Origin of the sequence: Roseofilum sp. Guam (genome assembly GCF_017746735.1) — a bacterium.
GTDB classification, from domain to species: domain Bacteria; phylum Cyanobacteriota; class Cyanobacteriia; order Cyanobacteriales; family Desertifilaceae; genus Roseofilum; species Roseofilum reptotaenium.
The window spans coordinates 57672-107295 of the sequence record NZ_JAGHZN010000012.1; the positions used below are offsets into that span (position 1 = coordinate 57672).

At 45.5% G+C, this 49624-nt stretch carries 50 protein-coding genes, 1 tRNA gene and 1 other annotated feature; of the genes, 27 read left to right on the forward strand and 24 right to left on the reverse strand.

Going from position 1 to position 49624, the window contains the following annotated elements; genetic code table 11:
• Positions 1–378: 378 nt before the first annotated feature.
• From J7529_RS06010 to J7529_RS06035, 6 genes are all read right to left on the reverse strand, one after another.
• Complete coding sequence (locus J7529_RS06010; protein WP_318728241.1) at positions 379–1422, reverse strand: S-layer homology domain-containing protein; 1044 nt, start codon at positions 1420–1422, stop codon at positions 379–381.
• Positions 1423–1424: 2 nt separating this feature from the next.
• Entirely contained in the window at positions 1425–3077 is a 1653-nt protein-coding gene (locus tag J7529_RS06015) for an EAL domain-containing protein (RefSeq protein ID WP_318728242.1), read from the reverse strand.
• A gap of 91 nt (positions 3078–3168) precedes the next feature.
• Positions 3169–4263 (reverse strand): response regulator, encoded by a 1095-nt coding sequence (locus tag J7529_RS06020; protein ID WP_318728243.1) that lies wholly within the window; start codon positions 4261–4263, stop codon positions 3169–3171.
• A 46-nt stretch (positions 4264–4309) separates the two neighbouring features.
• Positions 4310–6079 (reverse strand): EAL domain-containing protein, encoded by a 1770-nt coding sequence (locus J7529_RS06025; RefSeq protein ID WP_318728244.1) that lies wholly within the window; start codon positions 6077–6079, stop codon positions 4310–4312.
• Positions 6057–7193 (reverse strand): ATP-binding protein, encoded by a 1137-nt coding sequence (locus J7529_RS06030; protein ID WP_318728245.1) that lies wholly within the window; start codon positions 7191–7193, stop codon positions 6057–6059. The genes J7529_RS06025 and J7529_RS06030 overlap by 23 nt, the downstream gene beginning before the upstream one ends.
• On the reverse strand, positions 7162–9363 hold the full coding sequence (locus J7529_RS06035) for a PAS domain-containing sensor histidine kinase (protein ID WP_318728246.1): 2202 nt from the start codon (positions 9361–9363) through the stop codon (positions 7162–7164). The genes J7529_RS06030 and J7529_RS06035 overlap by 32 nt, the downstream gene beginning before the upstream one ends.
• Before the next feature lie 267 nt (positions 9364–9630).
• Here J7529_RS06035 and J7529_RS06040 point away from each other — a divergent pair, with 267 nt between their 5' ends.
• The 3 genes from J7529_RS06040 to J7529_RS06050 all read left to right on the forward strand — a co-directional run bounded on the left by J7529_RS06040 (position 9631) and on the right by J7529_RS06050 (position 11406).
• Positions 9631–10698, forward strand: a complete 1068-nt coding sequence (locus tag J7529_RS06040) for a CAP domain-containing protein (protein WP_318728247.1) — start codon at positions 9631–9633, stop codon at positions 10696–10698.
• Between the two features lie 82 nt (positions 10699–10780).
• Entirely contained in the window at positions 10781–11005 is a 225-nt protein-coding gene (locus tag J7529_RS06045; RefSeq protein WP_318728248.1) for a type II toxin-antitoxin system VapB family antitoxin, read from the forward strand.
• Complete coding sequence (locus J7529_RS06050; protein ID WP_318728249.1) at positions 11005–11406, forward strand: PIN domain-containing protein; 402 nt, start codon at positions 11005–11007, stop codon at positions 11404–11406. The genes J7529_RS06045 and J7529_RS06050 overlap by 1 nt, the downstream gene beginning before the upstream one ends.
• Positions 11407–11453: 47 nt before the next feature.
• On the opposite strand, the gene J7529_RS06055 is transcribed toward J7529_RS06050, so the two are convergent.
• Positions 11454–11960 (reverse strand): TIGR00725 family protein, encoded by a 507-nt coding sequence (locus J7529_RS06055; protein WP_318728250.1) that lies wholly within the window; start codon positions 11958–11960, stop codon positions 11454–11456.
• Positions 11961–12099: 139 nt separating this feature from the next.
• On the opposite strand from J7529_RS06055, the gene J7529_RS06060 reads away from it, so the two are divergent.
• Both J7529_RS06060 and J7529_RS06065 read left to right on the forward strand, forming a co-directional pair.
• Positions 12100–12384, forward strand: coding sequence for a hypothetical protein (locus tag J7529_RS06060; RefSeq protein ID WP_318728251.1), 285 nt, complete (start codon positions 12100–12102; stop codon positions 12382–12384).
• A gap of 5 nt (positions 12385–12389) precedes the next feature.
• Positions 12390–12563 carry a hypothetical protein gene (locus tag J7529_RS06065; RefSeq protein ID WP_318728252.1) on the forward strand — a complete coding sequence of 58 codons (174 nt, stop codon included), beginning with the start codon at positions 12390–12392 and terminating at the stop codon, positions 12561–12563.
• Positions 12564–12727: 164 nt separating this feature from the next.
• On the opposite strand, the gene J7529_RS06070 is transcribed toward J7529_RS06065, so the two are convergent.
• Positions 12728–12973 (reverse strand): hypothetical protein, encoded by a 246-nt coding sequence (locus J7529_RS06070; RefSeq protein ID WP_318728253.1) that lies wholly within the window; start codon positions 12971–12973, stop codon positions 12728–12730.
• A 4-nt stretch (positions 12974–12977) separates the two neighbouring features.
• Between J7529_RS06070 and J7529_RS06075 the strand changes: the two genes are divergently transcribed.
• The 3 genes from J7529_RS06075 to J7529_RS06085 are packed head-to-tail and all read left to right on the forward strand — an operon-like array spanning position 12978 to position 15211.
• Positions 12978–13922, forward strand: a complete 945-nt coding sequence (locus J7529_RS06075; RefSeq protein ID WP_318728254.1) for a glycosyltransferase — start codon at positions 12978–12980, stop codon at positions 13920–13922.
• Positions 13923–13925: 3 nt separating this feature from the next.
• Complete coding sequence (ispE, locus tag J7529_RS06080; protein WP_318728255.1) at positions 13926–14870, forward strand: 4-(cytidine 5'-diphospho)-2-C-methyl-D-erythritol kinase; 945 nt, start codon at positions 13926–13928, stop codon at positions 14868–14870.
• Positions 14871–14887: 17 nt separating this feature from the next.
• Entirely contained in the window at positions 14888–15211 is a 324-nt protein-coding gene (locus tag J7529_RS06085; protein ID WP_318728256.1) for a DUF3082 domain-containing protein, read from the forward strand.
• A 181-nt stretch (positions 15212–15392) separates the two neighbouring features.
• Here the strand turns inward: J7529_RS06085 and J7529_RS06090 are convergent, their stop codons facing one another.
• The 7 genes from J7529_RS06090 to J7529_RS06120 form a co-directional block, all read right to left on the reverse strand.
• Positions 15393–15704, reverse strand: a complete 312-nt coding sequence (locus tag J7529_RS06090) for an XRE family transcriptional regulator (RefSeq protein WP_318728257.1) — start codon at positions 15702–15704, stop codon at positions 15393–15395.
• Positions 15704–16057: a type II toxin-antitoxin system RelE/ParE family toxin gene (locus tag J7529_RS06095; RefSeq protein WP_318728258.1), complete on the reverse strand. Its 354-nt coding sequence runs from the start codon at positions 16055–16057 to the stop codon at positions 15704–15706. The genes J7529_RS06090 and J7529_RS06095 overlap by 1 nt, the downstream gene beginning before the upstream one ends.
• Positions 16058–16109: 52 nt before the next feature.
• Complete coding sequence (locus tag J7529_RS06100) at positions 16110–16904, reverse strand: ParB/Srx family N-terminal domain-containing protein (protein WP_318728259.1); 795 nt, start codon at positions 16902–16904, stop codon at positions 16110–16112.
• Between the two features lie 119 nt (positions 16905–17023).
• Complete coding sequence (locus J7529_RS06105) at positions 17024–18673, reverse strand: adenylate/guanylate cyclase domain-containing protein (protein ID WP_318728260.1); 1650 nt, start codon at positions 18671–18673, stop codon at positions 17024–17026.
• A 93-nt stretch (positions 18674–18766) separates the two neighbouring features.
• On the reverse strand, positions 18767–19756 hold the full coding sequence (locus J7529_RS06110; RefSeq protein ID WP_318728261.1) for a hypothetical protein: 990 nt from the start codon (positions 19754–19756) through the stop codon (positions 18767–18769).
• A 13-nt stretch (positions 19757–19769) separates the two neighbouring features.
• Positions 19770–21101, reverse strand: a complete 1332-nt coding sequence (locus tag J7529_RS06115) for a diacylglycerol/polyprenol kinase family protein (protein WP_271942992.1) — start codon at positions 21099–21101, stop codon at positions 19770–19772.
• Positions 21102–21192: 91 nt separating this feature from the next.
• Entirely contained in the window at positions 21193–22116 is a 924-nt protein-coding gene (locus J7529_RS06120; protein WP_271942995.1) for an NAD(+) kinase, read from the reverse strand.
• A 305-nt stretch (positions 22117–22421) separates the two neighbouring features.
• Between J7529_RS06120 and ndhN the strand changes: the two genes are divergently transcribed.
• The 13 genes from ndhN to J7529_RS06185 all read left to right on the forward strand — a co-directional run bounded on the left by ndhN (position 22422) and on the right by J7529_RS06185 (position 32689).
• Positions 22422–22889, forward strand: coding sequence for an NAD(P)H-quinone oxidoreductase subunit N (gene ndhN / locus J7529_RS06125; RefSeq protein WP_271942999.1), 468 nt, complete (start codon positions 22422–22424; stop codon positions 22887–22889).
• A gap of 68 nt (positions 22890–22957) precedes the next feature.
• Positions 22958–23581, forward strand: coding sequence for a VWA domain-containing protein (locus J7529_RS06130; RefSeq protein WP_278003160.1), 624 nt, complete (start codon positions 22958–22960; stop codon positions 23579–23581).
• 56 nt (positions 23582–23637) lie between these two features.
• Positions 23638–24381, forward strand: a complete 744-nt coding sequence (locus J7529_RS06135; RefSeq protein WP_318728262.1) for a salt stress protein, Slr1339 family — start codon at positions 23638–23640, stop codon at positions 24379–24381.
• Positions 24382–24581: 200 nt separating this feature from the next.
• Positions 24582–25730, forward strand: coding sequence for a circadian clock protein LdpA (gene ldpA, locus J7529_RS06140; protein ID WP_318728263.1), 1149 nt, complete (start codon positions 24582–24584; stop codon positions 25728–25730).
• A 99-nt stretch (positions 25731–25829) separates the two neighbouring features.
• Positions 25830–27638 carry a R3H domain-containing nucleic acid-binding protein gene (locus J7529_RS06145; RefSeq protein WP_413038821.1) on the forward strand — a complete coding sequence of 603 codons (1809 nt, stop codon included), beginning with the start codon at positions 25830–25832 and terminating at the stop codon, positions 27636–27638.
• 234 nt (positions 27639–27872) lie between these two features.
• A tRNA-Ser gene (locus J7529_RS06150) sits at positions 27873–27959 on the forward strand.
• 634 nt (positions 27960–28593) lie between these two features.
• Positions 28594–28821, forward strand: coding sequence for a preprotein translocase subunit SecE (gene secE, locus J7529_RS06155; RefSeq protein ID WP_271943008.1), 228 nt, complete (start codon positions 28594–28596; stop codon positions 28819–28821).
• On the forward strand, positions 28821–29456 hold the full coding sequence (nusG, locus tag J7529_RS06160) for a transcription termination/antitermination protein NusG (protein WP_390890045.1): 636 nt from the start codon (positions 28821–28823) through the stop codon (positions 29454–29456). The genes secE and nusG overlap by 1 nt, the downstream gene beginning before the upstream one ends.
• Before the next feature lie 22 nt (positions 29457–29478).
• Positions 29479–29904, forward strand: a complete 426-nt coding sequence (gene rplK / locus J7529_RS06165; RefSeq protein WP_271943014.1) for a 50S ribosomal protein L11 — start codon at positions 29479–29481, stop codon at positions 29902–29904.
• A 119-nt stretch (positions 29905–30023) separates the two neighbouring features.
• Entirely contained in the window at positions 30024–30740 is a 717-nt protein-coding gene (gene rplA, locus J7529_RS06170) for a 50S ribosomal protein L1 (RefSeq protein ID WP_271943017.1), read from the forward strand.
• Between the two features lie 42 nt (positions 30741–30782).
• Positions 30783–30954, forward strand: a sequence feature (ribosomal protein L10 leader region).
• Between the two features lie 53 nt (positions 30955–31007).
• Positions 31008–31556: a 50S ribosomal protein L10 gene (gene rplJ / locus J7529_RS06175; protein WP_318728265.1), complete on the forward strand. Its 549-nt coding sequence runs from the start codon at positions 31008–31010 to the stop codon at positions 31554–31556.
• 48 nt (positions 31557–31604) lie between these two features.
• Positions 31605–31997 carry a 50S ribosomal protein L7/L12 gene (rplL, locus tag J7529_RS06180; protein ID WP_318728266.1) on the forward strand — a complete coding sequence of 131 codons (393 nt, stop codon included), beginning with the start codon at positions 31605–31607 and terminating at the stop codon, positions 31995–31997.
• 95 nt (positions 31998–32092) lie between these two features.
• Positions 32093–32689, forward strand: a complete 597-nt coding sequence (locus J7529_RS06185) for a triacylglycerol lipase (RefSeq protein ID WP_318728267.1) — start codon at positions 32093–32095, stop codon at positions 32687–32689.
• Positions 32690–32758: 69 nt separating this feature from the next.
• On the opposite strand, the gene J7529_RS06190 is transcribed toward J7529_RS06185, so the two are convergent.
• Both J7529_RS06190 and J7529_RS06195 read right to left on the reverse strand, forming a co-directional pair.
• Positions 32759–33340, reverse strand: a complete 582-nt coding sequence (locus J7529_RS06190) for a DUF1802 family protein (RefSeq protein WP_318728268.1) — start codon at positions 33338–33340, stop codon at positions 32759–32761.
• 23 nt (positions 33341–33363) lie between these two features.
• A complete protein-coding gene (locus J7529_RS06195; protein ID WP_318728269.1) occupies positions 33364–34647 on the reverse strand; it encodes a HAMP domain-containing sensor histidine kinase in 1284 nt (427 codons plus the stop codon).
• Between the two features lie 281 nt (positions 34648–34928).
• On the opposite strand from J7529_RS06195, the gene J7529_RS06200 reads away from it, so the two are divergent.
• Positions 34929–35285 carry a DUF3155 domain-containing protein gene (locus J7529_RS06200; RefSeq protein WP_271943030.1) on the forward strand — a complete coding sequence of 119 codons (357 nt, stop codon included), beginning with the start codon at positions 34929–34931 and terminating at the stop codon, positions 35283–35285.
• A 47-nt stretch (positions 35286–35332) separates the two neighbouring features.
• Here J7529_RS06200 and J7529_RS06205 read toward each other — a convergent pair whose 3' ends face one another.
• On the reverse strand, positions 35333–35887 hold the full coding sequence (locus J7529_RS06205) for a cofactor assembly of complex C subunit B (protein WP_318728270.1): 555 nt from the start codon (positions 35885–35887) through the stop codon (positions 35333–35335).
• Positions 35888–35936: 49 nt separating this feature from the next.
• On the opposite strand from J7529_RS06205, the gene thiL reads away from it, so the two are divergent.
• Positions 35937–36932 (forward strand): thiamine-phosphate kinase, encoded by a 996-nt coding sequence (gene thiL / locus J7529_RS06210; RefSeq protein ID WP_318728271.1) that lies wholly within the window; start codon positions 35937–35939, stop codon positions 36930–36932.
• Positions 36933–36964: 32 nt separating this feature from the next.
• Here thiL and J7529_RS06215 read toward each other — a convergent pair whose 3' ends face one another.
• On the reverse strand, positions 36965–38065 hold the full coding sequence (locus J7529_RS06215) for a CAP domain-containing protein (RefSeq protein ID WP_318728272.1): 1101 nt from the start codon (positions 38063–38065) through the stop codon (positions 36965–36967).
• A 436-nt stretch (positions 38066–38501) separates the two neighbouring features.
• Here J7529_RS06215 and J7529_RS06220 point away from each other — a divergent pair, with 436 nt between their 5' ends.
• Complete coding sequence (locus tag J7529_RS06220; protein ID WP_318728273.1) at positions 38502–41165, forward strand: chloride channel protein; 2664 nt, start codon at positions 38502–38504, stop codon at positions 41163–41165.
• A gap of 118 nt (positions 41166–41283) precedes the next feature.
• On the opposite strand, the gene J7529_RS06225 is transcribed toward J7529_RS06220, so the two are convergent.
• From J7529_RS06225 to J7529_RS06235, 3 genes are read right to left on the reverse strand one after another with little or no spacing between them, the layout of a single operon-like run.
• The gene (locus J7529_RS06225) at positions 41284–41661 is read right to left on the reverse strand and encodes a hypothetical protein (RefSeq protein ID WP_271943044.1); all 378 of its coding nucleotides are present in this window, start codon (positions 41659–41661) and stop codon (positions 41284–41286) included.
• A 38-nt stretch (positions 41662–41699) separates the two neighbouring features.
• Positions 41700–42209 (reverse strand): hypothetical protein, encoded by a 510-nt coding sequence (locus J7529_RS06230; RefSeq protein ID WP_318728274.1) that lies wholly within the window; start codon positions 42207–42209, stop codon positions 41700–41702.
• An 8-nt stretch (positions 42210–42217) separates the two neighbouring features.
• A complete protein-coding gene (locus tag J7529_RS06235) occupies positions 42218–44353 on the reverse strand; it encodes a hypothetical protein (protein WP_271943049.1) in 2136 nt (711 codons plus the stop codon).
• An 87-nt stretch (positions 44354–44440) separates the two neighbouring features.
• Here J7529_RS06235 and J7529_RS06240 point away from each other — a divergent pair, with 87 nt between their 5' ends.
• The gene (locus J7529_RS06240) at positions 44441–44590 is read left to right on the forward strand and encodes a hypothetical protein (protein ID WP_271943052.1); all 150 of its coding nucleotides are present in this window, start codon (positions 44441–44443) and stop codon (positions 44588–44590) included.
• 65 nt (positions 44591–44655) lie between these two features.
• On the opposite strand, the gene aspS is transcribed toward J7529_RS06240, so the two are convergent.
• Positions 44656–46452, reverse strand: coding sequence for an aspartate--tRNA ligase (gene aspS / locus J7529_RS06245; protein WP_318728275.1), 1797 nt, complete (start codon positions 46450–46452; stop codon positions 44656–44658).
• A 181-nt stretch (positions 46453–46633) separates the two neighbouring features.
• On the opposite strand from aspS, the gene J7529_RS06250 reads away from it, so the two are divergent.
• A complete protein-coding gene (locus J7529_RS06250; protein WP_318728276.1) occupies positions 46634–47365 on the forward strand; it encodes a glutathione peroxidase in 732 nt (243 codons plus the stop codon).
• An 88-nt stretch (positions 47366–47453) separates the two neighbouring features.
• Here J7529_RS06250 and J7529_RS06255 read toward each other — a convergent pair whose 3' ends face one another.
• Complete coding sequence (locus J7529_RS06255) at positions 47454–48563, reverse strand: DUF3419 family protein (protein WP_318728277.1); 1110 nt, start codon at positions 48561–48563, stop codon at positions 47454–47456.
• A gap of 157 nt (positions 48564–48720) precedes the next feature.
• Here J7529_RS06255 and J7529_RS06260 point away from each other — a divergent pair.
• Positions 48721–49624, forward strand: a 904-nt coding sequence (locus tag J7529_RS06260) for a hypothetical protein (RefSeq protein ID WP_318728278.1), incomplete at its 3' end; no start/stop codon positions are given.

Consider the following 49624-nt stretch of genomic DNA (forward strand, 5'->3'; position numbering starts at 1 on the left):
GTCTGTGGGCAACTTTTAGAGGCAGGCAAGTGTGTCCGGAAAACAATCAAGAGATAGAAAAGGCATCTTTCAAACAACACCTTTGTGCCCAAAGTCAGCAATGGAAGAATGACTCTTCTGTTAGATTAACGCGATTCCCTAGGGCTAATCGGGATAAAGAATGGCTTAGGGGGTTGAATGATGCGTTTTTCCTGATGGAAATAGTCAGAAATTTGTTGCAGTCCGAAGATACTTAGTTTCGGTAATCGATGCTCCCTTGGGACTGTATAGCGCTGGGCGCTGGGTGGTAGAGAATAGGGAATGGGGGATGGGGAAACCCTTGTAAGCGACTGCCAACTGCCGACTCCCTATTCCCTACTGTACTCCAAGGCTAGGAATTTAAGGATTAACCTGATAGGGCGATCGCACTTCAGGTGCTTGACCGGTTTTGACTAAGCCTTGATAGATGAGGGCTGTCACTTCTGCACGGGTAGCCGGTCGGTTGGGATGGAGTTGCCCAATTTGGGGATAATTGATCACCATCTGATGTTGAGTGGCGATCGCTACTTTTTCTAAGGCATAATCGGCGATTTCTTCTCGGTCTTCATAGCTCTCTAAAATTTGGACGATATCCACCTCTGGTACGTCTCGTAATAAATTAGCCAAGCTCACCAGTACTTCAACTCTCAAAATCGGCTCTTCTGGGTGAAACTTATCCTCTGGATAACCCCCCATAAGCTGGGGAATAGTCGTCACCACATACTGAATGGCACTATAGGCCCAAAAATCTTGGGGCACATCTCGAAAACGGACGCGCTTTCGCACCTGGGGCAGATCAAAGCTTTTCTGGAGCAGACTGGCAAATTCGGCGCGAGTGACTGGGGTATCTGGGCGGAATGTACCATCAGGAAACCCAGATATCAGATTACGCTCAACTAGGGCCACAATAAAGTCTTGGGCCCAATAGTTGAGGGGAATGTCGGTAAAAGAAGTCTGTATTGAGGATGACTCAGGGACGGGACTAAAGCGCATTTGTCCCATTTCCCCATTGTGACGATAAAACAGATACAATTCTCCATCGGGGTTAATCTGATATCGATCGACTTGCCCTAATCGCTCTAAAAACTGGTCTTCTTGGTCAGATAGCTTGCCACAGGCTTTAAACGTGCGTCCAAACGGGTCGGGCATCATGAGCTGATCGCCGTCTACTTGATAGCTAGAAAAATAATTATTACATCCCCCAAATCCACTTACCTTGCCTTCTTTGAACATCAAGGTAATCGGACGTTGAGAAAGGGGGCGTTGAGTCGTATTCCCTTGAGTCCAATCGATCCATTGCCAAGCAGTGGTTTCTAGGGATGGGGAGAATTGGGCAAGATGCAGACCGGGGCTTGTGGCCCATACCATTAGGGTCGCGATCGGCATGACAGGAAATAGAGACATAATTAGAACCGTTGCAGTAAACGCCTTTTGAGCGCTTTGATATCATAGGACTGTTGATATTGGATTAAATCACAGTTATGGCGCTGTAAAAACCGTTGTTGTTCTTGGGTGGCAATTTCAGGGGCGATCGCCTTCAATTTCCAGTTATGGCACAGTTGAATCATGGCTTTAATCAGAGGTTGATTTTGCTGAAGGTGTTGCATGGAGCTACCATCAAGTTTCAGAGCATCGATGGCAAGAGAGCCTAACTGATTGAGAAACTGGTTGTTGTGACCTAGGTCTTTCAGGGTAATTGAGATTCCCTTCTGCTTTGCTAATCTCAAGGTAGCCGCCATTTGGTTTTGATTTTGAGCAACCAATAGAGTATTCGCCGCAAATTCTAAGTCTAGGCGTGAAGTAGGGAAGCCATGGGTTTGACAGGTGCGATCGATAATCGCGAGTAGGTCTTCATTAAAAAGCTGTTCAGACACCTGAATAACAATGCGCAGGGGTTGTTTCCTGTCTTGGATGGTTTTGATTTGTTGACAGGCTTGGTCTAAAATCCATTGGTCTAACACCAAGTTTAATCCGCAAACTGTGATTAATTGGGACAATTTGTTTTCAGGAATACCCCCCATCAGGGGATGTTCCCAGTGCAAGAGGGCAACGACGGAAACACAGTGGCGTTTCTTAATCTCGATTCTGGGTTGGTAACGGATTTCAAAGCGGTTGGCACTCCAAGCTTGATAGAATTCTTCTTCGAGTTTTAGGTCTCTGGTTTGGTCGAGACCAAATAAGGGCGCAACGTAAATCCGATAATGATTACCGCCCATACTTTTCACGTTACCGAGGGCAATACTAGCTTGCCGTTGCAGTTCGTCAAAACTGGTGGCTAAGGGATAGAAACCGATCCCCATGCTAGCAGTCACGATCGCGCGATGATAGCCGATGATCGCCGGTTCATTAATCACCTCTAAAATCTCTTGAGCGCGCTCTGTTGCCACACTTTGATCGGCTACTGGGGGTAACATCACTGCAAATTGCCCCCCGTTCCCTTTGGCTACCTGACCTCCCAGAGGCTGGATCAACTGGGTGAGGCGTTGGGCGATTACTTTTAAGACCTCCTCGCCTTGACGATGACCGATGGCTTCCTGAATACGCTCTAAGCGATCTAATCCAATTAACATCAGGGGAATCAGGGAACGAGTTAAATCGCTTTGGGCTACTGCTTGAGTAAAAAACCCTTCCGGTTGGCTAAACGCACTGATTTGAGGCAGTCCGGTGAGAGAATCATACTGTTCCAGTTGGGCAGAGCGAGATAAACGAGCGGCGATTGCCTCTAGTAGTTCATCAGGGGTAAAAGGTTTGATCAGATAATCATCAGCTCCTAAATTCATTCCGGTTCGCAGGTCTTGTCGTTCACCTTTGGCAGTCAGAAAGACAAAGGGAGTGGTTGCCGTAGCCGGATTTTGGCGCAAGGCATTTAAGACTCCATACCCATCAAGTTCAGGCATCATTACATCGCAGAGAATCAAGTCTACTCGATGGGCAAAAGCCAGTTCTAGACCGATACGACCATTCTCTGCACTCAGGGTTTCAAAGTCCTCAGCTTCGAGAAATTCGACCACATTACTGATAATTTCTGGATTATCTTCAATTACGAGAATGCAAACCATTTCAATTCAAAATAGGGAATAGGGAATAGGGAATAGGGAATAGGGAATAGGGAATAGGTAATCTCTGCGTCTCCCCATCCTCTCCATCCCCCTATGAACCGGTGGGTAAGGTAATGGTAATCCGGGTTTCCTCGTCGGGGATACTGGTAATGGTTAAGTCACCCTGATGAATTTGGGCGATCTGTTTGGCGATCGCCAGTCCTAAGCCTGAACCTTGTTGCTCATGGAGTTTACGATTAAATTGCATATAGGCTCCAATTTGCTCGATTTGCTCTGGAATCATCCCCCGTCCTGAGTTAATTACGGTTAAGATGAGCTGGTTATCTTTTACCTTCGTCATTACCTGAACTGGGGTTCCAGAGGGAGAAAATTTGAAGGCGTTATCAATGACTTCTTGTACCAGTTTATGTAATCGAGACGCTTCCATCTGGACGGAACTATCTTCTAACTCATATTTAAGATCGCTCGTGCGCTCAAATTGGTCTGCTTTTAAGGTAATCGCTTCTTCAACTGTATCTCGAATTGAGCCAGTAGAGTGGGAGCGCCATTGGTTGAGGCGATCGCTATTTTTGCTGGTCAATTCCAACTCAGCGTACAAAAGAAAATTCTGAATCAAGCGGTGTAATCTTTTTCCCGATACTAGGATCTGCTCGGCCATCTCGCGGATCTCTTCGGGTTTTAAGTCTTCTGCGGCATAACTCATCAGTTCCGCAAACCCCATCATTCCATTCAGGGGAGTGCGTAATTCATGGGGCAGCGATCGGGTAATACTCTCGCGCAACTCATCCAATTTTCCTTCAGACGCTTGTTTAATCAGGGCTTGTTTATCTAAACGACTGTTAATCGCTTTGAGTAATTGATCCGGTAAACAAGGTTTAGTTAAATAATCATCCGCCCCTAACTCCATCCCTGAACGGACATCATTTTTTTCTGCTTTCGCCGTTAAAAAAATAAAGGGAATCATCGCCGTTTTCGGATCGGAGCGTAATTGCTCTAATACTCCATAACCATCCAAGTGGGGCATCATCACATCACAGAGAATTAGATCGGGAATTTCGGCTTTGGCTATCTCTACTCCAATACAGCCATTTTCTGCTCCTAGCCCTTCAAACTCCTCCGCATCCAAGAGATCGAGAATATTTTCGCGAATCATTTCCTCATCTTCAATCACTAATACTTTAACCATCCAGATTATCTCCTTTAAAACTCTAAGTATTTTTTCTGATTTACTTTTAATCTTTGATATATTTATCCCAATTTTTACTTTGCTTTTGCAGCAGTAACTTGGGGAGTCTTTTTTCGGGGTTCAAGATTTGTGCTTCAAAATCCTCCTTTGCTAGTGGCTGACTGAAATAATAACCTTGAATTATTTCGCAGTTCTGAGACTGTAAAAATTTCACTTCCGGTTCTGTTTCCACACCTTCAGCCACGACTTGCAAATCAAGGGAATGGGCCATTTTGACGATCGCCGCTACCAGGGATTGTTGTTTCATATTCATTTCAATTCTTTTAATAAAACAACGGTCTATTTTTAAGGTGTCAAAAGGAAAATCCTTCAGATATTCTAGAGACGAGTATCCCGTGCCAAAATCATCTAAGGCGAGTTTAACCCCAATAGACTTGAGGGAATTTAAGATTTTCAATGCTTCTAGTTTCTGTTCAACTAAGGCATTTTCTGTTAATTCTAATTCTAGAGTGCCCGGGATATAGCCTATGGAGATCAAAGTATCTAAAAGCCATTGGCGCAAGGGGATTTGGGTAAGTTGGCGGGGAGATAAATTAACGCTCACTTGGAAGTTGGGGTTGAATTGCTGCCAGTGTTTCCCTTGTTTGCAGGCTTGCACCAGTACCCATTTACCGATCGCATCAATTAATCCCGTTTCTTCAGCGATGGGAATAAATTTAGCCGGAGAAATCCATCCTCGCTCTGGATGTTGCCAGCGAATCAGGGCTTCTGCACCAATAACATTACCGGTGTGCAAGCTGACTTGGGGTTGATAATGGACATCAAGTTCTTGGCGCTCTAGGGCGTATCGTAGATCGGCTTCTAGGTTGAGGCGATCGCTCGAACCGACGTAAAAGGTGGGAATATAGAATTGATATTTATTACCTCCCTGTTCCCTGGCTTGATTAAGGGCACGACTGGCATTTTGGATGAGAGGATTGATATCTTGCCCATCCCTGGGATAATAAGTGATACCAATACTGGCGGTCATAACCAGATTTTCCTGCTCGATCGCAAAGGGTTGAGAGAGCTGTTCAAGCAGAGTTTGCATCTGTGCCATCACTTGATGCCGGGAGAGGTGTTCCCCTAAAATGGCTACAAACACATCATCACTCAGGCGAGCGAGAATAGTTGAAGTTGAGGGATCGAAAGTTTCCCAGATGCGTTGAGCCGCAGCTTGCAGGAGGCGATCGCCAATATCATAACCGAGGGTATGATTAATCCGCTCAAACCGATCTAAACCAATACATAACACCGGGAGCAGTTGCTCCTGTCCAGCAACAAGGGTGGAGCTATTTTGCACCAGGGTTTGGAAGAGATCCCGTAAACGGGTACGGTTGGGGAGATGGGTTAACAAGTCTTCTGAGGCTTGACGCTGAAGTTCTTGTAAATAGTGGGCATTCAGACTCGCCTTTTTATCCAACCGGGCAGCAACAGCCCTGAGAATCTCATTGGGCAGACACGGTTTCATCAAATAATCATCCGCCCCTAGCTCCATTCCATAACGAAAATCTAGGCGATCTCCTTTTGCCGTTAAGAAAATAAATGGAATATGGGAAAGAGCTGGATTTTCTTGTAGTGTCGTTAATACCGCATAACCAGTTAACTCCGGCATCATCACATCACATAAAATCAAATCCGGTATCGCGTTTTGGGCGATCTTCAACCCTTCGCGACCGTTGTCTGCACCCAGGACTTCATATCCTTCTGATTCCAACAATTCCAGAACATTTTCCCGAATTGCTTCATCATCTTCAATGACCAGAATTTTCGCCATAGTCAGTCTCTGATAAGTTTAAAGGTAAAACCACGGTGAACGTGCTACCGACTCCCACCTCACTTTCTACTGTAATCTCTCCTTGCTGTAAATCAACAGCCCGCTTAACAATTGCTAATCCTAACCCCGTTCCGGGGATATTTTCCACCTCACTACCGCGATAGAAAGATTTGAATAAGTGTTCTTGCTCTGACCGGCTAATCCCCATACCCCGATCTTCTACTTTTAAAATTAAGTTTTTATCCTGATTTGCTAACTCAACAATTGCCTGAGAACCTTTTGGTGAATAGTTTACTGCATTGGAGAGTAAATTATAAACAATATGTCCCATTAATTCTGGATCTAAATAAACTTGATGAGTATGGAGAGCATCCGTTTTGAATTCAATGTCTATGTGGGTTTTGGAGGACGTTTTAATTTCGTCAATCATTTGGGTACACAGCGTTTGAATATCTAGCCCTTTGGGTTTAGGATTTAATGGTTCAGGATCTGCCTGACCAATAACCAAGATATCTTCGAGAATGCGAGTCATACGCTGGACACCAGACTTGATCCGATCGAAATGAATTTGTTTTTTATCTTCTGTCCATTTATGACTATATTTTTCTAATAATCCTGCCGAAAATAAAATCGTTGCTAAAGGGGTACGAAACTCATGGGAAACCATAGTAATAAACCGAGACTTTAAATCTACTAACTCTCGCTCTTTGGCTAGATTTTTTTCCATTTCTATTTCTACCTGAGCGCGAGCTAGGGCAATATCTAAAGTGGTATTTAAGTCTCGCTCTTCAAAGGGTTTAACGATATAGCCAAAGGGATTAGTTTTCTTCGCTCTTTCTAGGGTTTTCGGATCGGTATGAGAGGTTAAGTAAACCACAGGTATTTTAAAGTTATGGATAATTTTTTTTCCAGCTTCTATGCCATCCATTTCCCCTTTCAGTACAATATCCATTAAGACTAAATCTGGCTTAACTTCTGGCACTTTTTCTAAGGCTTTTTCCCCCGAGCTGACTATTCCCACAACTGCATATCCCATCCGCTGCAAGCTGTTGCGGATATCCATTGCAATGATTCGCTCATCTTCAACGACTAATATTTTTATCAAGTTCATCATTTTGATCTGCCTTCTGTTTATCAATCCACGGAAAAGTTATTTTGACATAAGTTCCTTGCTCACCCATTAACCTTAAATTTCCTTCAAGTTGCTCGACTAAATTCTGGACGAGTTGTAAGCCTAAAGAATCGATTTCTTCGAGGTCGAAGTTTTCCGGTAATCCTCGACCATTATCTTGGACTAAAAGACTCAGGGTTGTATCATTCTGACGGATAAATTCTACTGTAATTGTTCCTGATGATTGTTCTACAAAGGCATACTTAAAACAATTAGAAACTAATTCGTTGACAATCAAGCCACAGGGAATTGCTGTGTCCACATCTAAGGCAATAGATTCAAGATTGAAGTCGATCTCGATCTTTTGAGAGGATCGGCTATAGGAACTGAGTAAATTACTGGCAACTGTATAAAAGTAATCTTGGGCATTAATTTCTCCCATTTCTTGGGAATGGTACAGTTTCTCATGAATCAAACTCATGGAGCGGACGCGATTTTCACTATCTTTAAAGAGTTCTCGATCTTGGGGATTTTGCACATAGCTCGATTGCAATCTTAATAAGCTGGCAATCACTTGCAAGTTATTTTTGACGCGGTGGTGCAGTTCTTTGAGTAAGATTTCTTTTTCTTGCACCGACAATTGAAGTTTTTCATTAAGATGCCTTAATTGCGCCGTTCTTTTCTTAACTCTAGCCTCCAATTCTTCATTGAGAGATTCTAGGGATTCAGCGGCTTTTCGTTGACTGGTGACATCACTGAAACAGTGGACTCTGCCCCGAATATAACCACTGAGTTCATAGGGTCTAGAGATCAGTTCAATCATGCGATCGTCAATGAGTTCAATCAGATGTTGATGAGTTTCTGTAGGATCTTGATAGTTCTGATTGATGAAGTTAATAAAGTCTTCTGGATAGCGCATTTGATCGAGTAAGAAGGCGTTCACTAACTGGGAATCTCTAGAAGATAAGATGTGCTGGGGAATGCGCCACAATTGTACATATTGTTGATTATAATTGAGGATATCGCCTTCTCGATTTAAGACTAAAATGCCGTCAGCGGTAGAGTCTAATGTGGCTTGCAAAAGGGAGATCGACTGCTCTAGAGCGACTTCGGTTTGTTTGCGTTGGGTAATGTCTTCGGAAATAGAGGCTAAACGATAGATGCGATCGCCAACGGGATAACGCACGGGGAAACATCGGGTGCGAATCCAGCGAGTGAGACCACTGGGGAGCAGAATACGGTATTCTTGTTCCCAAGGGCCATGACGTTGAGCGGGTAAGGTGGCTTGAATGCGATCGCTCTCTTGAGGATGAATAACACTTAACCAGGATTGGGGATTTTCGTATAAACTTTCGCACGATTGTCCCCAAATTTTTTCGTAGGAAGGACTGACATAAATGATGGCTTGGTTATCAATATCTGTTAACCAAAAGACTTCATTGAGGTTTTCTACCAGATTGCGAAATCGTTCTTCTGAATCTCGTAAGGCTTCAATATTGAGGGTGGTTTCGATTAAACTATTACCCAGAACAACTTGACCGACTACAACCCCATCCTCATTTTTCATCACCATCCCTCTGATGCGGTAGGGAATTGGTCCTGCACGAGTCAACAGTAGGGTATCGATTTCATTTTGTCCGTCCTGAAAGGCTTGTTGAATATGTTGGGTAATCGCCGCTCGCTCTTCGGGAGGAAAGAGAATTAAAACCGATTCATTCATTAACCGAGTTTGACTTAAACCGGTGACTTTTTCTAGACCCGGATTCCAGCGTTGCAGATAATATTCCGTGTTAATAGAATATAAAATATCAGGTAAGCGGTTAAATTGGCCTTGACGAGCGTTTAAACGTTGCGATCGCTCATAAGCGGATAAGACCAGTCGTAAAAACTCTTCTTCTTTCTCCCTATTGTCTGCGCCTAACTTGCCACAGGCGATCTGATGGATATGGACAACATCAACCACACTGATATCCGAAGCAAATGCCAGTTGTCCTAAAAAAATATTGGCGGATACGGGAACGGTAGGTGCAAGCAAACCTTCTTGCTCATCCGTTGCCAAGCTGGTTCCCGACTCTGTATCCTCGGGATAACTGACTGTTCCTTGAAGATAGGTTCGCAGTTCTATGGTATAACGCTGATGAAATTCAGCTAATGTCTCATCTTTTGAGACCATTCTTCCTCCCCATACGGAACTCCTGCTATCTTATCCTAGCGCAGTGAGGAAGAGCTTTGCGCTCTAAAGTAGTACTTGAGAAAAAGATGGGGAACAGGGGGAGGATGGGGAAGAAATTTCCCATACCCTCATGCATCGATCAATGCACTATTCTAGTCTTGTCAAGGTACTACTGCTAAGATTTATTACAATTTTCGCGATTTTGCATAAAACAGCCGTCATGTTTCTGAGATCTCTATAGAGCCACTCATTCATGAGGTGAATGTTATGAGTCAAGAATTTATTCACCGGGTTGTGGAATTGACGAACTTTCAGCGTAGTCAATTCGGTTTAGCTCCTTTGGTTGTTAATGCACAGTTGACGCAAGCGGCTCAAAGCCATACTGAAAATATGGCCTTTCAGGACTTTTTTAGTCATACTGGCTTAGATAATAGCTCTATTGGTGATCGCATCAGCGCTACCGGATATCAAGCTTCTACAGGAGCCGAAAATATTGCCGCAGGATATCAAACGCCAGAACAAGTAGTTGAGGGATGGATGAATAGTCCTGGACATCGAGCCAATATCCTTGATGCTAATTTACAGGAAATTGGAGTCGGTTACTTTTTTCTCGCTAATGATACCGGTACTGTTAACTACAATTCCTATTGGACACAAGTGTTTGGTACTCCTCGTAATGGTGTCGTAACCCCTGCACCTGCACCGACTCTAGTCAATCCAACTAGCCCTTTTACCCTGGGTTCCGATCTGAATGACCAAATGACAGGAACGGTTAGTAATGATACAATTTTTGCTCTAGGGGGAGATGATATTGCTCGAGGGAATAGTGGTAATGATTATGTCAATGGAAACTTAGGCAATGACCAAGTTGCCGGAGATTTGGGTAATGATTCTGTGCGTGGAGGTCAAGGGAATGATTTTGTGACGGGGGGAGAGGGGAATGATTTTGTTTTTGGCGATCGCCAAAACGATCAGGTTTTTGGTAATAATGGCGATGATATCCTCTACGGCGGCCAAAATGAAGATTACCTTGATGGCGGAGCAGGTAATGATATCCTCTATGGAGACCTGGGATCGGATGTTGTTATTGGTGGCACAGGAAACGATATTTTTGTCCTCCGTCCCGGTGCGCCAGATTTAATGTTTTACAACGATGCTGAGGATTATATTGGTTTAACTGGAGGGTTATCATTTAATAGTTTAACCTTCAATTCTGGCAGTGGAGAATTAGCCAACGCCACATTAATTTATCAAGCCGGAACGACGAATGTTTTAGCCATTCTCCCCAATGTTGCCCCGAGCCAGCTCGATCCAGGAGATTTTATTTTGGTTTAATAGAATTACCCGCCAGAAACCGGGGTTCTTAGAGAACTCCGGTTTGTCATATTCTATGCTAATATATAGGATCAATAAAATAATGAACAAAGTTATGGAAAACAATCCCGCAGGAACTCTAATTGAAATCGATTCAATGCTCCTGCAAGAAGCTCTTGCGTTGAGTAACTCTCCTACACCTACTGAGTTACTTGAAGCTGCTTTACAAGAGTATATTCAACGCCGAAGACAACTGAAAGTTGTTGAGTTGTTTGGGACGATTGATTATGATCAAGAGTATAACTATAAGCAACAGCGACAAATCTGATGAAGGTTCTGGTTGATACTTCAGTGTGGTCACTGGTATTGCGACGCAACACAACGAATAAAGTGAATGAAGTCGCTACCATTTTACAGGATTTAATTGCAGATGGACGAGTTGTCTTAGTGGGAGCAATTCGTCAGGAAATCCTTTCCGGGATACGCTACAAGGAACAGTTTAATCAATTGAAAGAGTATCTTCGCACTTTTCCAGATTTAGAGCTAACCCCTGAAGATTATGAGTTGGCCGCAGAGTTCTTTAATAGCTGTCGCAGCAAAGGTATTCAGGGTTCAAATACTGACTTTCTGCTCTGTGCTGCTGCTCATCGCCGTGGGTATAGTATTTTCACAACAGATAAGGATTTTGAGAATTTTCGACAATACATTCCCATTGTATTACTACAATAAGGGTTTCTCAAAAGCCAGGTCTTACTCAATAGTTTTGTTGTTGGGTTTCACTTGTCGTTCAACCTCCTATGGAGCAAGTTTTTAATCTGGGAAATGGCAGCTTCTGGAGTGTCTGCATGATAGAGGAGATCGGGAGAGAATTGGGAGAAAAAGGGATACGCTTGGGCATTATTGGTTAAGAGGATAACGGGTTTTTGATTCTTCAGAGCGAGGGCAACTTCGGAAGCGGTTCCGAGTCCCATTCCGCAGGCAATGAGGACATCGGAGGAGAGAGTGTTAATGTTATTGCGGGCATGGCCTAAATCGGTGAGAATGGCAATATCAACATCCTCAGAAATGCCAGTTTTATCAGCAGTGGGTAAGATGCCGATGGTGAGTCCTTGGGCAGATTTTGCTCCTTGAGATGCGGCTGCCATTACGCCTGCATTTCGCCCTCCGGTGAGTAAAATCCAGCCTGCTTGGGCAATGAGTTGACCGAGGGTATGGGCATGTTGGAGATCCCGTTGACTGGCTCCTGTGCCAGGGCCCATAATGCCAATGATGGTTTTTGTCATAGTTTATGTGTTGGTAATGGGTAACAGAAACTGGGTTTCTGCCCAAGTTTCTCGCTTGGTTACCAAGTTTGCTGAGAAACCCGGTTTCTTGGGACAGTTGGAAATGCTATATTCCAAATGATGAGCAGGAGATAACCAGATGATTTATGATGTTATTCTCAGGCAAGAAGATGATAAATATATTGCTCGTGCCAAAGAATGGCCGGAAGTCACGGTTGTCGAAAATAGCCGTGATGCTGCTATCAATCGCCTTAAATCCCAACTACTTGATTATCTAACGAATAAAGTTGAAGTGGTTCAAGTTGAGATTCCACTAACTACCAAGACTGGAAATCCTTGGCTAGACAAATTTGGATGGTTTCAGGATGACCCTACCTTTGACGATCTACAGGCGGAAATTGAATCGGACGGAGGCAGATCGTAACCTCAATGACGTTATACATTTTGGACAGCAATCATTTGAGTCTCTATCAACGAGGTCATAAACCCCTAGGCCAGCGACTACTGACGATTCAGGCTAATCCAATTGCCATCACTGTAATTAGTGTTGAAGAATTAATCCGAGGTCGTTTGGCACAAATTCGCAAAGCCAATAAACCTTAAGAACGAGTGTCTTCCTATTACTGGTTTACTAAGACAATCGAATTTTTACAAGATTTTACCTCGTATGGTCTCTCAGACGAACACCCTACCGATCGCGTTAAATCGGATTATTTGGAAATAGTTTTAAAATGTAGGGTGGGCAGACACTGCTCGCCCTATCTTTGCTAATGGTGATCGCCCAATCCCCTCAGAAAAGATTGTCGGGCTGCTAAAATATCGGTAATACCCATACACTCTTCTAATAAGCGCAAATTGAGAGTGGGTAAACATTGACTATCCTCGGCGCGATCGTATCCACTCAAATCCGATCGCAGCACGTAGAGCGAAAGGCGATCGTTTTGCCAAAACCAAACTTCTGGGATACTGAATCTACGGTACTTTTCCAATTTATCAATGCCACCGCTTCCCACACTTATGAACGCACCTTTCTTTCCCCAAGTTTCCGTTATTGTGCCGGTGTATAACGGTGAGGAGGACTTACCGGAATTGTTACAGGGGTTTCGGAACCAAACTTATCCCAACGATCGCCTAGAATACCTGATTGTCGATAATGGTAGCAGCGATCACACCTCGGAAATTCTCCAAGCTGCCGACTTACCCAATCTCAAACCCCTGAGTCAAACTGAGATCCAAAGTTCCTATGCAGCGCGAAACTTGGGCATTAAAACCGCTCAGTATGAGATTCTCGCTTTTACAGATGCCGACTGTCGTCCCCAACCGGAATGGTTAGCGAACCTGGTTAAACCCTTTGCCAAGCCAGACATTGGGTTATCGGTGGGCGAAATTATCGCGCTTCCCGGTAACACTCTACTGGAACAACACGCTGATCGCCAAGAAACCCTCTCCCAAAAACATACCCTCGCGAACCCCTTCTGTCCCTATGGACAAACAGCCAACTTAGCCGTGCGTCGCTCTATTTTCGATCGAGTGGGACTGTTTCGTCCCTATTTAACCACAGGAGGAGATGCAGATATCTGCTGGCGTATTTTGCGCGAAACTGATTGGAAACACGAATTTGTCCCCGATGCAACCGTTAAACATCGCCACCGTCGCACCCTCAAAGAGCTGCAAAAACAATGGTATCGCTATGGAAAATCGAACCGCTATTTACATCAACTCCATGGCGTAGACTTGATGCGTTCCCTAACGCTCAAAGAAACCCTCTATCGGATGACACGCTGGATGGTAAAAGAAGTCCCCCTCACCAGCGCCAAAATGCTTTTAGGGAGGGCCGATATTGTAGACTTAGTGAATACTCCTTTGGGGTTGTATATGTTCCAAGCCAGAACTCAAGGGCAAACATTTTCCGATCTGCCGGAAAATGCCCGCTATATCGAACCCCTCACCCCTAACTCCTAAACTATGCGTTCATATACCCTATTAGCGTGCGCGAAAATTAATTTATATCTGGAGATTGTCGGCGATCGCGCCGATGGTTATCATGAATTAGCGATGATTATGCAAAGTGTGGGTTTGTGCGATCGCCTGCACATCGAACCCTCTGGTACAGATACCATCCGCATCACCTGTAACCATCCCGATGTTCCCAGTGACTCTAGTAACTTAGCCTATCGTGCAGCGGAGTTAATGTGTTCCGAGTTTCCCGAAGCCTTCGCCCAATATGGAGGTGTCAATATTAGCATTGATAAACACATTCCCGTCGCTGCTGGGTTAGCCGGAGGATCGAGCAATGCGGCGGCTGTATTGGTGGGAATGGATTTGTTATGGAATTTGGGCTTAACTCAGGGAGAATGCGAACGGTTAGGAGAGCAGTTGGGGTCAGATGTGCCGTTTTGCGTTCGAGGGGGAACAGCTTTAGCTACGGGACGAGGAGAAAAATTATCCCCTCTGCCAGATCTAGATCAATTGTATGTGGTGTTGGCCAAGTATGAAAGCGTAAAGATTTCCACCGCTTGGGCGTATAAAACCTATCGCAACATCTATGAAGAGTCCTATATTCGCGACCCAGAACATATTGAAGCTTATGGTCAAAAAGTTCACTCTGGGCCGATAGTGAGGGCGATCGCCAGCAAGAATCATGCTATCATTACCGAAGAATTGCGGAATGATTTTGAAAAAATTGTTTTACCTGAATATCCCCAACTCGTCGCGCTCAAACAACAGTTTATAGAAGCCGGGGCACTGGGTACACTCATGTCGGGTTCAGGGTCTACCCTATTTGCCCTTACTGAATCTCAAGCGGAAGCTGACCGAATTAAAAGCGACATCGAACAACAATTAAATGACCCCGATCTCAACTTATGGGTCGCTCAGTTTTCACCAACAGGCATTAAAGTGAGTGACTAATAGGTACTCTAGCAATCATGATCAATAATAACGAATCAATTTCTGAACAGACGAGTAAACCGGCTATTTCTGCCAATGTTACCCCAGTGCGCTGTTTAACCGGCGCTCTGATGAGTGGGGCGATTACCTCATTTCTCTATTTCCTCTCCATGTCCATTATCGAGACATTTGCCAATAAGCCGCTCGCGACAAAAAATGCGATCGCCTTAAATATTGGTGCAGCCGTCCGCACCCTCGTCATGGGCATGGGATTATTAGCGACTGGCGTATTTGCTCTGACTACAGTCGGATTGTTAGCTCTAGCCATTCAACTCACCTTCCGTAAAAGCACTGTCAATTAATCCCCGCTTGAACGAAAAAGAATGCACTATTCTATATGAAACAGTCCACTACTAGAACTATCTGCTCCAGCTTTTATAGCGCTTCGCGAAGCGTGTGTTTACAATAATCTGTAGGGACTTTCTGGCCGGAAAGCCCCTACATGCGCCCTTATCTGTCAAGACTATAGCGCGCAGCGCTATACTATTCGCTGATCAGAACAAGAGGCTCTTTCTGGGGAATTTTTATCGTAATTTCCAGAGTTCCCCCTAATGCATTTACCACCTCCTGAAGTGTATTTAACTCCAGACATTCCCTACTTTCTAGTTTTGCTTTTCCGGGATGCGCTTCGGTAAAATATTGCTCTAACTCTTCCTCCGACAATCCTAACTTCTCTTGCAGATACTGGAAAGTCAGTTCTTCAAGATAAATTTTATTCGCTCTAGCTTTAATCCATTCCTGTCGTTCTGGAGAAAGTTTTGCTAACTCTGACGATAACGTTGTATAGTCTTTCATTATTCTTCTTCCTTCAGTTTTTCAAGATAGTTTTCATAACGTTGCTCTGCTATAGGAATATTTTCCTTATACCATCGCTTGTTACCCGTTTTATTGCCGCCAACCAGTAAAATAGCTTGTCGTTCCGGGTCGAACGCAAATAAAATCCGCCAAGGGTCTCCTTTATATTGAATACGAAGCTCTTTGAGATTCTTAATTGAAGAGACTTCAATAGTATCAACTCTCGGTCTGCCCAAAGACGGGCCGAATTTCATCAACAGAGTTAAAACTGAAAAGACTTCATCTTGGAGTTCTTGTGCCTGTTGATAAAACCAGAGCTTAAAATCGGGATCGAATATAACAATCCATTTCATAAACTATAACTCAACTCGCAGCAAAGTCAGTAAACTTCCGTTTATATTGAGATTATCGTTGGAGTTTTGCGGCAATTCCTTCTAAAGATAACGCTTGAGGGGGAGGAATTGTACAGACGGAACTGTTGCCATAACTATACTCAGGATCGTGAATCATGGCTAGAGTTTGATAGATATGGAAACGGTTAATTTCTTCCGGTAAAGTTAAGCCGAATTCTTTTAAACAATCCGCTAATTTGAATTGGTAGAAAAATATTTTTTCGCCCTTCGGTCGCTCAAAAAATCCCCAATTAAGTGCCATCCCAACTGCGGCACGATAGGGATCATTTTTTAATTCACCAAGGTTACGGGGCAGATCTTCAGGACTAATTGTATTTCCGGGGGTTCCTAGATAGGTATAGTTATTGGTTTTCATCGCTGACCAAAAATCCTGTTTATTTCGCCAATCTTGAATGATTTCGATGTTTACTCTAATATCGGGATCGCCCTGATAATATTCCCAAATTGAACTCATGGTGTGGTGAGAGTCAACCATATAAAATTGATTCCCCGGGCCTAAAACAACCGGTACTTTGCGCTGATTTACATAGTCTTCAACGGTTGCATATTCAGAAGATTCTCCGCGATCAATAACCTTTAAAACCGCGACCTGATATTGCACTTGATACTTACCCACCACGGGTTGTGTGGGATGCAAATCGGCGATCGCGATCTGGCATTCCAGAGTCGTTCTCAGTTCAGGAGGACGGGACGGACAAGGGGAAATTCTAGCGTCTGCGGATGGAGGAAGAACAATTGATAAACCCAAAACGGCTAGAGTCAGGCAGAAGAGCCAGAATTTTTGCACAGGTCAAACTCACCAAAAAATGCATACTCGTACAGAGTAATGGTGAGACTTTCATCTGTCAAATCAATTAAATCTTAAAATAATCATATTCCAAATGAAAGGGGAAAACCCAGTTTTCCCTATTCCTCACTCTCTTCCTCTACATTCAAAGTATCTTGATAGGGTAATTCTTCCCAGAGAACACGATAGACTTGTAGGGGATCTTTTTTACCTTTGACTTGTACAAGGGGTAAGCATTCTACAGGAATTTGATGCTGGTTCAAGTGGGCGAAAGTGCTGGCAGAAATGAGGATTTCATTCGCTTTAGCTTCACTACAAATACGACTAGCTACATTCATGGTATCGCCAATATGGGCATATTGAATCAGGCGTTCTGTGCCAATGTTTCCGGAAGCCACTCGTCCGGTATTTAAACCAATGTGAATATGAATGGGATGATGGTTACGACGTTGGCGCTGGATATTGAGCCGTCTAACAGCCCATTGCATGGAAATAGCTGCTTTGACTGCTCGTTCTGCATCATCTTCTCTTTGATAAGGTGACCCCCAGACGGCAACTAAAGCATCGCCAATATATTTTTCTAGGGTTCCTTCATAGGGGAAGACAATTTCTTCGACCATCATACTGAAGTATTCATTGAGCATCTCAATCACTGCCCGGGGAGACATGAGGGAAGACATTTGCGTAAATTGACTGACATCGGAAAATAGAGCTGTAACTTCTGTATCTACAATTTTGTTCAAGTTACCTTCTTCCCGTAGTTTACGGCTGACAGCTTTGGGAAAAAATCGTTCTAGCTTGTCCCGGAGAACGGCTTCGGATTCCATTTTCTGATAGAGTTGACTATGATCGATCGCGATCGCTGCCTGGTTCGCTAAAGCAGTTAAGAATTCTACATCTTCATCGGAATAGACATTAGCCAACGATAAATTATCCACGTATAACACCCCAATGACCGTATCACGAGGCTTGAGAGGGGCACAAATCGAGGCATGAATACATTGACTAATGACCGAATCAGAATCACTAAACCGACGGTCCATTTGGGCATCTGCCGTCATAATAGTTTGTTGTTTTTCACAAACATAATTTGTGATTTTCTTACTATAAAATTGATAGTCTGCATGAATACCGACTTGAGAATGTACCGCTTTAACTTGCAGCTTTTCAGTTTGCGGATCGATCAACAAAATAGCAGCGCGGTCAATCTGCATTAAATCCAACAGAATTTCTAAGATTTTTTTGAGTAACTTATCGAGTCTTTTGGGATAGGAGAGTTGTTTACTAACTTCTAACAAAAGTTTGAGTTTATCTTCTTTCCGTTTTTGTTCATCCTGTTCTCGCAATTTGAGTACGGTTAAGCATTGTTCTTCATCGGACAATAACTCAGGTATTCCCACGTTGCCTCGATCGAGAGAAAATTCTTTAATAATAGTGCGATGTTCCTCTGGATCTAAACCCGTGTCTTCTTCAACAACTTCCAGTTGGTCTCGATATTGAAAGCTGATTTTACCGCAGCGAATGATATCCTTATCCTTGAGTAATTTACTGTCAATTCGACTTTCATTAATAAAGGTATGATTACTGCTATTGAGGTCGCACATCTCAACCCCACTCGGTGTCCAGTGAATTTCGGCATGATGGCGGGAAATACTGGCGTGACTAATCACGATCAGGTTATCGAGCGATCGCCCCAGGCTATTGATTCCCCAACGCAGTTCATATAATTTTTCATCCTGACTATGGGGAGCGTAGATTAAGTACGGCATAGTGTTTTCATGCGGGATGATAAGGGATAAAATAAAGCCCGGAACAGACTTTAATCAAGTTTGAGGTGATTTTTATACTCAAGTATAGGCGATTTAAATAGCTTTGGCAAACAGGGTATACTGACGTATGGGTTGAGCATATCGATGGCTGATGTTTAGGGATGAATTACCTTGATACATAAGGGCATGAATTACGGATTTATAGCCTAACTTTTGGGCAATTTGATGACATTGCCACACCAAGAAACTCCCTAGCCCAGCGTAATCTTTTCGGGGCAAGATAGCAACGGTTTTCAGAATCACAGTCTTAACAGGTAAGTTCCGTTGTCTTAGGCAAAAATCCGGAAGAGCAAATAAAAAACCAACAATTGCGTTTCCTTGCTGCGCTAATACTACTAATTCTGGGTTAATGTAGCTACGGACTGGGTTATACTGCTCGATAAATTCGGACTCTGAGAGGGGTGTATATAAGAAATTTCGCGCAAATGCAATTCTAGAAACATGATAAATTTGACGGAGTTCTTCTTCCCACTTGTCCAAATTCAGGGGGCGAAGGATAATGTCGAGTTTTTTCAGGCGATCGCCGACTCGCTCTAAGCGACGATCGCCTTGATTTAAATCAGTGACTAAGGCAGAATAATAGCCAGCTAAAGGACTAAATCCAGCCTCTAGAATCTGTTCAACATAGTCTGGAGGATTGTCAGGTTCGAGAAAGAAAGCGGGATGCTCTCCTCGATCGGTAATCCAGCGATAATTGCGCCAAGTATTGCCATCAATAGGCGCAACGGCTAAAGTGCAATGGTGTTGCCCTAAAATCTTTAGACTACGACTCAATAAAGCTTTAGCGCTTTGACGATCTTGGGCAGCATAATGGCCAATTAATCCAAGGTTTTTTTGACCATAATTTGGCGTATTTTTCCACCAGAGGGAACAGCGGGCGACTAAGGTTTGATTGTGCAAAATTACCAGATGTATATCCGGTTTATGTTGCTTCAATTCAGTTGCACTGAGAGCAGAAATTCCGTCAACACTGGCTAAGATCTCTAGCTCAGATTCTCGATCAATTAAACGATAATCATACATAGAAAAATGCCCTTTACCCATGACCCATTACCCAAATGTTTAAGCTAATTGCCGATCCCAAAGCAACGATCGCCGATCGCCCGATCCACATCCACGTCTCATCTAGATTCCGGCAACTCCCTTGTAGGAGAGCAAAGACAATGGCGATTGGCCCCATGATCATGAATCCTTCTCCAGCATAGGCGATCGCCTGGCTGTCCCAGCCTTGAATCCATAAAAAAGGGACAAAAATTAACACCCATCCCTTCACCACAGAGCGCCCAATAAACCGCCAATTCGGTAATTGAGGATGAAATTGAGGTACAGCAATATCAATGATGGCTAGATGAGCCGCAAAGGCTAAGGTATAGGGATAAAAACAAAGGGTTTCACCCATTATTTTACCCAGTAATAACCATAAAATCCCGGTTGAGCCAATACTCAAAACTGCTCGCATGTCATGGCGACGTTCCTGGTATTGTTGAGTCCAAGGACAGAGTAAAGAATAGGCTAAAAATAGGATAACTGGAGCAATAAACCAGCGCCAATCTGCCAATACCCAAGTTAAATATCCGAACCAAGCACTCCCTAAAACAGCGCTATCATTGAGGGTCGTTCGGTGTCGCCAATTGAGGGTTAATAGGCCCACAATGAGGGTGAGAATGAGACGAAAACTGAGAGAGGGAATATCCATGGGCAGGAATAACTTTAACATGATCAATCCGCCGATGGGAATAAAGATATTATCTAATCCTTGCCAGGCGATCGCCTCTAAAACCATCACTTGCAAGCCTAGAATCACCGCAATTAATAGGCTTTCGGCTCGTCCTGTCTCCGTGAGCAGCAGTAAAGGAACATGGGTACTTAAAAAAGCTACTGTGAACAAGGCGATCGACCCTTCCGCACTTTTGTGTCCCTCCGAGGTACTATAGGTGTGCAATCCATAGCTCACCCCAATGAGTGCGGCAACTGCATCCCCAAGTGTCAGAAGGAGCATGGGAATCAGATAGTAGACCCAATTCCCTTGGGACAAGGTAAAAACCAAGGCAACTGAAAGGGGAAAATACACTTCTCCCCACGAGCTACGAGCTACGCCATCCGTTACGCTGCCCAACCGTTGATGAAAGTAGGGGATAAACTTAATACTACATAAAAAGGCGATCGCGCCCATAGCCAAGCCAATTACCGGCAGGGGCGAATCAAATAACCAGGGAAAGCTTAACGTTACTAACCCCATGCCCACATGAAGTAATTTACGCACCCATTCTGGATGTGGAGAGTACCGGTGCTGATACTCTCGCAACAGGAGCATCAAGCCGGCGAGAATCGATAAGACGAACAGTACACTCACCCAAGGAGGAAACATGGGGATTGATAGCGCTTCGCGCTAGGGAATAGGGAAAAAGTAGGTTTTACCGTATATCAATTGAAAATTAGAACTGAAAAATGATTTTATTTTAATTCTTCCGATGATTATTATCCAACTCAATCCTTGTGCCTGCCCATTGGAGCTTATTGCGGAGGGTGCGATAGTAGGAATGGTTTTCTTCGAGGATAATAAATTTGGCTTGATAATCAGCCATTCGCACATCAACACGATGACCTGGCCAAATGGCTGTACCCATGACTCCATCTGTCCAGAGTTTGGTACTTAAATCGTAGTCTGCTAGGGGCCAAACACTGACGATGCAGCCAGACGGAATAACAATAGGACGACTCGATAAACTTAACGGACAAATGGGAGTCACAGTCATGGCCTCCATTCCTTCATGAATGATCGGTCCATTGGCAGAGAGATTGTAACACGTTGAACCCGTGGGAGTGGAGACCAATAAACCATCCCCTTGATATTGATCGACGACTTCCCCATCGATCTCAATCTCTAGCTTCGAGGTAATCATGCGGTCATGGGAAGCCGGTTTAATGCAGATTTCATTCAACGCCAAAAAGCGATCGCTCACCGGAGGGATAAACCGCTGATTGCCTTCATAAACTGCTGCTTGGAGCATCATACGTCGTTGTATGGCGTAGCGATCGCCTTGCAACCGTTCCCAAACCCGTTGCGTATCATAAAAATTATCTGCCGACTCCGTTAAAAAACCTAAATTTCCCCCAATATTCACCGCTAAAATCGGGATCCCTTCGGCTGCCAACTGTCGAGTGGCTGCCAGTGCCGTGCCATCTCCCCCCAAAACCACTGCCAGATCAATGGGTTCAGTCGCTGAAGCCAAAAATACAGGATATGGATTATCTTTAGCCCCCGATGGCCCCATCAGTACTCGACAACCCAAAGCATCCAACTCTTTCGCGCATCGTTCTGCCCATTTACGACTATCCGGGTCTCCTGCTTTATGGGAAATAATGACCTGTTTGAGTTCCACGATTCAATGAATAATTAACCTGAGTTCGGGATAAGCGATCGCTAGAAAATAATGAATACGAGCATCGGGTACGCTGACTTGTGAGAAATTATCAGCCTGATCCCTTCTCATAACTACCAGCTTAGAAGAACGGTTCTGCTATGTCGATGACTTTTGTCAAATATTTGAACCGGCTTAATTAACCATAGTAATTGAATCTCCTTCGACTAGCATTGATTGCTCCCAGATTTGAGTCCATCGCCCCACAGTAAAAATGCCTCACTCACGTTAAAATAAACCTGAATTACATCAGGTCAGGTGAGAGAATGGCACTAATTATCACAGGTAAGAAGCTAATTCGAGACTTAGAGAGCGAAGGCGCACTGGGCATGTATGTCCCCCTAGAAGGAGGAGAGGAAGGACGCTATATCCGCCGCGTCCGTGCAGCCGGTTATACACTACTGTCCCTAGACGCAAGGGGTTTAGGAGATTTATCTGCTTATTTAACTGGAGTGCATGGGGTACGTCCTCCCCACCTCGGTAAAAAGAGCAGTGGTAAAAAAGCCGCTGTCGGTGATGTCTACTTTATTCCACCCATTATTCAAACCCAACTCGCTCAACTGCCTGCCAAGTCAAAGGGGCTACTGTTGTGGATTATCGAAGGTCATATCCTATCGTCAGAAGAACTCGGTTATCTAGCGGCGTTGCCTAGTCTAGAACCTAAGGTAAAACTGATTGTGGAATTAGGAGGCGATCGCGATGTTCGCTGGCTTCCTCTAAAACAAGCCCTCTAGAAAAAACGGTTTACCCATTACCCATTATCTACCCGCGCCAAGCGCTATCTATCAAGGAGATCATATCTATGGCAGAAGAGATTCTAAAAAACCGCGACTATACTCTAATTATCGACAAAAGTAATAGTATGTCGCTGCAAGATCAACCGGGAGGTAAAAGTCGGTGGCAAGCGGCCCAAGAATCTACATTTAAGGTAGCCCAATTCTGTGAAAAACTCGATCCAGATGGAATTACCGTTTATTTGTTTTCCGCTAACTTCCGCCGCTATGATAACGTCACGGCTAGTAAGGTAGAACAAGTTTTCCAAGAAAATACTCCCTCTGGAGTCACTAAGTTCGATCAAGTGCTTGAACATGCCCTCAATAATTATTTTGAGCGTAAAGCGGCTGGTCAAGCAAAAGAAAACGGAGAAACGTTTTTAGTGATTACCGATGGTATTGAAGGAGAAGAAGAAAAGAAAGGTGCCATTGCCTTAATTCGAGATGCCTCAAGCAAAATTGACCGCGATGAAGAGTTAGCTATTTCTTTTATCCAAGTAGGCAAAGATCCCAAAGTAACCGAGTTTCTTAAGGCTTTAGATGACCGGATGGTTGAAGTCGGTGCGAAATTCGACATTGTGGATACTGTTATCATGGAGGAAATGGAGTCCATGACCCTGACAGATGTATTGATGAATGCTATCTATGATTAGGGTTAGAGATTAGGGGATCATTGATCTCCTAGTGTATTGGGGAGGTTAGGTAGACAATGAGTTCTATTGATGATTTCTTGAATGAGTTGAAGGTTCAACATCAGCAGAGACAGCCCGGAGATCGCCAGCCTCCCCCTCTCGATCGCTTTCCTCAGCAGAACCAAGAGAATGAACCAATGGATGATTTGCTCTCTGATATTAAGTCTGGGTTTGTACATGGGAATGATGTAGAGGGAGAGGAAGTTGGGTTAGATGAGCTTCGCCAACGGTATCAGCAAGGAAAAAAAGCAGCTACTGCGGAGTCTCAAACTTCAGAATCGGATTTAGACGAGATTCGCCAACGGTATCAACCCGAAAAACAATCGCCTACTGCGGACTCTGAAGCTTCAGAATTGGATTTAGAACAGATTCGACAACGTTACACGGTGCAAAAACAACAGGGTTCTGAACACTCGAGTGGTAAAGAACAAGATTTAGAGCAGGTACGTTTAAGGGCGATGCAAATGCGATCGCAACGGGAAGCGGCAAAAGCTTCGGCTGCTCAGACGGATGATGTACTCGATAATATGCGCGATCGCTATATCCAAAATCGTGCCATTGAACGCCAAAAACGAGAAGCGGCTCAACAGGAAGAAAAAAAACGCCGCCAGCAACGAGAATCTCTCAAACCTCGTGCCAGGGAATGGTTGGCACGGCTCGATACCTACTCTGATGAGGGCTTTTGGTTTGATAGCTTTGCTCAAGGATATAGCGATCGCCTAGAAGCTGCTCTGGACTATCTACAAGCTCTGGAAGAATAGGGATAGGGAGATAGGGGGTTTTAATCCGATGATTAAAATTAAATCTCATTAGAGATTATTTGTACTACACAATATTTCTGTTATACTACAAATAATCTCACCTTAACTCTAGACCCCAATTTCAAGCAATTGAGATCTAGACTTTATCTATTGTGATTGTACACTTCCCCATTTTGGCCACAAGGCCTTATCTTAAAAGGGTGACTCAACTGTACCCTGCCCTAAACTCGATCGGGGATCGCCGCTGGTTCAAGCTTATCTGCGGGGCCAGTTACCAACATATCCCTGCTATTCGTAACCTAACGTTGGCTTACACCCTCGCGGGAGCCGACTGTATTGATGTGGCGGCCGATCCAGCCATTGTCGCCGTAGTTCAAGAGGCCATCTTTGCCGCCCGTAAACTCAAAACCGAAACCTGGCAACGCCAACTCGGTCAACCGGGCAAAACCCACGATCCCCTAATCATGGCTAGCCTGAACGACGGAGAAGATCCCCATTTTCGCAAAGCCGAATTTGACCCATCGTCATGTCCCCCAGACTGTCCCCGCCCCTGCGAAGCCGTCTGTCCTGCGCAAGCAATCCAACTGGCCATTCATCCAGAAATTGGTGTGATTGACCAACGTTGCTATGGTTGCGGCCGGTGTATCCCCATTTGTCCCCACAACCGAATTGTGACTCGCTCTTACATTTCCATGCCTCAAACCCTTGTTCCTCAACTTGTCGAGGCAGGGATTGATGCCTTAGAAATTCATACCCAGACCTCCCATTATACAGACTTCAAGCGTCTTTGGCAAGCGATCGCACCGCACACGGCATCTCTGCGGTTAATCGCCATTAGCTGTCCAGACGGCGATCGCCTCATCGACTATCTATGGTCTCTCCATGAACTCGTTCACCCCCTCCCCTGTCCTGTAATCTGGCAACTGGATGGTCGTCCCATGAGTGGGGACATCAGCTCCGGAACCACCCACCGCACCATCAAACTCGCCCAAAAAGTTATGGAATCCGGATTTCCAGGAGCCTTACAACTGGCAGGAGGAACGAACGACTATACCGTTCCCAAGCTCAAAAGCCTAGGACTCTTGGGAACCCCAGAGACAAACAAGCTTGGATCGCCCTCATACCCATTGACCGATCCAAAATCCCCCATTATAGGTGTTGCCTATGGTAGTTATGCTCGTGTCTTACTCTCTCCCATTTTGGAACCCTTGGAGCCATCGGAAACCCAAACCGATCAATCTTTCCAGGGATTGGCCTATCCCCATATAGAAGACCATCCTGACCTTCTCTGGGCTGGGGTCAAGTTAGCCCATACCCTAATCTCTCAACTCAAACCCCCGCCCCCCTAAGCCAATCCTATTCCCCTATTAAATATCAATTTTATGAACGCTTTTGAACTGCCTCGGATACCTGAATCCTCCAACGCTCAAATGCCCAAACAACCCTCGATGGATATGGCCGACGACTTAAAGCAATTGCTCGACATTTTACCGGTGACCATCCGCCACAATTTAGACAACCATACCAACTGCGGTCAACTGATTGAAGTTGTCCTGGATTTAGGTCGTCTCCCAGAGGCTCGATTTCCCAAACAAGCAGCTGAGTATATTACCGACACTCCCGTAAGCCGAGAAGATATTCAATACTGTTTAGATCGAGTCGGTCACTTTGGTGGCGATAACCGGGCGGGTATCGAACAAACCCTGCATCGGATCAGTGCCATTCGCAACCGTACTGGAGACATTATTGGCTTGACCTTACGGGTGGGTCGAGCCGTCTTTGGCACGATTGGTATGATTCGGGATTTAGTCGAGCGTGGACAATCGATTCTAATGCTGGGTCGTCCCGGTGTGGGCAAAACTACGGCGCTGCGGGAAATTGCCAGGGTATTGGCCGATGAACTTGATAAGCGCGTCGTGATTATCGACACCTCTAATGAAATTGCGGGTGATGGAGATATTCCCCATCCTGCGATCGGTCGCGCTCGACGGATGCAAGTGGCTCGTCCCGAACTTCAGCATCAAGTGATGATTGAAGCCGTGGAAAACCACATGCCCGAAGTGATTGTGATTGATGAAATCGGCACGGAACTAGAGGCCTTAGCCGCTCGGACGATCGCCGAACGGGGAGTCATGTTAGTGGGAACCGCTCACGGGAATCAACTGGAAAACCTGATTAAAAACCCGACTCTTTCCGATTTAGTCGGTGGCATTCAAGCCGTTACCCTAGGCGATGATGAAGCTCGGCGACGAGGGTCACAAAAAACAGTTTTAGAGCGCAAGTCCCCCCCTACGTTCGAGATTGCCATTGAAATGCAAGAGCGTCAACGGTGGATTGTCCATGAACAAGTTGATGACATGATCGATGGTTTATTGCGCGGCCGACAACCGACTCCCCAAGTGCGTACCGTCAATGAGCAAGGGGAAGTGGTGATTAGCCATGAAACCACAGAAAATGGGTTAGCCATTCAACGGCCTACAGGTCGCCGTTCTGGTCATCATGGCCAATCTAATCATCTCACTCCAGTGCCTTTATCTAATAGTGCGGTAGGAGAGACTCAAGGGTGGTCAAAGGCTCAGGGGGTCAAGGGTTGGCGCAGTCAGGGTCATATGTTCCCGGTCTCCAATGATTCTAAATATGCTTCTTTTCCGCAAGCGGTTTCCCCAGAGCAAGAGTCGTTTCATCAGATGTTGGAAGATTCCTTTAGTCGCACTGGAGAACAAGAGCGACCTACCGGGCCTAATGGAGAGGATTGGCCGTTGCATATCTACCCCTATGGGATTAGTCGCCATCAATTGGAGCAGGTGATTCGCACGTTGAATATACCGGTATTGCTGACCAAGGATATTGATGGTGCGGATGCGGTGTTGGCGTTGCGATCGCATCTGAAAAACCAAGGGAAACTCAAACAAATGGCCAGATCCCGCCATCTACCGGTACATACGCTCAAGTCGAACACGGTTCCCCAGATGATTCGCACCCTGCAACGACTGCTAGATCTCGATACCTCCCATGTCAATGAGGCGATCGACTTAAATCTCTTTGCCCACAGTGGTGCAGAAGATGAGTTAGAAGCTCTCGAAGAAGCACGTTTGGCTGTAGAACAGATTGTGATTCCCAAGGGACAACCGGTAGAACTGCTGCCCCGCTCTGGAAAAGTTCGCAAGATGCAACATGAGCTAGTGGAGCATTATCGGCTCAAATCCGATAGTTTCGGTGAAGAACCCAATCGCCGTCTACGGATTTATCCGGCTTGAGGCTTACAGTGCTTTACTTGCGTTATGGAAGGCAGGGTTGAATGTTCAAAACCTTGTACACAAGTAGGGGCAAAAAATTTTTTCCCTACTGCCTATTGCCTAGCGCTTCACGCTATAAGTCAGACAGGAGTAAGATCTCAAAACTCAACCTTACTCCTGCTTGACTGATTAAAGCAACTGATGATATAGTTGTAAACCGGTAGGTAAATAACCTATTTCCCATCAGTTTCACCTGGAGAGGTGGCCGAGTGGTTGAAGGCGCGACACTGGAAATGTCGTTTAGTGGAAACGCTAACGAGGGTTCGAATCCCTCTCTCTCCGTTTTAAATAAAACTTACCCAAACTAGAGTCTCGCTTTCGTGAGCGCGATCGCTCAACGGTTATTTACACATATTTCAAACAAAGTTTTTTTACTATAGTCAATTCAAATAACAGTGAGACATTTTTGTAGGGGCTTGCATATTTTTCGCCCCTACATTTACCGTTATTGTAGACTCTCTTAGAGTGTCTCAGTGTTAATCAAATCAACTATAGCGTTTCTCTCTTCTATGAGGTACAGCTTGAAGCCTTAGAACCTAAGCTATACAAGCTATTGCAAAGCAAGCCTAGCGCGAAGCGCTATATATCACCCTAAGCCTTTCTACGCTTCGCTGAACGACGGGGTTTCAGACCCAAAATTTTCGATGATTTTTGTGAAAATCATGATATGGTTAGTGTTTGGGGTTTAAATCCTCCAGGGCGCGTTAGCCCCTGATCTTGGCCAGTCTGTCATCAAGTCCCACTTAGGACTGCCAGAACTGGCTAAAAGGAAGTGGTGTAAAGGTCGTAAAAATCAAGACAGGTTCGCTAGACTGGAGATTAACGTCAGGGTAAAGAAAGAGAAACCCATGCTCAATAACATGGGAAGAACTCAATCCTCACCCCATCACTCAATCAGAAGGGAGATCCAAACACTGTGGCCAAAAAAGAAACCGCACAAGTACCAGAAAAAACAGACAATCCCGTAGAGGTTACCCAGAAATTTCTGCAAGGAACGCAAGACGAACTGCAAAAAGTTGTTTGGCCTTCTCGCCAACAACTAATCAGTGAGTCTGTTGCTGTAATGTCCATGGTTGGATTATTTGCCTTCCTGATCTTTGCAGTCGATAAACTATTTATTTGGACAGCCAGTCAGGTATTTTGATCATGGTATCAGAGGAGTCTTTCGAGTCTAACCCCAGAGAAACAGACCTCCAGGAAACCGACAACAAACCGGCTGAAAAACCGAGATGGTATGCTGTACAGGTTGCTTCCGGTTGTGAAAAGCGGGTTAAAAATAACCTCGAACAGCGTAAGCAAACTCTCAACGTAGCTAACCGCATTCTGGAAGTTAAAATTCCGGAAAAATCAACGGTTCAATTCCGTAAGGGAGGAAAATCTCAACAGACGGTAGAAAAAGTCCTTCCTGGGTACGTCTTGATCCATATGGTTCTGGACGATGAAACTTGGCCTGTAGTCAAAAACACCCCCAATGTGATTAACTTTGTAGGGGCAGAACAAAAACGTCGCTACGGTCGAGGACGAGGGCATGTTAAACCCCTTCCCCTGAGTCCAACAGAAGTCGAGCGTATGTTCAAACAGACCCAGGAAGATAAAACAGTGGTCAAAATTGATATGGCCCCTGGTGACAAAATCCTGGTTTTATCTGGACCATTTAAAGATTTTGAAGGAGAAGTGATTGAGGTGAGTCCGGAACGGAGCAAACTCAAAGCCCTCCTTTCTATTTTTGGTCGAGATACCCCAGTTGAACTAGAGTTCAATCAAGTGGAAAAACAATAAAGTCAATTTAGGATGATTGCCAATGGCTAAAAAAGTTGTTGCTCTGATTAAATTAGCTTTACCTGCAGGTAAAGCTAACCCTGCACCTCCAGTTGGTCCCGCACTGGGTCAACATGGGGTGAATATCATGATGTTCTGCAAAGAATATAATGCGAAAACAGCCGATCAACCTGGAATGGTGATTCCCGTTGAAATCTCTGTTTATGAAGACCGCAGTTTTACCTTTGTTCTCAAAACCCCTCCTGCTTCGGTGCTAATTAAAAAAGCGGCCAAAATTGAGAGAGGTTCTGCCGAACCCAACAAACAAAAAGTAGGAAGTATTACCCGCGCCCAACTGCAAGAAATTGCCCAAACCAAAATGCCTGATTTGAATGCTAATGATATCGAGGCAGCTATGAATATTGTGGCCGGAACTGCCCGAAATATGGGAGTCAAAGTGGTGGACTAGAAGAAGTTTTCTTCTTGTGCTATCATAATAAAATTGTCTACTCTTAAGACAACTGTAATTGAACTAAAGCGGGGGAGAAGTCAAACCTTCGTTACCCACCCCAGGAGATCCAAAAAAACATGCCTACAAAGCGATCGCGTAGACTGCAAGAGCTGTACAAAAAAGTAGAAGAGCGGCCCTATGAACCCTTAGAGGCCATCCAGTTACTCAAAGAGACAGCCACAGCCAAATTCCCAGAGTCGGCAGAAGCCCATATTCGCCTAGGAATTGATCCAAAATATACTGACCAGCAATTAAGAACGACTGTAGTTTTACCTAAAGGAACAGGGCAAACGGTTCGAGTCGCTGTTATTGCTAGAGGGGAAAAAGTCTCAGAAGCCTCCAGTGCTGGAGCAGATGTCTTTGGTTCGGAAGAACTGATTGATGAGATCCAAAAAGGACGTATGGACTTCGATCGCCTCATTGCCACTCCAGACATGATGCCTAAAGTGGCAAAACTCGGTCGTTTACTGGGGCCCCGTGGGTTGATGCCTTCACCGAAAGCGGGAACAGTAACCTTGGATGTGGCTCAAGCCATTTCTGAAGTCAAAGCGGGTAAACTCGAATTCCGGGCAGACCGTACCGGGATCGTCCATATCCTATTTGGTAAAGCCGCATTTAGTGCGGAAGATCTCTTGGAAAACCTCAAAGCCATCCAGGAAACGATCGATCGCAACAAACCGTCTGGTGCTAAAGGCCGATACTGGCGCACCGTTTATGTTTGTGCCACTATGGGTCCGCCCATTGAGGTCGATACTTCCCTCTTACGAGACCTCAAAGTTGGTGAAGCTGCCTAACTTGTGCAACTTGCAATGCATCTAAAACTCTAAACCTCTGAATTTTTTATATCGATTCAGCCCAAGATAGCAGGTGCTTACTGCTTAATTTCCTGCCGAGGCCCATCGAAAGTGTTCTTTAATTTCCCATTACCAGGTCAGTCTAGTCTGGTTGGGTCGATCATTTTCGCTAGCAACGCCCCGGCTACCCCGTCGGGGCGTTGCTTTTGGGCAACTAATGCCAAAGTCGGAGTAATGTCTGACTCAGACCATGGAGGTAACACATCAATGGGGAGAACCCTAGAAAATAAAAAGGCGATCCTCGCCGAACTTCAAGAAAGCTTGAAGGATGCCCAACTCGCTGTTGTCATTGACTACAAAGGTCTGTCTGTTGCTGAAATCACTGATTTACGGCGACAACTGCGCCCAACAGGAACCACCTGTAAGGTAACCAAGAATACCCTGATGCGTAAAGCCGTAGAAGGGGATGAAGCTTGGGAACCGATGAAGGAGTTCCTTACCGATGCTTCAGCCTTTCTGCTGGTTAAAGACGATATTGGTGGGGCAATTAAAGCCTACCAAGGCTTTCAAAAAGCCACCAAGAAAACCCTTCTTCGGGGTGGAGTCATGGAAGGCCGTGCCCTCTCCGAGGAAGAGATTAAAGCCATTGGTGACTTGCCCTCTAAAGAGGAACTTATTGCTCAAATTGCTGGGGCAATCAATGGTGTGGCGACCAAACTGGCGGTTGGAATTAATCAAGTTCCATCCTCTATTGCCCGTGGCCTTCAGGCCTACGTGGACAAAGAAGGAGGGGATGCTGGCAGTGATGCTGCTTAGAATCCCCTTCACCCGATCGTAAATGACTAATACGGAGTATACCTAACTATGTCTGCTGTTACTGACGAAATTGTTGAAAAGCTGAAAACCCTTTCTCTGCTCGAAGCTTCTGAATTGGTTAAGCAAATCGAGGAAGTCTTTGGGGTGAGTGCTGCGGCGACTGGTGGCATGATGATGATGGCTCCTGGCCCTAATACTGCGACTCCGGCTGAGGAAGAAGTAGAGAAAACTGAATTTGATGTGGTTCTGGAAGAAGTTCCTGCTGATAAGAAGATTGCCATTCTTAAAGTGGTTCGTGCCCTTACTGGCTTGGGTTTGAAGGAAGCCAAGGAAATGGTGGAATCTGCGCCTAAACCGATTAAAGAGGCAGTGGCTAAGGATGCGGCAGAAGATGCTAAGAAGCAGCTTGAGGAAGCAGGCGCTAAAGTTAGCGTTAAATAGAGAACCATTGGCCTGAATTGATATACTTTGAGGGGGGATTCAATCCCCTCTTTTCTTTGGTTGAGACTCTCATTTTCTCTCTTTAGGCTTTTTGTATGACGACTCGCAATCCGGTTTTACTCATTCATGGCATTGATGACACTGGAGCGGTGTTTAGGAAAATGGCTGCGGTGTTAGAGCGTCAAGGATGGTTGACTCATGCCCTAGATTTAGTTCCCAACAATGGCAAAGTGGGTTTAGATCGATTAGCTGAACAGATTCAAGGGTATGTAGAGCGAACGTTTAGCCAAGATACACGCCTCGATATAGTTGCCTTTAGTATGGGCGGAATCATTAGCCGGTACTATTTACAGCGCTTGGGAGGGTTAGAGCGATGCGATCGCTTCATTACGTTATCGTCTCCCCATCATGGTAGCTTAATGTCCTACGTGCGACAAAATCCTGGCTGCTTGCAAATGCGCCCCAAGAGCCAGTTTTTGCAAGATTTAAACCGAGATTTCGATCAACTGAACTCCGTTCAATTTACCTCCATTTGGACACCCAACGATTTAATGATTTTGCCTGCTAAAAGTTCCAATGTTCCTGTGGGGAAAAACATCACGGTTCCTGTTCTGATTCATCCTTGGATGTTAACGGACGATCGCATCATTGAGTTAGTGGGTCAATACCTGAAGAAAACAGGAGTGGGTTAGGACAGTTACAGCGCTTTGCTTGCCTTATGAGGGACAGTGTTGAATCTTCTCTGTCGATGTACCAGAACCCTATTCCCCAGCGCAAAGCGATCGAATTCGGTTACATCGTTGTTCATAAATGGAATCACTGAGAACGGGAGAGAGCCGATCGCTAGAAATCGCAGTTTGTAGATCGATCCAAGATTTACAGCCGCCATAACTCGCATCATAGGGCACGATCGCCGGTTCTGGTAAGCGATAAACCCTTAGTAGGAGAAGAGAGAGCGGTTTTTGAGGCTTCCAGCGCAGGCGATCGCCGATAAAGTCTTCAGTCCAAATCTGTTCGGCAAACAAGTTGTGAAATAATTCCTGAATTTGCTCCGGTTCCGTGAGTTCTAAAACATCGGTAACCTTTGCCCCACTACTAATAGTAATTTTATCAGGATGCCATCCAGAAGGAACCGGCTTAACTTGAGCCGCATAGACCGGTTTGAGCAAAGAAGGTTTTTGATGCTCATAAGTCGGATAGAGCCACACCCAATCCCGATCTACCTGAAAGCGTTTTTCGGTTTCTTGAATGCCTCCTTTGCGCCAAAGGCAGATGATTTCGCCCGTTTCTAAGGCTTGGATGGCGATCGCCCATTCTTTTAAGGCACGAGTTGACAACACCATACTTAATTGATCCTCAAATGAACTTACGGAATCGGTAAACGGACTACAAACGTTGTGCCTTGGGTCGCGTCAGGTGGATAGGCGGCTGGACTAAAAACGTTCAGCCTTCCCTGCATTTGTTCGGTTAAATCTTTGGCGATCGCCAAACCTAAACCCGTTCCAGGAATCTCTCCTTCAGCTTGAACCCCTCGATAATGGCGCTTAAACACCTCGGGGAGATCCTCTTGGGGAATCCCTGGGCCGGTATCACTAATGGCCATCAACAGTTGATTTTGAGTCTCGTGAGCCGTGACCTGTAGATAGATCGTTCCTGGAGCGGGGGTGTATTTAATTGCATTTTCTAAAAGATTATTCAAAACTTCCGTCAACGCCGTGGGATCGACTTCAATGAGCGGTAAATTAGCCGGCATTTGACAATTGAGACCCAATCCCTTTTCTTGAGCGATCGCCTCAATAGACGGTAAAAGAGCGTCTAAAATGTCTTCAATGGCGCACGATTGAAGCGTGAGGGAAATCTCACCTAGGGAAGCCGGAAGTTGAGGTACAGAGGAAGGACTTGCACTCAACAGTCGTTGTTCTGAAAGATTCTCCCCATTCAGAGTGTTTCCCGACACTTCTAGAGAATCCATCGATTGGTTAAAATGTTGCAGCAAATCCTGGAGGCGAGTACTTTCGCGCAGAAGATTTTCGGCGATCGCCCGATTCGGATCGGCAGCAGGCAATCGTTTGAGCAGCAGTTTCCCAAAAGTTCGCAGAGCGGTTAGAGGATTACGGAATTGATGGAGAAAATTATGGAACAGTTCATGACGCTTCGTTTGCAGCTTACTCTGTTGTTGATAGCGATGTTCAGACCATTGACCCCGTTGATCCAACAAACAGGCGATCGCCAATGTATTGGTAATATGTTGAATTTGTTCTCGCTCGAGTTCATTCCATTGCCGATCCTCCCGTTGCGTGACTAAAAACCCCATCAACATTTTTTGTTTGACCAGCGGTAGGATCAGTTGATGAGGTTGCGGCAGTACTTGCGATGCGGCTGATTCTAGCTGCGGATCGAGGGGATCGGGTAAAGAAGGAGCAAGACCTTGCAAGTATCCCTCATAGGGAAGAAAAGAGATCGGCTTCAACTCCGTCCAAGGAGTTGCCCGATCCGGGTAAGCGGCGATCGGAATCAGTTGGGTAAACGACCGGTCTAGATGATGTTCCGTCAGATAAACTGCACTCAAAGATGCTCCCAAAGATTGGGTCAACAAGGAGATTTGCGATCGACACAGTTCAATAAAGTCCGAACTGGCAGGCCTTAACATGAGGATAGAACTTAAGCGGGGACGTTAGGAATTCACAACATTAGACATTTAAGGAATACCCAAATTGAATTCCATTTTCCCTATTGTAGTGGTTTCCGCGACTTCAGTAGCTTTAACCGGTTCTACCGATGGGGATCTGCATAGGGATCGCGTCAGTATGATTAGGGAATTTTGTTGATTTATCTTAAGACTGATTGATTTTTTTCATAGAAACCGATATAATCTGCACGTATTTTGTAACCACAACTACATCTGTCTGCTAAAAGGGGAGGTAAGGAGATTTGGCTAGGAGACGTAAGCGCAAAAGTCGTCGTCGCCAGGAAGGACGGCGTATCCTCGAACAAGTTCCTCAGTATAGCATTGAAAGCGGAGAAGATAAACCCGTAACAGCAGCTCGAAAATTTATTCGCGCTCAAGGGATTATCCCACCCGCTTTATTATTGGTCAAGCGGAATGAGCATACCACGGATCGGTATTTTTGGGCAGAAAAAGGTTTATTTGGCGCTCAATATGTTGAGGAAAACCATTTTCTGTTTCCCAGTCTGAAACATCCGGATGACCTGCAACCCCCATCAATGCTACTGGGAGCTATCATAACTGAAGCCAAACAAGTTGATACACCTTATCCGATCGGATAGCAGCGTGTCAAGCTTCAGGTAACTCAGGGAGCTTATGAGGCAGAGTTTCAGCTTAACTCTGCCTCATCACAAAGCAAAGATTGTAAGGCTTTCTGAAGTTCAGCGAGTTCATCTCGGTGCGCTCTGACCGCAATCAGACTTTGCGCCACTTCCGTGGATTGCTCAAGAGATTGAACTTGTAGCTCCACTTGTTCAGTGCGATAAGCGCCCTTCCAGTAGAAAAGACCTGCACCCGGGGCAAGGAAGACGATCGCCCATAGGATTGGGGGAAAGTCAGACCATACGGTAGAAATTACAAGACTACCACAAAGTAGGCCAAGAGTAGCTAAAAAAGAGAGAAAAATGGCTAAAAACCAACTGGGTTGAACAGTTCCCTCAAAGGTGATTTTCTGGGTTTGGCTCTCTAGAGCTGTAACCTGGTAGGCTCGGTTGTCAAAATAGGTTTGCAGTTGGGGAAGTAATTCTTCTTCTGTGACGTTAGCTATGAGGGTGATTTCTTCTGTTCGGTCTTTAACGGAGGCTCGAATAAAGAAAAAGAGACCGATACACAGCAGAAGGGTCAGGATTAGGAGGGGAATTAAGGCAGGATTTTCGCCGATCATGTCAGGGTTTAAAGTATAGAAGAAGTTTTCAGTATTTTACGATGTGGCCATGAAGGTGAGAGAAGTTGGGGAACAGGGGCTTTTGCAGCGTCTCTTCCGGTTTTGTGCTGCCCATAGAGTGGGGGATGATGGGGCAGTACTGGATCTGACTCCAGGATACCGCATGGTGGTGACCACAGATGTGTTGGTGGATGGAGTCCATTTTAGCGATCGCACGACTCCCCCCCATGCCGTCGGATGGCGAGCAGTAGCCGCTAATTTATCAGATTTAGCGGCTATGGGCGCTTGTCCCCTAGGGATCACCGTGGGGTTAAGTTTAACGGCAGATACAGAGGTGGAGTGGGTTGAGTCACTTTATGAAGGGATGAACGACGGTTTAAAACCCCATGAGACTGCCATTATTGGTGGGGATGTAGTGCGATCGCCGGTTATTTCCCTTAGTATTACCGCTTTGGGACAAGTTAAACCCGATCGCCTCTGTCAACGCCATACGGGAAAACCTGGCGATCTGATTGTAGTCACAGGAGTTCATGGAGCCTCCCGTGCTGGCCTAGAATGTTTGTTAAATCCTCAGTGGTCGATGACTTTGTCACCGGGCGATCGCCAAAAATTTATTAAAGCGCATCAATATCCCAAACCGCGCTTAGATGTTCTACCCAAATTATGGAATTTAAAGCCGCAACGGATCGCCGGAATGGATAGCAGCGATGGGTTAGCCGATGCCTTAGATCAAATCTGTCGCGCCAGTGGCGTTGGCGCTAGGCTTGATTTAAGTCAAATTCCCACTGCTCAGGGTTTAACCTCTGTACTTTCTGAAGCAGAGATTCGCCATTGGACTTTCTATGGAGGAGAAGATTTTGAGTTGGTGTTGTGCCTTCCCCCAGAAGTCGCTCATCCTTTCGTGGAGACATTAGGGGAAGAGGCAGCCATTATTGGAGAATTAATCGGGGGCAATCGCATTGAACTGATCGATCGTAAGGATCGACAAAACCCCAATTTGACCTTAGATCGAAGTTGGGGATTCCAGCATTTTCCACTTTCATGAGGTACCGGTTAGTCCATTGCCTGTTGCCTTAACTAATCGTAGTACCAATCCGGATGGTCGATTAAAGGATTATCGTTATTGAAATTACCTGCATTGTGATAAGTACAGCTTAAGAAATATCCTTCCGCCCAGGTCCGATCGCCTCCCGGCCAACGGACGGGGCCACGATAAATACCACAACCGATCGCGGTACTTTCCCGCCATACCATCTGCGTATAATGACCGCAGACCCCCTGACAAGCTTGCGTGTTGTGGTTGTAATCCTTGCGTTCGTCATCCCAACGGGTGACGCTGCTGACCACAGAGCGATCGCTGCCTCCCGACCAGGCCAAATTTTCACCCAGTTTAGCCGCTCCACCTTGGAGTCCAGTACGATTACTGAACTGTTGCTGCCGCCAGGCGTTAGCACTGTGACCTTGGGAACCTCGGCTTTGATCGGCCCACTGTTGCGCCACTGCAGCCGCATCACAATTCCAGATGACCGCAGGTAAGGGAGGTAAGCCATTAGGAACGTAGCGATCGGCATCTTTGCGGGAGCGGTTGTGTTCGAGTAAAACTTGCTGAATTTCGCTGCGGGTGAGTTTAGACGTACGGGTAGCACAATCGGGAATGGGGATAGCACCCGGATTACGCTGATAACGGTTGTAAAATTGTGCCGCTGTTTCTCCTGAAGAAATCGCCATTTGAGTGTTCTCTCTGGGCTGATTGATGGGTTTTTGGATATCTCCAGATCCAGTAGCAGACAGGATATAGCCTCCGGAACCTTCAGCATCGTAAGCATTGACGATGAGTCGGTATATCCCATCCGCTGGAAATGTAACGGTCAATGCCGAATTGGTCGTATTTTCGTCGATATCGTCATTTGAGGCTAATAGGTTACCCTCGGAGTCGATGACCGCCAAAACCGTGTCAAAATCTACACTTTCTAACGTAATGGAAATGGACTGTCCTGCCTGTGCTTCAAATTCACAAATATCATATAAACTGCCATCCGACTCTAAAACGCGATCGCCCCTCTGCAATTGGCCACTACAATCGTAGGAAATACCTTGCGCTTGGACTGCAATGGGTTGAGCTACGGCGATCGCTACAGATGTTGCACTCAGAAAAATCAGGGGGTCTTGCCATCTCATTCGTCTGACCTACCTTGCTTTTTTTGATGGTTTCATTTCCTACTATAACGTCAGTTTTGGTTAAGCAGGCGATCGTCAGTTTGGGATGGGGAGGAGCAAAGGCAGTAGGCTAAAAGTGCGAACCATAAAGCTATCCCTTGCTCCATACTTAGTCTAGAAGAACTGTTCTGTGAAGTTGATGACTTCTGCCAAACCTTTGAACCTCTGTCGAATAGACCACTCCTATCATCAGGTCTCAAAACCCAGAATTGCTTGTCAAATCTCTGCTTGACTGACGTTAATTTTTAATTTTTAATTGAATCCGATGGGGACTCTCAGTCTGTAGTGGTATGGTTGACATCAGAGTTAAATCCTCTGGCTACCATGTACCATAACCCTATTGCCTCTTCCTTATTGCCTCTCCCCTATTCCCTAGCGCAAAGCGCATAATTTAACCGTGCGCCCTCTATTGCTACCCAAACGACGGGTGATGATTGCCGAGGCTTGTCTGATTGGATTAGTCTCTGGTTGTAGCGCCGTCTTACTCAGAAATGGCATAGGAACCTTGGGGGGGTGGCGGATCTGGCTTACCCAAATCTTCCCCGCTTGGTTTGTCTTACCCATCATAGGCATGACCTTTGCCTTTCTCTCCGGTTGTTTGATTGAAGCCTTTGCCACTGAAACCCAAGGGAGTGGTATTGCCCACGTCAAAGCCGTTCTCGAAGGAACCCCACTTCCTCTGGGTTGGCGGACTGCTCTGGTTAAGCTTACTGCTGGATTGCTTTCTCTCTCTTCTGGACTCACTCTCGGTCGTCAAGGGCCAACTGTACAAATTGGAGCTGCTTTAGCTTCGGAAATTGCGAGGATTTTCCCCACCTCTCCTAACCATCGCCGGCAAATGGTCGCCGCTGGTGCCGCCGCAGGACTGGCGGCTGGCTTTAATGCCCCGATCGCCGGCATGTTATTTGTATTAGAAGAATTACTCCATGATGTTTCGGAACTAACTCTAGAAACAGCGATCGGAGCCTCCTTTATCGGTGCAGTCGTCTCTCGCATCTTTGGAAATGACCTCGACCTTAATCGGGAAGTCAGTGCTTCGGTTGCCCATTTCTCTGCCCCAGAAATTCCGTCTTTCTTGATGCTAGGTATCCTAGCGGGAATTCTAGGTACACTCTTCAACCAAAGTATTATTACCAGCCTGACTCTCAATCGGCGCTTACCCCTGACTCTGCCTGCTCGCATGGCTTTAACTGGTTTAATTTCTGGCCTTTGTATTGCCTTATTGCCACAAACGTTTAATGACCATGCGGGTTTACGACAACTTTTGTTAGTTGGGGATCTTAAAGCTACTGAAGTCCTTCTTGCCTTTGTTGTTCATTTTTTACTCACCTGTTTAGCCTATGGTGCAGGGACACCTGGGGGACTCTTTGCCCCAACCCTAACATTAGGTGCAGCTCTTGGCTATTTGGTGGGTTACTCTCTAGGATTACCCCTCGGTATTTCTCCTGATACTTATGCCCTGGCGGGGATGGGAGCCTTTTTTAGTGCCGTGGGTAAAGTTCCCATGACCAGTATTGTGATTGTTTTTGAAATCACGGCAGATTTTAATTTGGTCTTACCGCTGATGATTGTGTCGGTGGTGGCCTATTTTGTATCCAGTTTGCTAGAGAAAAACTCCCTATACCAGCGTCTGTTGGTCTGGAATGGTATGGAAGCCCAAAGTCATCAACGAAAAACGCCAGAAGGCTTTGATGAATTGATTGCTGAGGATCTGATGCAACACCGGGTGGAAACCTTGAATCTCCATTTACCTTTAGATCAAGTGGTACAAGCGTTTTCTCGCTCTCATCATCGGGGATTTCCTGTGGTGCATGGAGGTCAGTTAGTCGGTATTGTTACTCAGGAAGATCTGAAGAAACGCAACATGAATCAGAAGGCCGTATTGGGGGAAATCATGACCCCCGATCCGGTGAGTGTTCCACCCTCTTGTCCTTTAAGTGAGGTGGTGTATTGTTTGAATCGTTATAAACTCAGTCGTCTTCCAGTGACTGAGGGACGGAGGTTAGTGGGGATTATTACCCGCAGTGATATTATCCGGGCGGAGTCAGATTTGCTCAGTGGTATCGGGCCAACCTTGGGGCCGGCTGGTGGGACTTCTTATGTAATTTATAGAACACAGGGGCCGGCAACGGGTAAGGGCCGGATTTTGGTTCCAGTGGTCAATCAACGCACAGCAGCTTTATTGTTACAGATGGCAGGGGCGATCGCCGCGGAACAAGATTATGAGTTGGAATGTCTGCAAGTCGCTTTGGTTTCCCATCATACTCCGGTCGATCAAGCTCGGGTCAGCTTTGATGCATTTCAACGCTGGACGAACTATACAGAAAAGTTGGGTGAACAGTTAGGCATTAGTGTCCATACTCAGGTGCGAGTCACCCATGATATTGGGAAAACGATTCTAGAGACGGTGAAGTATCGCCATGTGGATCTGTTGCTGATGGGATGGAAGGGAAAAACAACAACGGAGGGGCGCATTTTTGGGGATGTGGTGGATACCTTAATTCGTCAAGCCCCTTGTGAAGTGGTGTTGGTGAAGTGGGCTACTCGTGGACAACAGGCGAAATGGCATTTTAATCGCTGGTTACTGCCGTTGGCAGGAGGGCCGAATGCGATCGCCGGTGCTGAGTTGTTACCAGGTTTAATGCGCTTGCGATACATTCAGTTCAAATCTAAAGGCCACAATTGGGATCAGCCCTTTTTTCCCCCAGAAATCCAATTGTGTCAGGTCTGTTCTCCAGAACAGAAAGCCCAGGTTTCTGGGATGTTGGAAGAGGTGCAGCAGTTTTTGTACGGTCGCTTAAAATCAGTTTCTTTGGTGTCTGGAGACAGACACAAGGAAGAGTTAAGATTACCTAAATTGAGTCGGGTACAGCTCATCTCTGAACAGGTCAGCGAAGCCATTATTCAACAAGTCCAAAAATCCCACATTGATGTCGTGATTATGGGAGCATCACGAGAAGGTTTACTCAAACAGGTGATTAAAGGCAACATTCCAGAGGCGATCGCCTCCGGATGCGATTGTACGGTGATTTTAGTGCGTCAAGCTATCTCTCTAACTTGATCTTAACTGACTACCCATTTTTATTAATTGATACAGTGCTTTGCTTGCGTTATGAGGGACAGTGTTGAATCCTCAAAGCTATGTACCAAAAGCCTATTCCCTAGCGCAAAGCGCTATATTACTGAGTGTCTCTGCGTCCTAACTCATAAACCCCACAAGCAACACAGGCCAATAATCCCATGCTAATGGCCCAACTGTTACCTAATGTTGCTTCTACGGCCCAATTAAATAAACCACCGACGATGAGAAAGGGAATAATACTAAATAAGGAGGCATAAAAGGCATTTTGTGCTTCTCGACTTGCCCTCGTGCGTTCAAATTCCTCCACTGAGGTATAGAGACTGCGTTCGGCAAAATTAAACCACCGAGTTAGTTGCAGCATTATCCAATCACTAATGGGAGAAAAGCCTAAGTAAAGACCCAGAGACCAAAGGGTGGTTCCGGCGATCGCCGTTGTATTCAGTGAAAAGGAGAAGGGGAAAATGTCGGTGAGCATGAAGACAGGCTGTTTGAATGCAATTCTACCTAGTGTAATCAATTCTCCAACGTTTGCATTAAGGATTCAAAAAATAGATTAATGCTGTATAGGATCATACTCCATTGATTTTGGAGAATGTCCAGGGTGATGGCGCGATCGCGTGAGCGATACGGAGTATTATTACCCCTGATGTCAATTAAGGTATTATGCTTAAAATAGAGAACCTGCAAGTCTTCTACCACTCCAAACGCACCAAAAGGCAAATTCAAATTAATTGCGGCGATCTCTCTTAGGGTTTGATCGAGATGTTCTGAGGTAACTTTATCGCTTAACTCGATAAACAATTGTAAAAATTCTTGCGTGGCAAAATCCTCGCTCTCATGCAGTTTAGGTAAAATACAAAATTGCCAATCGATAGGGAAACCATCTAAAAGATAAAAGCGGGCAAGCAGACCATAATAGGGAACCTCTTCTGTGGGTTCAATCCATTGATTTTCGATTTCCCAAGAAGTTAGGATCTCTTGAATGGAAACCAATAATTCATGGGGGCGCTCTGAGGTCTCCATGATTTACTCTACTTACTGTAATCGAGTTGCGTAACTACATTACTGTGCGCCGGTAATCGGCTATTGGCAATTCTCTTGACTGTGAGTTTGAGACCTAAACCAATCAAGACACACAATCCTGGATAGTGCCTCGGATTGAGATCGTTGGCTTGTAGATAATCGCGTAGTTTAGTCTTATTCTCCTTCGCTGAATCCTCTTGAAGATCGTCTCGTTTCTGCAAGAGTTGCATATCGACTTGTGCCTGAGTGATAATCGTTTGAGCCATTTCATTGAGACGATAGTAATAATATTGGTCAGCATTCACAAAACCTTCCCTTCTTAAGAGATAATCGCGAATTTGATCTCGGGCTTTTTCTTGGTTAGAAAAACCAAATTTTTTCGCCATAAATCCAGTTTTTACCGATCGACCTGTAAGTTTTTTATATCGTTCATTAACACCTAATTCTTCATCAACAAAATCATTCTTCCGCTTACGCCAACCAAAATATTTAGCTAGAGCCACTGTACCGCCAATTACCCCAGCAACAGCTAATGTTATCCATCCAATCGGCCCTAATCCAGCTAATAAGAGAGCGCCACCGAGCATCATGGCGGTTCCTTTGGCAATTCTGGCTGCACCCAGCTTTTTGTCCCAACCTTGGTTTGTTGCTCCTAGTTTCGCCCCTTTCTTCAGGTCAGTATCGAGGTGAGGATCATCACTGTTGCTAATTTCTTCTAAATCTTGTTGATTTTGCCCAGCTTGACGATATTGACTAATCCCAACTCCGACGTTAATGGCTCCTCCAACAATGGCAAAGGCTCCTGCTGCGGAGGTTGCTGCTGCGGTCGAAAGTCCACTTCCGAGCTTATGGAGTATGCCTGTATTTTCGACTGCACTGGATAAGGTGACCAGTCCGGTACTGGTATAGCGGCCGATGTCAGCGAGGGTAGTGCCTAGCTTACCGATGCGAGTTTTATAGAGACCCAGATCATTATTGGCTAAAAGTTCTGTATATTCTCGATAGGCTGTAATCAGTAATCCTACGACTCCCAACAGGGAGCCAATTTCACTGCTCCAATCTGCGACGACTTGACCCCCAACGAGATTGGCCAAATGAGACGTAGAGGCAGAACCAATGGCAGCAATCGCGCCACCGAGTTCAGACATATCCTGGATAAAGGTCTCATCCCAGGGGTTGACTGCCCTAATGGTTTGCAGTGCGTCAGAAAATTTTGTCCAATCAAAGCCTTTACGACCCAACTTGCTCAGTTGTCTGGATTTGAGTTTAGATTTGGCTTCAGCTAAGGAAAAGTTACTGACCCCTAGCTGAGATAAAATCATGGCTCTTTGCAGAGGCCCTTGTCTTTTATAGAGATAAAAAATGTCGGAGTAACCGGAGGTACTGGCTTTGTGTTCAATCCAATTATCAACGGGGATTAAGAGAGATAAGAGTTGTTTTTCTTTTTTGTTTTTCTCTTCTAATAATTGATTTTTGGCATCTTTTAATTCTGAAATTTTTTGTTCTAGTTTAATTTTATCGGGGGTGAGGGGAGCTTTGTGAGAGGGCGGTTGGTTGCGATCGCTCTGTGACTCAGAATTGTCTGTATTGGGGGGTGAGGGAGCCTGCTGGGTGGGGGGTTGTATGGTTCGGTTGGATGTGGAGTCTTGGGGTGCTTCTGTGCCAGAGGTTAGGTTATCACGCTGGATCGTCGATTGGCGCTGCAACAGGTGAGCGGGTTTCCAGGGAGTGATGGGAGAGCGATCGCCTAATGGTTGTAAGGTTGAGGAGAGATGTCCCCAGTTGAGGTTTTGTTTGGGTGGAGTAGGAGATTGGGGTTGAGGAGATCGCCGAATGGTTCCCAAAAGGGGAGATTTGTGGGGCGGGGAAATACTGCGGTCTTGCCGAGCGAGACGCTTGGGATAGAGGCGATCTGTGGGATTTTCGGGAGCAGAGGGCGATTGATATAAATTCTCTTGCGGCGCTAAAGTCGAAACTTTGTCCCACACTTCCCTAGAATCCACCGGTAGACGTTGGACAGTCGAAGAAGACGGAGTATTGTGTTGGCTCAGTTCAGGGGTTGTCTTCACCCAAGGACGGGACTTAGGCAATTGGGTTTTAGGCTGTACAGTTTCCTGAACGGTTCGTTTGCGTCGAATTTTCATGATTTGCCATGGCCAATTTACGGCCCTACCGCCCATTATATAGCCTTGAGGGAGTTGTCATTGCCATCCCAGGGAGGCGGATCGCCCATGTCAGTTAACCACGGAGGCACTGAGAAAGAGAGAAGGGATATAATTACCGGTTATCTAAAAGAAACCGGTTATCTGAAAGAATGGGCTGAATTTCTTCAGTTTACGTCATTATTACTTCAGGCATTGCAAGAATCGGGTGTGGAATGAGATGGTGTGCCCTTTGACTCTGCTCAGGGCACACGACTTTATCATGACTACATGATGACTACCACTTACCCATTTTTTGCCTTAGGTTTGTGGGTGGAAGCCACAGAAAGTTCTTTCAACTGGCGATTATCCACGGTTGCAGGAGCATCGGTGAGCAAACACCGCGCTTGCTGGGTTTTGGGGAAGGCAATCACATCGCGGATAGAGTCTTCACCGGCAAGAAGCATTACCAGTCGGTCTAAGCCATAGGCAATTCCGCCATGGGGAGGCGTTCCATATTCAAAGGCTTCTAGGAGAAAGCCAAATTTATTATGGGCTTCTTCGGGGGATAATCCGATCGCCTCAAACACTTTTTCTTGAATCTCCCGTTGGTAGATCCGCACGCTTCCCCCACCAATTTCATTGCCGTTATAGACCAGATCGTAGGCTATGGCACGGGCGCTTTTGATGTCGTCTAAGTCTTCTGGGTTGGGGGAGGTGAAGGGGTGATGCAAGGCTTCGAGACGCTTTTCATCAGCATTCCATTCAAACATGGGGAAGTCGGTGACCCAAATGAGATTAATTTGATTGTCGTCAATTAATCCCATTTGTTTACCAATGACTTGCCGCAACCGGTCTAGGGTTTTGTTCACTGTGGCGGTATCGCCAGCTCCAAAGAGGAGTAAATGACCGGCTTTGGCTCCAGTGCGTTGCAGGATTTCCTGTTTTTGTTCAGCACTCAAGTTATCTTTAATCGCGCCAATGGTGTCAATTTCTCCATTTTCACGGACACGAATATAGGCTAGACCTTTTGCTCCGGCTTCAGTGGCTTCTTTGAACAGTTCGCCGCCGGGTTTAATGGCTACATTGGAAATGTTATCGTTGCCGTTGGGAATGGGCAAAATTTTCACCGCGCCACCAGCGGCAACGGCTCCGGAAAAGACTTTAAACCCGCACTCTTTGACGACATCCGAAACTTCGACTAATTCAAGTCCAAATCGGGTATCGGGGCGATCGCATCCATAGCGATCCATAGATTCTTTGTATGTGATGCGGGGAAAGGGTCGGGGGATATCAATGTTTTTAATAGTTTTGAAGATATGACAAACCAATCCTTCATTGAGATTAATGATGTCTTCTTCAGACATGAAGCTCATTTCCATGTCCAATTGGGTAAATTCGGGCTGGCGATCGGCTCGTAGGTCTTCATCCCGGAAGCAGCGCGCAATCTGATAGTACCGGTCAAGCCCGGAGACCATTAGTAGCTGTTTGAACAGTTGGGGCGATTGAGGTAAGGCGTACCATTCCCCGGCATTCACGCGACTGGGAACCAAGTAATCCCTTGCTCCTTCTGGGGTAGAGCGCGTTAGGATGGGCGTTTCTACTTCCATGAAGTGTTGTTCGTCTTCTAAGTAGCGACGGATCGCCTTTACGACTTGGTGGCGCAGTTGCAAGTTGCTACTCATGCGATCGCGTCTCAAGTCTAAATAGCGATACTTCAGCCGCAAATCTTCCCGCACAGCCTCCTCTTCATAACTGGAGACCTGAAATGGCATTTGCCGGTTAATTCCATTGAGTAGCTCAATTTTGTCGGCGTAAATCTCGATTTCTCCCGTGGCAATTTTGGGGTTGAGTGAATCTTCGGGTCTCTGGGTGACTCGCCCCTGAATTTGCACCACGTACTCATTGCGCAGTTTTTCTGCTAATTCATAGGAGTCGGGGGTTCGGTCTGGATCGCTTACAATTTGCACGATTCCGGTGCGATCGCGCAAGTCCAGAAAAATTACACCACCATGATCGCGACGGCGATCGACCCAACCACACAGGGTTACCGTCTCGCCAATGTTTTTTCCTTGTAATTCTCCGCAGTAGTGGGTTCGCATGGTGGTTCCTAGCGTTCAGTAGAGTTCTTGCTTAACACAACTTCCCCATTATCCAACAAGAATGGCGGTACTGGCGATCCAAAAATTTTTCCTTGACAACTCGAAGTCATTATGAGTATGATTCAATTAATCCAAATTCATAACGACTTCGTTTTACTTGTCTGTCAGGAGATCAACACTTATGTTGCAGAATAAAGAAGGCCAAACCGTACCCAACGTCAGTTTCCGCGCTCGCGTCAACAACGAATGGAAAGACATCAGTACTGATGAGCTATTTGGTGGCAAAACGGTTATCGTCTTTTCCCTTCCTGGAGCATTCACCCCTACCTGCTCCTCTACCCATGTTCCTGGATATAACGAACTTGCGGACGTTTTCAAAGCTAACGGAGTTGATGAAATTATCTGCGTATCCGTTAACGATACTTTTGTAATGGATGCATGGGCGAAAGATCAAAAAGCCGATAAAATCACCTTCATTCCCGATGGTAACGGAGACTTCAGTGCTGGCATGGGTATGTTAGTAGACAAACAAGACCTCGGGTTTGGTCAACGCTCTTGGCGCTACTCCATGCTCGTCAAAGATAAAACCATTGACAAAATGTTCATCGAACCGGAAAAACCCGGCGATCCTTTCGAGGTTTCCGATGCAGAAACCATGCTCCAACATATTAATCCCAGCGCCGTTAAGCCGAAAATGGTTTCTCTATTTACTAAAGTTGGCTGTCCCTTCTGCGCTAAAGCCAAAGCCTTGCTACAAGAAAAGGGATTAGAATACGAAGAAATCGTACTCGCCGATGCTGTAAGCACCCGCTCTCTTCAAGCGATTACTGGCAAAATTACGGTTCCCCAAGTCTTCATTGATGGTCAACATATTGGCGGTTCAGACGATTTAGCGGCTTACTTCGCGTCTTAGAGATCGCGCAACCGAGAAACCGGGTTTCTACTTGTACATTCTAGTGTCCTTATTCACAGGAATAGAAACCTGGTTTCTTGCCCCCTCACTACACAATTTCCTCTACATGAAAGGCGCTATAAAAAAATGCCTTATCTTGATCGTAGAGATGATGGGCTAAGTCAGAAAGGGGGCGAATTTGACTCGACCATTCTGGGGAACAATGGCGAGGAACCAATAAATTCCAATAGGCTAATCTGCCTCCTTTACGGCCTTTTTGAATCAGTTGTTCCAGAATCTGGTGATAAGACTCTAAAGACATATATTCAAACATATCACTGAGATTGTAGCGATCGATTGTCTGGTTGGGTAACTGATCGAGAAAGGCTTCTACAGAACACTGATGCCATTCTAGGCGATCGAGGTTAGCACGAATTGTGTCAAAGTGTTCTGGACGCAGGGCATAGGGCAGTGCGGTGGTATGATGGCCGGTTAAAATCCATTGTAAATAGGGATTATCCGCCGGGTTAAGCTGAGTTAGGGCATATTCAGCGCGATCGAAAATTCGTTCAGCGACATTGGCATTCACATATTGGAAAAAACTGGGGTCTCGCCCTAAATTTCCCATTACCGTGCGGGAGAAAAAGAGGCGAAACATCCATCGCCATCGTCGGCTATTCCAAACCTGATTATAAAATAATTGGCGCTCTTCTAGGATTCCTCCTTGCAAGAGTTGTTTAATCTGTTTTTTGCCATGGACTAAGGGTAAAATATAGCGGCGGAAAATCTCAAAGTAGTGCTCAAATTTACCACTATTTCCGATTCCCATGGCAATCAATTGTGGGCGATCATCCCAAAACTGTTTTACTGTGGGGGACAGGTAAGGACGACAGCGCTGATAAAGGGTTTTTCTGTGTGTTGGTTCTGTACTTTCAGTTGGACTACCCATGAGAGATAATAGCTCTGGATGAGTTAAACAGCGATAGGCTGCAACCCTTAATTCTAAACAGGCCAGTTGTGCTAAACTCAGGTCTAGGGCAATGACTCGCTCTGGCGATCGCGTTAACAGAGCTAAAGTATTTTCACCGGCTGAGGCGATCGATAAGCAGGTATCTCCCGGTTGAATCGCTAAACCTTCTAGGAGGATATCAGCATCTTCCCAACATTGACCATAGCGAATCTGGGAGAATTGGGCACGCTCTTCGATTTCGCTAGACATGACGGTTCCCCCATGTCAATGGGTCAGGTCTTTATCAAGCGGGTAGGGGGAATCGAACCCACTCTCATATTATAAGCTAATGTTGTCCAAATGGCTAGAAGCTCTACCAAATCTACCTTATAGAACCTCGAAAGGAAAATAGGTAGAAAATAGGTAGATGTCTGACACACACTTTAAGCAGGCATGGAATTTGGTTAATGAGTATTTCCACTCGAACCAAATTGACCCATCCAAATACGTTGACCATGAGTTAGTGAGGATTTACCTCAAAGCTTGCCAGAAGTCAACCCCAAAGGGCATCTCTATCAGTAAGAAAGGTAACCGGCTATATCTCCGGTTTAAGACATCTAGCAAATCCGCTACTGCTGATAATTCCTGCAACGAAGACTTCACTCGCGATGGGTGCATTAATACCTTGGCGAAAGTCCTAGCAGTCTTTGACAAACTCAAAGAAATTGAAACAGAGTCTGAGTTTTGGTCATGGTACGAGTCGGAAATCAAGGGAGCTATTTCTCTTGAGAATGACATCATTACGATCGGCGATGCCATTGAGATGGTGAAGAAAAACTACCTTTCTGGCTACGACAAGTGTGACAGGGATAGGAGTAACGAAAAGCTGAGAACTAACACCTTGGCTAATTACCATTCAACTTATGGTAAACACTTTGATAAACTCAATCCCAAGCTTCAACTTACTGGTGAAAATATCATTTCCGAACTTAACCGGAACTGGTCTCAATTGTTCTCTATCTCTGGCTCTCAGACCTTGTGTTCCAAAGGGTTCAAAAATGCCTATACAGGTATTGTCAAGCTCTTGAGGGATGCCAAGCTTTCATCAGAGCTGGACAAAGTTACCAGCTATTTTGGGAAATTGAAGGTCACTAGGAAAACAAAAATGCAAGCCATTGACCTTGAAACCTTCCTAGACTTTAGGGCTAGAGTATTGGGGCTAAATGGTTATGAGCTAACTGAAGCTCAATGGCGTAACATTGAATCCCGTAAGTCATGGATGAAAGCTATTTGCTTTAATCTCCTTTACGGTTTCAGGTGTTCTGAATTCA

Coding starts and splice junctions, on each gene's coding strand:
- J7529_RS06010 (WP_318728241.1), bottom strand. CDS start 1,422: ATGTCTCTATTTCCTGTCATGCCGATCGCGACCCTAATGGTATGGGCC.
- J7529_RS06015 (WP_318728242.1), bottom strand. CDS start 3,077: ATGGTTTGCATTCTCGTAATTGAAGATAATCCAGAAATTATCAGTAAT.
- J7529_RS06020 (WP_318728243.1), bottom strand. CDS start 4,263: ATGGTTAAAGTATTAGTGATTGAAGATGAGGAAATGATTCGCGAAAAT.
- J7529_RS06025 (WP_318728244.1), bottom strand. CDS start 6,079: ATGGCGAAAATTCTGGTCATTGAAGATGATGAAGCAATTCGGGAAAAT.
- J7529_RS06030 (WP_318728245.1), bottom strand. CDS start 7,193: ATGATGAACTTGATAAAAATATTAGTCGTTGAAGATGAGCGAATCATT.
- J7529_RS06035 (WP_318728246.1), bottom strand. CDS start 9,363: ATGGTCTCAAAAGATGAGACATTAGCTGAATTTCATCAGCGTTATACC.
- J7529_RS06040 (WP_318728247.1), top strand. CDS start 9,631: ATGAGTCAAGAATTTATTCACCGGGTTGTGGAATTGACGAACTTTCAG.
- J7529_RS06045 (WP_318728248.1), top strand. CDS start 10,781: ATGAACAAAGTTATGGAAAACAATCCCGCAGGAACTCTAATTGAAATC.
- J7529_RS06050 (WP_318728249.1), top strand. CDS start 11,005: ATGAAGGTTCTGGTTGATACTTCAGTGTGGTCACTGGTATTGCGACGC.
- J7529_RS06055 (WP_318728250.1), bottom strand. CDS start 11,960: ATGACAAAAACCATCATTGGCATTATGGGCCCTGGCACAGGAGCCAGT.
- J7529_RS06060 (WP_318728251.1), top strand. CDS start 12,100: ATGATTTATGATGTTATTCTCAGGCAAGAAGATGATAAATATATTGCT.
- J7529_RS06065 (WP_318728252.1), top strand. CDS start 12,390: ATGACGTTATACATTTTGGACAGCAATCATTTGAGTCTCTATCAACGA.
- J7529_RS06075 (WP_318728254.1), top strand. CDS start 12,978: ATGAACGCACCTTTCTTTCCCCAAGTTTCCGTTATTGTGCCGGTGTAT.
- ispE (WP_318728255.1), top strand. CDS start 13,926: ATGCGTTCATATACCCTATTAGCGTGCGCGAAAATTAATTTATATCTG.
- J7529_RS06085 (WP_318728256.1), top strand. CDS start 14,888: ATGATCAATAATAACGAATCAATTTCTGAACAGACGAGTAAACCGGCT.
- J7529_RS06090 (WP_318728257.1), bottom strand. CDS start 15,704: ATGAAAGACTATACAACGTTATCGTCAGAGTTAGCAAAACTTTCTCCA.
- J7529_RS06095 (WP_318728258.1), bottom strand. CDS start 16,057: ATGAAATGGATTGTTATATTCGATCCCGATTTTAAGCTCTGGTTTTAT.
- J7529_RS06105 (WP_318728260.1), bottom strand. CDS start 18,673: ATGCCGTACTTAATCTACGCTCCCCATAGTCAGGATGAAAAATTATAT.
- J7529_RS06110 (WP_318728261.1), bottom strand. CDS start 19,756: ATGTATGATTATCGTTTAATTGATCGAGAATCTGAGCTAGAGATCTTA.
- J7529_RS06115 (WP_271942992.1), bottom strand. CDS start 21,101: ATGTTTCCTCCTTGGGTGAGTGTACTGTTCGTCTTATCGATTCTCGCC.
- ndhN (WP_271942999.1), top strand. CDS start 22,422: ATGGCACTAATTATCACAGGTAAGAAGCTAATTCGAGACTTAGAGAGC.
- J7529_RS06130 (WP_278003160.1), top strand. CDS start 22,958: ATGGCAGAAGAGATTCTAAAAAACCGCGACTATACTCTAATTATCGAC.
- J7529_RS06135 (WP_318728262.1), top strand. CDS start 23,638: ATGAGTTCTATTGATGATTTCTTGAATGAGTTGAAGGTTCAACATCAG.
- J7529_RS06145 (WP_413038821.1), top strand. CDS start 25,830: ATGGATATGGCCGACGACTTAAAGCAATTGCTCGACATTTTACCGGTG.
- rplK (WP_271943014.1), top strand. CDS start 29,479: ATGGCTAAAAAAGTTGTTGCTCTGATTAAATTAGCTTTACCTGCAGGT.
- rplA (WP_271943017.1), top strand. CDS start 30,024: ATGCCTACAAAGCGATCGCGTAGACTGCAAGAGCTGTACAAAAAAGTA.
- rplJ (WP_318728265.1), top strand. CDS start 31,008: ATGGGGAGAACCCTAGAAAATAAAAAGGCGATCCTCGCCGAACTTCAA.
- rplL (WP_318728266.1), top strand. CDS start 31,605: ATGTCTGCTGTTACTGACGAAATTGTTGAAAAGCTGAAAACCCTTTCT.
- J7529_RS06185 (WP_318728267.1), top strand. CDS start 32,093: ATGACGACTCGCAATCCGGTTTTACTCATTCATGGCATTGATGACACT.
- J7529_RS06190 (WP_318728268.1), bottom strand. CDS start 33,340: ATGGTGTTGTCAACTCGTGCCTTAAAAGAATGGGCGATCGCCATCCAA.
- J7529_RS06195 (WP_318728269.1), bottom strand. CDS start 34,647: ATGTTAAGGCCTGCCAGTTCGGACTTTATTGAACTGTGTCGATCGCAA.
- J7529_RS06205 (WP_318728270.1), bottom strand. CDS start 35,887: ATGATCGGCGAAAATCCTGCCTTAATTCCCCTCCTAATCCTGACCCTT.
- thiL (WP_318728271.1), top strand. CDS start 35,937: ATGAAGGTGAGAGAAGTTGGGGAACAGGGGCTTTTGCAGCGTCTCTTC.
- J7529_RS06215 (WP_318728272.1), bottom strand. CDS start 38,065: ATGAGATGGCAAGACCCCCTGATTTTTCTGAGTGCAACATCTGTAGCG.
- J7529_RS06225 (WP_271943044.1), bottom strand. CDS start 41,661: ATGCTCACCGACATTTTCCCCTTCTCCTTTTCACTGAATACAACGGCG.
- J7529_RS06230 (WP_318728274.1), bottom strand. CDS start 42,209: ATGGAGACCTCAGAGCGCCCCCATGAATTATTGGTTTCCATTCAAGAG.
- J7529_RS06235 (WP_271943049.1), bottom strand. CDS start 44,353: ATGAAAATTCGACGCAAACGAACCGTTCAGGAAACTGTACAGCCTAAA.
- J7529_RS06240 (WP_271943052.1), top strand. CDS start 44,441: ATGTCAGTTAACCACGGAGGCACTGAGAAAGAGAGAAGGGATATAATT.
- aspS (WP_318728275.1), bottom strand. CDS start 46,452: ATGCGAACCCACTACTGCGGAGAATTACAAGGAAAAAACATTGGCGAG.
- J7529_RS06250 (WP_318728276.1), top strand. CDS start 46,634: ATGTTGCAGAATAAAGAAGGCCAAACCGTACCCAACGTCAGTTTCCGC.
- J7529_RS06255 (WP_318728277.1), bottom strand. CDS start 48,563: ATGTCTAGCGAAATCGAAGAGCGTGCCCAATTCTCCCAGATTCGCTAT.